Here is a 57,671-nt window from a genome sequence, read left to right as displayed (position 1 = left end):
GTACACTTGACTATGGCTGTACGCGCATTGCAGCAGCAACAATGGGATATAAATATGAAGCGCTAGAAGAAGAAAAAGTTTTAGCAGCGCTTACATCGCCTTGTTATCTTTTAAAAATCATTCCGCATGTTGATGGCACGACTCGAATTTGCGAACTAGTCGAATATCGACTCTCAGATGTCATTATTAAGGGAGCATGGTCGGGTCCTGCGCAGCTTGAGCTTTTTCATCATGCCATGGCACCTATTGCGTCACTTCCAGTAAAACGCATTGTCTCTGCTATTCACATTTTATCTGATTTGACATTACCTTATGGCAAAGTTATTCATGATTATCTTAAATAGGATTTTTTAATCTTATTTGGATACCGCGCATAAGGCGCGGTATGTGGTGATTTGCAGTCGCGGTACTTAGGTAATTTGCAATAATGTTAAGGTATAATAACTGACTTACTGAAACCTAGGGCCAATAATTTGCAAGGTTGGTGAGGCCCAGTAAATAGTTTGGTTATTATTTAAATTCTTATAGGGGATAAGAATCGATTTATCCGTCTTAAATCGCCAAAATTCACCACAATAGCGGCCGTCATCTCTAGAAGAAACAAGTTGAATAACTCTACCCCTTTGGTCAGTAAATTGGCGACAATAGGTTGCATCTTGATTGGGAGGTATCCTAAGTGGCGAGGTTACTAGTTCAACTTCACCTTGCTTATTAAAAGAAAAAAGCAGCCGAGACACCCTCGCATAAATATCATGGCTGAAGCTTAAAATTAAAGAAGCAAAAAGTAAAACAACAATAGTTGTTTTAACTTTGCGCCTAAATGGCGTTCGCCCTCTTATTACTCGATAAATAAGAATCCAAAAAATGACAATTGCTAATAAACTAATGATTGTGGTAAGCACCTTTTCTCCCAGTTAATTTTATAGTCAGCAACTTTAACGAAATTATAAAGCTAATGCACTTTTTTCAAATAACCTCAAGCTAAACTTTTAATTTGTGTAAATGGATACGACGTTCTGCATCGATTAATAAAAGATAGTTAGGAGGTACTGATTGCCACTCCGCCCCAAAATCAGTTAATTTTTCGGATGCAACTAACACACAGTCATGCACTTCTGCTCGTTTAGGCCGATAATATCTATCATTTGGCGTTAACCAAAGGGAACCTGCAGAATAATGTAGCGATTCGGGTTTTACTTTTCTACTGGAAGAATAGCGGCTAGCAATAATGCGTATTCCATCAGTAAGACAGATATTAAATAAAGAAGGATCATCTGTTTTACCGTGTTTTTTTACAAGATAATTAATCTGCTTAAAGGTCTCTTCTAAAGTGTCTGCTATTTCGGTAATATTAGATAAATCTTTATCTTTGGCAAGCTGCAAAAATAGAGCAAAAAGATGTTCTGAATCGGTTTCCCCTTGAATCCAATTATAAATATCATCATCTAATAAGTGACGAAGATGACGCTTAACTGACATAAAATCGCTGATCCCACCATTGTGCATTAACATCCATTGCTTATAGACAAAAGGGTGACAATTATAATTATTAGTGCCCCCTACACTAGCGGCCCGAACATGGGCGAAAAATGCATCTGATTTAATTTTTGCTGTTAAACTTAAAAGATTGCGATCGCTCCAAGCTGGAAAAATAGAGACAAATAGCGCCGGCTCAGAACTTATGGATGGAGTATACCAACCTAGGCCAAAACCATCGCCATTAGTAGGCACCGTTGACTCTCGTGCTTTTAAACTTTGCATCACAATAGAATTACTTGGCTTTACTAGAATCTCCTCTAATAACACTTCTGAGCCAAGATAAGCAACTAAGCGGCACATCGCTGCTCCTTTGTATAGAGCATAAGTATACTAATTAGTATAGAAGAAGATTAAGTTCCTACTTCGAAATTGCTCGAGTAGCAGGTTTTAGAATACATCTAACGTTATAGGGAATAAGCAATTTTCGCTTAAATTTTAATTCCTGCAAGAAACTTAAGGCCCTTTTTTAGTTTTCTTATTTATTCCAATTTTATTTTTCTTAAGCTTAGTGCAAACTTCCTTAGTTGAATCGGTCTTAGGCGTCACATGACAAATATTTTTTAGATCTTCAACCTCTGGATGATCAGCATTCTTATCCTTTTTTTTCATTTTAACTCTCTCTTATTAACTTAGTTTAATATTAGAGCAATATTATGCGAGATACAATGTAGGTGTCTTCCTTGTTAATTCAAAAACCTATATGTATAATTTAGGTACAGGCATATTGGAGGGAACCATTATGAAAAAAATAGCAGCTTTGTTAGGTATAATAACGCCTGTTGTATGGTTAAGTAGTTGCACGATTGTTGAATCAAATTATATTCCTGCGGTATCAACAACAGATTATGTCTCTAATGTAGGTTACTATGGAACAAGCCCCTATTGGGGAAATGGTTATTACAGTGGCCATGCTTATAGCACTTGGTATGGCGGCTATTATGGTCCCAGTGTCTATGTGAATGACTGGAGCTTCTAAAAGCTTGTAGGATAGTATCGTTTCCTAATCGACTAAGTATTAAAGTGGCTACTATCCACTTTAATACTTAGTCTTTACTTCTCATGAAAGCTGAAATATTTCCTGGCATTTTACTTTTCTATTTGCAAAGGCTGTTAATTGCTCAATTGAAATCTATATCTAGTATTTTTTAGATAAATTTCAAATTTGCGCTTATTAACCTTTGTTTTTAATAGTTAGGTGTACTTACCTGCAGTTTTAACTTTAAGTTCTTATTCATATTTCCTTAACATCTAGTTGTTATAGTTATAATCAAAGTATATATTTTTAATACATTTATTATTACTACACAATGTGTAAGTAGGATGCCCCATAATTCTTAACAGGCATCTTAGGAGTCATAAAATGCCATTAAGTCAAGAATGTCGAGACAAAAGCCTTGCTGATTTAATTAATTATTATCAACGGAAACAGATATTAACCGGACAACAAATAACACTTCTAAAAGAAATTAATAATTTGGCAGCTGCGGATGGGGACGGAATATTTTTAAGTGAACAAACCGATAAAGTTCGCGCTATTATTGGTCAAGGACTTATTGGTCAAAGACTTAAAGGACAGTTTGATGAATCTTCATGCAAAGAAGTTGCCAGTTCTATTTACACTAAAGTCATCGAGCAGCTAGATCGCGAAAAAGTTGAAAATCAGCGTTTATACCGTAGGGCAGGAAATTTTAATCAAAAATACATTCATCAACGTCATCTAAAAGATGAATTACAAGACCATGATATGGTATTGTTAATGCCAAAATCACATGGAAATATTGAAGTTTTAGCACCAATAAACCGCTTCGACAAGAAATCTATTGAAGCTGTACAACAAGGTTTATTTGCTGCTCTTAAAAGTAAACAAATTAAGCACATTGTAATTCCAATAGGACCTGGACATTGGCGTAGTATTTATTTAACTAAACCTGATAATGATACAGACAACTATGAGCTTGAATTATTTGATCCTTATGGCCCAATAGGTGCAATTGCAATTCAAGGCATTGCACTAGAGCTTTTAAAACGTTGCGGAATAGATATAGATAAAGTAACTGTCAAAACTACTGGCCCTACTCATCCACAAGGGGATAGTTATGCTTGCGGAGACTTTACCTGTGCTTATAGCCACAAAAAAATGCAAGAATTTGGTGCCCCCAATACAGCTTATAATCAAGAGCTTATCAATGTATTAGATACTGAGGGCAATAGACAAGACGCTCTGCGTCATAAAACGCGGGAAGTATCCGCAAAAAAAAATAAATCTGAAGAAACAAAAAGATATGAAAAAAATAAACAATACGCCATTGCCACATGGCCGCCCAGCACTAGGCAATCAAAACAGAGACATTATTATGATTCTAGAGGAAAAGAGATTAATTCACGCTTGAGGGGGCGCGACCTGCCTGCTGCCAAATATGTAGCTGAACAGGAAAAAACTAATAAAGAAAGAAGACAAAAACTATTAGCAGACACCAAACTATTTACTAACTTACCAAACAATTTTTATCAACAATTTCTTCAAATACAAAATAGCGATAGGCCATTTAACTTTCCTCCTATGGGCCACGACAAAAATGTCACTGTACGGGATGTTATGAGTGAGCATTCTGCATTTCAAATAGGTGGCATATTTCACCCTGACAACTGGAAAAATTTAGGATGGAAGAGTAAAAATGAATATAATCAATGGCTAGATACGTTAGTTCTTTTTGCTTTTTCTCAGTGCCTCCATTATTGCTCTGTTGACAGGATTTTTAATTGTACTACCCAGCAAAGCGACGGATCATTTCGTTTTGATCAAGTTTCAACAAATAATAGATCACCTAAAAAAACCCATATCTTAAGTGTAACTGGTTTTGATTATATGGGCTTTTCTGGAACTGTTGATAAAGAACATTTAAGGCAAATAAAGCAGCATTCACAATTCACTATGGGGAGCATACTTGAGGCTGCTCAAACAACCAATACAACAGATATTGTATTAATTCCGTATGGGATGGGAGTTTTTATTCAAGGTCGTTCTTGGGAAGGAGATGTTAAAGAATCGATTCTTTCTGGTATGCTTAAAGCACTTCGTCATTATGATGGCCCGCCCCTAGTAATCCATTGCTGCGCTAGTGATGAATTTTATAACAAGCTAACGTCAGTGAGTAATCCAAGATTAACATTTATCAATAAGGGAGGTTTTGACGCCTATACTGTAGCCAACAGTATTGAAGACGACCCTACAAAACCCAAAAAGAAAGCCATGTTAATTAACGCAGCCGATGACGATTGGAAAGCCCTACTTGATAAAACTAAGAAACCAGGCCAACTCTCAGCTTCGCATCATTTATATACTTCAGCTTCTGATGAGTATTATGCATTAGTAACCAATTTATCATTTTATTCCATTCAAAATTTAATTCATACTTTTGGAAATACTAAAGATCAGATCATTGAGCTTAGAAAAAAAACCGAGAAACCTGAGTTTACAGAAATTCAAAAACGTAATTTTCTGACTCAACTCAGTAAAATACTTTCAGATCCTAACAAGCTAGATAAAGCTGTTTTTGAGAGAGGATTTGGATCAATAACCCATAATCACCTCTCGTTAACTACCGATACCAAGCAAAGGAAGAAGAAATGGGTAGAGTTAATAACTCCTCGCAGCCTCTCTTTACGTGAACTTGATGCCTATGGCGTATTTAATTCTGACGGCTCTATAAATCAAGAGGTTGCGACTCAATATGGAATAAATTTCCAGGAAGAGAAAATTAAAACAAAAGCAGAAGAATACGGATTCAAACATCTCTCATTTCGAGAAATGCTCATTTTGGTAAGTGCTGTAAACACAGTATTTAATGATTTTTCTATCAATCCAGAAATAGCTGAAATTTGTTTTGATGATTTTTCCCCACCTTCATTATTTCGATTTAAACATCCTTTAAGCATGGAACTAGCGGGTCCGGCTAGAGAAATGTTAGGTCGGGGTTATTTTAAATTTAACGGTACTAATATCTCAATTTCACCAGGACCTAATTCTGCCAGGTCTCTTAGCACTAGTAACCCACAACTTTACGAAGCTCACCGTGATATCGCAGGTTATTTAAACAATTTACTCGCCAATGATGTAGCTCATGTATTTGTTATGGGCCGTATACTTCCTTATTATCCACAAGCAAGCGATGGTGAAAGACAAATTAGAACTGATGTAATTCTGAATGATTTTATTAATTACTTTATACCAGATGCTAATGGGCATGTAATTCTTCCAGATATTCCTGAACTAAAAGATATTCAGATTACTTCACGTCCGCTTAAAAAAGTCGGTCGATTTATAACTTATGAAATTAGTATCAATGGAAGTAACCCTATCCAAGTACATCATTTTCCTATTCGGGATAAGCAACCTTTAGAATTAACTGAAGCAGAATTAGCCTACGTTAAAGAAATAAGTCAAACCACGCCACCTCAGCAAAATATCCACGCCCATTGTCGTGGAGGAAAAGGACGTAGTGCTCAAATTGCCTATCTTTTAGCCTCTTTAACTCCCACATACAGTAAACTAAGTCATGAAGAACGGCTTGCTCAGATGAGAGATGAAAAAGCATTGAAAAGAAAGCCAGAGTATTTTATAGAAACACCTTTACAAAAAGATTATGCTAAAGATAGCGGATATTTAATTCAGGAAGATCTGAGCTCTGAAATAACACATGATGTACATATGGAGCTTTATATTCTTTATGGTACTTTTTTAAGGCAAGAAATTAATAGGAATCTTCAACTAGTCACACTACCTGAAAAAGAAGTGGAAAAAGAGCATGAGCCAATTCTTGAATTAATTGAAAAATATCAAGAGCTAAGTTCAATTTCCTTTAATGATTTATCTAAGTGGGTAGATGAAGTATGCAAAAACTCTCTTGTATCTGAATCAACAAAAAATTTATTCACTTTTAAGAGCGCTACTGAGTTCTTATTGCATGCATTTAAAGAAAGAAAAAATCCTAATGAGCTAGCGTTATTTTTCGAATTACAGGCTAAGAATAGTAACTATTTAGAGGTGCTTAAAAAACTAGAATTAGTTGAGAAGCAACTAAGACAGGAGTTACAAAACAGCGAACTTTCACCTGACAAAACTCAACAACAATTGGAGATGGAGTTAGAAGAATATACGGCTTTATTTATTACTCACCTACAGAATGCTTATTTACAAAATAATAGTGCAGAAACAAAATGCATAACTGATGTATATGCAGACATTTCCAAAACACTTTCCTACATATTAAATGCAATTCAACAGCAGAATCCAAAGTTATTTACAAAAGAAATTTTTGAAGACTTACAGCAAAAATACTATCAGTGTAAACATAGGATCGAATTACTAGAAAAAAATGATCGAAATGGTGAGGTTCTAAATCTTACTGCTAATCTGAAACCATTAAGTATAGCTTTGGAGCAAATGTTCCTGTTAGGTTTTGATAAATTTGAATTTGAATTAGAACCTTCTACAATAATTATAAAAATGGACCTGCTCTATCAACAATTAGGTCAATTATATTCTGCTAATAAGCTTAGTCCAGAAAATTGGAATGAGTTAAAAAAACAGTTTAAAGCACTCAAAATCATATTTGATTTCACAAATACAGATAAAATAGAGACGCCTGCTATTGTATCTACCTTGGAAAAATTGTTCCAAGGAAAAAGGGAACAGGTTGACTCTCTATTTAAAAGAGCAGTTTTAAATGTTGATCCAGGGCGAGAAAGCTTAAATAATTTTGTGAGTAATTTAAGCTGTGCTGTATTAAATACAGCATTTGAAGAACTTATAACCGGGTATTATTCTGAAGAAGCTAAAAACAGCGGTTATTGCAAGGAAATTAACCGTCTGATAGAAGCGATTGGGGACTTGTCTAAAACTTATGAAAAATCAACTGAGGAAATATTAGACATACATCAACAGCCACAAAACAAAAATCAAACTGCAGAAGAATATGAAAAAGCGAGACAGCAAGTAATTGAATTTATTGAAAGATATACGCCACCATTTCTTATAACTACTGAAGATCTTGGGGTCCAATTTGAAAATCTACACAGAGATTTCATTCGCCTTAAGAGTCATTCTCAATTGATGACGTCTGAATTTAGGGAATTAAGAAATCGCTTTGCCGAATTAAAAATAGAATATAAAAACCAAAATAACCTAATGGATAATGTGTCTATTAATCAAGTAATAGAAAAAATTGAGGCACAAATTAATAGTATTTCTGATGTTGAAAAATATGAGCATTTAGCTACAGAGCATTATCATGAAACTATAGAAAACTCTTTACGAGTTAAAGCTATGCGTGATGCAGATAATTCTAGAACTGGGCGAGATATTCAAGGTGAAATTAATTCTTTTACAACACGTGTTGAAAAGAAAATGCTCGAAACCTCACCTTATCCTCAACCGCCCAAACTTATTGTGTTTGATTTAGACAGTATACTTATTGATTTAAAGAAAGATGAAAATAACGGGATAGAAAAACTAATCAGTATACTAAGATATGCAAGTGAGCACCGTATAGAAATAGCTCTCTCTTCTAATAGCGCGCCAGATGATGAAAAGCAAGCGCTGATTACAAAATTAAGAACAAGAATAGAGGCAGAGCTAAAAATTAACCTTTCAAATTTATTGGCTTTTTCAGATCCCGTTTCTTTACGTAAAGAAAAAGCGCCAATGGTTAAATTCTTTCAAAAGAAAATTTCTGACTTAAATCAATATCTTGAAGATTTAGAAAATCAGCTAACTACTGCAGAAGATAAGGAGAAATTAGAAGAAACTATTAAGGAAGTACAATCAGAGATTGGTAAAATGAGTAAGAAGTTAGACAACTTAACTTCAGATAAAATATTACATTTAAATGCCATAAAAGAGATGTATGAATTTAGAAAATTAAACAGCTATTATCAAAGGATGGATTGGGACATTTTAAATGATTTTGAAAACCTTTTAATAAAAAATATAGGCATTAATGATTATACAGAGAAAAAAGAAGCTTGGCATGACCTATTTCAATTAGCATATTCCCTCATGCAAGCTCAATCCTTTGAAGGCTTCAAAAGTTCGTTACAAACTATACTAACAGATATTATTTTTGACGCCGACAAGGCGGAACGTTTGCAAAATAAATATGGTATTCTTCAACCGCATCAAGAAGAGAGAAGAAAAAGAATAAGTAGCCATAAGGACTATTTCTCCCAACGCCTTTCTCAAATTGAATCATTTTATCAAAGTCGTCTCGCGTACCAAAAATTGGTATACGAGAGAAAAGCTGTTTTAAATGAAGAAGATATAGTTATTCTTGATGCTCAGCAAAATATTGAGCAAATTCGTCAACACCATAATTATCGAGCGATTAAAATTGGTGATTCTGAAGCAGCCGCCTCGTTATTATCTCTAGTAGAGCTTAACTATGAGATGGGAGCCTATAATAAGATTATTGCTTACTTAAAAGGAGAGGAACAAAATGCTCCCTTAAGTTGTGGTCCAAAAGAAATTAATAAAACATTAATGTCTTATTTAAATGATAACATTCCTAATTTTGCAATACATGAGTTTGGACACACTCCCATCGTGTTGCATGTGAAAATGTCAGATATACTTAGGAAATTACCTCAGTTGAGTGACGATAAAGAAGTACAAGAACGTTATAAAAATCAATTTTTTGAGTCTGCTATTGAGCGCTACGATCAACTATCTGAAGAGTTGCAAAATGATTTTGTGCGCACTTATTATATTGATGCATATGCAGCTTTAAATGCAGTAAACGACAAGCTGAAAGAGCTTATTAACTCCCCTTCTCAACAACTAGTCGAAGAGTTAAAGAAGCTAAAAGCTCAAGTCGATTCCATTATTGCAATAGATGAGAAATTTTCCCAACGAATTTCGCCAACTTTCTTAAGTTGTGAAGCAATGCTATTAAAATCGATGATTACTAGTTGTATTGATACAGGAAACTTAGACGGTTTACAAATAGATCATGATAAAGTATGTTTAAAAACGGCTCACGATGAAACTCGAACGAAGTTTTATATAGACGCAACGGTAAAAAAACCCGATATTTATCTACGAGAGAGTATCCCGATTTTTCATCCAATTCTAGTGGAAATTCCGGAATTTGATCAAGAACTTATAACTAGTCAGTATAAAAATCATGTCTCTAAAAAGTTAAAAGAAATTATCGATAAGCATTGCCAAGAAAATCTCTCTTCAGCACTCATAAAACCAGATCCTGAAGGAAATTATCCTTCCTTACAAGCTCTTTTAACTCTCCTTAAAGGGGAATTAGATAAATTAGATCTTAAAAAGAATACGCTATTATTTACAAACCTTCATCAATTAGGTGTTATCAAGAAACTTTGCGAGGCTTTAGAGCCAATTGCTCCGTATCAAACTTGGTTAGATAACTTAAGCGAAGAACCTAAAAAGGATTATAAACAACAAATTTCTCAGCTTTCTCAACAAATAAAAACATATCAACGCGAAATTGAATCATCCGAGGAATATAAAGCCAAACTCTTTTTAGATAAAGCAAAAGAGTATCTGCTTACTAAAGATTGGGATGTTGGCATTCAATGGAACACACACACTGTAAAATTAAATGGCAAAGTTAAAAAAATTCCGGCAACCGTTGCTGCACAACTTGATGTTATAAAAAAGGCTAAAGAAGGTAGTTATCAAGAAGCTAAATTTGAGTATCTGAAGCTTGGGCAAGCAAAAGAAAGTACTTGGCGCTCCTCAAAACCCGCAAAAAATTACTATTCTTTATTTGCCAATAAAGAAGAACTTGATAGCTTAGCAAAAGACTTAGAGCAGGAGTTTGATAAGAGTAAAACTGTGTAATTCATAGCTATCTTTTCAAGTCATTGGATATTAACGATCAAGGAATCACCTATTTTATGCAATTTTTGTAGTGCTAAGGGTTAGATTTATAGTTCTTCTATTAGCAATAAGTCAGTAGTGCATTACTCCTTGTCTTCCTCTTCTATTGATAAATTAGTCTGATCCATTTCATCAATTCCCTTTTCCTCAGTAAGTCGAATTTGTAAACCGACATTATTTTTAGAATCAGCGAAACGTATCGCATTCTCTTTGGTGATTTTCCCTGCTTTATATAAATCAAAAAGTGCCTGATCAAAGGTTTGCATGCCCGATTCACGGCTTTTAACCATAGCCTCCTTAATCTCATCTATTTTACCCTTTTCAATTAAGTCAGCTACATAAGGCGAGTTTATAAGGATTTCGACTGCTGGCACTCTACTTTGCGCTATACCTGGAATTAAACGCTGTGAAATAATGGCTCGTAAATTCTGAGCTAAGTCCTGTAACAGCTGAGGCCTTGCTTCACTAGAAAAGAAATTAACAATTCTTTCTAGTGCTTGATAAGCATTATTAGAATGCAGTGTCGATAAACATAAATGGCCGGTTTGTGCGTAAGAAATGGCATGTTTCATGATATCTCTTTCTAGAATTTCCCCAATTAAAATAACATCGGGTGCTTCACGCATGGCATTTTTTAATGCATTTTCATAACTTAAGGTATCAATTCCAACTTCTCGCTGATCGACAATACATTTTTTATGTTTATAGAGGTATTCAATGGGGTCTTCGATAGTTAATATATGACCACGTTGATTTTCATTGCGGTAATCAATCATCGACGCTAAAGTAGTTGATTTACCAGAGCCCGTTGCACCAACAACGAGTATTAAACCCCTTAACTCCATAATTAACTGCTTTAATATAGGCGGCAATTGTAATTCTTCCATAGGAGGAATATTGCCTTTAATATAGCGGACCACCATGGCAATTTCGCCACGCTGCCTAAATACATTAATCCGGAAGCGGCCAACGTTACTTATAGAAATAGCTATATTAAGCTCCAGCGTCGCCTCAAACTCTTTACGCTGATTATCATTCATGACTGATGCGGCAATTTCAGCCATTTGCATTGATTTTAATGGCGTTTGGCCAATAGGGGTAGCCGCACCTTGAATTTTAATATAAGGCGGCACACCGACACTAAAAAATAAGTCAGAGGCATTTTTATCAACCATTAACTTAAAAAATGGCGTAATATCCACTTTATCACCTATGCTTCCTTTTCTATTTAAAAGTGTAGATAAAATATAGGAAAGCGCAATTTAAGATAACGCAGCCAAATGAATATTTTTGGCTAAAATTGTAAATTTCAGCTACATTATTGATAAGGGATGACTCTATTAGAATATTTAATGACCATACGATAATCATTTAAAATTTTCTAATAGCTCATGAAAATGATTTTTTTAAGGTTAAAGCATAATGACTCAAAAAGTGGATTTCTCTTATGCTTTTCAGCCCATTGTTGATATCATCAACAGAGTATCATACTCTTATGAGGCGCTAATTAGAGGACCCAATAATGAACCTCCTACGAGCATATTTGCGCAAGTAAGTCGAGTAAGTTTTCCTGATTTTGATCAACATGCAAGAGAATTTGCAATTAAATTAGCTGTACAATTAGGGTTAAACTGTAACATTAATCTTAATTTTCTACCCAATAGTCTCTCAGCCGGTAATTATATTGACAAAACGTTGGCTACCTTAAAAGAAAATCAGCTAAATCCAAATCAACTTACTATTGAGGTGCCTGAATCTGAAATCATTCATCATCAACAAGATTTTTTATACAGTGTTAGACAATGTCGCAGTAAAGGCGTTCGCATTGCAATCGATGATTTTGGCGCAGGCTATTCAGGCTTAAATTTACTACTTAATTTACAGCCTGACTTTATTAAGCTAGATATGCAATTAATTCGAAAAATTGATACCCATCGCTCAAGACAAGCGGTTGTTAAAGCTATCTTAGAAGTTTGTAGAGAACTTAACATTCATGTTATCGCTGAAGGGGTAGAAAACCTCTCAGAATATATATGGCTTGCAAAACAAGGTATTTCTTTATTTCAAGGCTATTTATTGTCTAAGCCGGGCTTTGAATGCCTTCCCGCAATTACCTTTCCTGATGCTTAACAAATAAATTCACTAAAACTATTTTTTTGTACGCTCATCCAGTTTAACATTGTAGAGCTTGTACTTTGTACCGGGCAAAATTAGAAAGCTATTTTAACCTTACATTATTGCGTGGATAATGAATGTCTTTCCCACGCAGGCGGGAATCCATCTAAAAATTAATCTCAGTGCTAATTGCTGAATAGATCCCCGCCTGCGCGGGGATGACATAGAATTAGTGGGATGACATAGGATTTGCGGGAATGACATAGGATTTGCGGGAATGACATAGGGTTATTAACTATCCATACAACAATGCTAGCTTGCGGACAAGCTGGATTTAGTATTGTGAAAAGAGCCTATTTGGTAGCTTTAATTTTGGTCCTACACTGAGAGGCTTTAACTAGTCACTATTTTAATATAAAGAGTCACTTAAAGCGGTACGTTTAAAATAAATAATAATAAATTATAGAGCACCTCTTAAACTGTTATTAAAACTAAGTTAGTTCATTAAGCGCCCATAGCAGTTAAAAAGCTCTAATCAAGCCTATAAAGGTAAGTTAATGAATAATAATAAAAATAATAACCCATTTAATCCTAATTGGGCAGGGGCAATTTTCTTTGCAATTTTTGCTTTTTGCTTCTTGCTCTTAACTAAATACATTCTACTGTCCTTGCAACAAAGTACGGTATTACCTTTTTTCCCGGCGCTTTTAGTGGCGCTAATTACAGGTAGCTTCTTAGGAGCTATTTTTACTAAATATCTTATTTACCCCCGGTCCTGGATTTATGCCTTCCTAATAGGCATCTTAATGGCTTTAATTGCTATTCTCCTAATCAGCCTTGTTATCTTTCTTAATCTTTATTTTTTTGAACCTACAATTACTAATCGCCTGCATCATTGGCAAGACTTCTTTATTCTTTATGGAACAATTTTTTTATCGCTATTTTTAATAATAGGTCTATGGCTTATGTTATTTACGGGTTTAGCTGCCGTTTATTTCAGTGAGCGTTTCTGGCCTACTCTAATAGCGATTAATAAAGCCCATTCTAAATCTGACCATTCTTAAAGGCTATTAATGGAACAACGGGCCGCAGTTTTTAGTCTCATGCAGCAAGGCGCAACAATTATTACACCTAATCAACGCCTTGCTCAAATTCTTCTTGCTGACTTTTATCATGCTTATCCAGAGTTTAGGCACACTAAACCATTATGTTTTTCCTATTCTGATTTCTTATTGACACTTTTTAAAAAATACTGCTACTTACAACCGTCTAATACAAATCCTCTGCTTCTCAACTCTCAACAGTTACGCCATCTATTAAAACAAATTATTAGTCAAGATGTTTTAAACCAAACGCTTATTGATGAAGTGCAAAATGCGTGGATTTATTGTCAACGTTGGCATCTTGATATTGAGCATCCCCTTTTTACTCATACATTGCAAACACAAAAATTTCAGCACTGGATACAGCAGTTACAAATTACATTAGCTAATATGCCAGCGATTACGGAAGATCAATTAATACCCTTCTTTTTGCAGCATCAATTTGAAATAAAGGTAGATAACCTTGTCTGGTACTGTTTCGATTACTACACGCCGCAGCAAGAAGCTTTCCAACATTATTTAATAGATCAAGGTTGTCAACTGCATCATCTAGATTTATCACCTAAAGAATCATCGCCTTCCTTTTATGTGGCAAAAGATGATTATGATGAATATTACCAGCTTATTTATTGGCTTAAAGAGCAGTTGGCTCAGGGCGAGAATAAAATTGGTATTGTGGTTCCAGATTTAGAAATACAAATTCAACCTTTAAAAAGAATTTTGTATCAGCATTTTCCTCCCACAACATTTAATATTTCCTTAGGACAAACCTTAAATACTTATGAACTAGTAGCGCATGCACTTTGTTGGTTAAACTTAAATGGTAAAACATTAACAAATCATCAAGCCCGCTTATTACTCTATTCACCTTACTTAAGCGGTTCTTACTCTGAGTTATTTCGTCGAAGCCAGATCATGCAAGAATCTCGTTTTCTGCAAGAAGAAATTTTTGATCAAGCAGCTTGGCTTAATGAATTACAAACTACAGCACCCAGTCTAGCTAAGCTATTACAATCACTATCAAACTACCCGCATGCGGCTACACCACAAGAGTGGATTAATTTATTTATTAAGCGATTGTCTTTATTAGGCTTTCCTGGCGAATATACGTTAGATTCTGATAATTACCAATGTTATCAACGATTTTTAACTCTTTTTGAAGAATTTAAACAACTAAGTCTACTAACAGAAAAGATGACTATTTCTGAAGCCCTTATCTCTTTAGAAACATTAGCTGCTGCAACCATTTTTCAACCTGAAAGAAGACCGGCTCCAGTTCAAATTCATAATATCTTAAATGCTAATGGCTCTACATTTGATGCCTTATGGATTATGCGCCTAACTGATGAAAACATGCCGCCTAAAATTAAATTATCTGCTTTTATTCCTATAAAATTACAGCAAGAAAACGAAATTCCTCTTTTAAACCCAGCTTTTCAATTAGAATTAGCTCAAAAAATGTTTGACCGCTTAAAGCATAGTAGTACTCAATGCGTAATGAGTTACTCACGCTTATCTAGAGACAAAGCTAATTTGCCAAGCCCCTTAGTAGCTAATTTTATAGCTAATTATCTTCCTAAACAAAAAAATTTACTAAAAGCAGCCTGGGAAACCTATGGCGAAGAATATAAAATAGCTTTAGTTAACGAAGAACAAGTGACAGGAGGAACTGCTCTTTTAGCTAATCAAGCAAAATGTCCCTTTCGTGCTTTCGCTGCACATCGGTTACATGCTAAAAAAGCCATCGAGACTTCCAATGGACCTAATGCTATCGAACGCGGTCAAATTATTCATCGTGTACTGGAACTTGTTTGGGAAAATCTTAAAAGTCAACAAACATTATTAACTTTACCCGAAGATCAATTAAATAATTTAATTGAGCAATCAATAGAACAAGCCCTAGCGCCTTATAAAGAATTACGCCAATATTCTTTCCCTCCCCTTATTCAAGAAATTGAATTAACGCGAATTAAACTTTTAGTAGCTTGTTGTCTTGAGTGGGAAAGACAGCGCCCTCCTTTTGAAGTTGAAGCCTTGGAGCATGCCTTTACCGTACAATTAGCTGGCATTGATTTTAACCTGCGTATTGATAGGCTTGATAAACTTCAAAATGGAAAAAAATGGGTAATTGATTATAAAACTAATATACCTAATTATTTGCCTTGGCGTGAGGAGCGCCCGCGTGAGCCTCAACTATTACTCTATGCCTTACTTGATGAAACAATCAATACTTTACTTTTCACAGGCCTCAAAGAAGGTGAAATTATAACGAAAGGCTTAAGTGAAAATCGCTGGCCCATTGATGGTCTTGCCTGCATTGATGAAGGTGAGACATGGTCTTCTCGCCTAGCTTCATGGCGAGCACAACTTTATCAGTTAATTCAAGAATACAGCGAAGGACAGTGTCTACCTAATCCTATTCACTCCTCTATATGCCAACAATGTGATTATCAGAGCCTTTGTCGATTTGGAGTAGTTGTCGATTAATTTGCTAGATCACTACTATAGACGCAGGAAAATTATTATAGTGACTTATTGAAGATAGCTATTTTATTGTTACAATGTTTATTCGTTAATCACTTTATACAAATATGCTAAAAACAAAAGAAGCCGAAATATGCAGGGAGCTAGATAAACTCGGCATAACAATGTTTGGTAAACGAATTCATAACCCAGATGGTGAGAAAAGAAAGTTTTATGATATCCACCCGTATACCAAACAAGGTACTGGCGTTTCATGTACTATCTCTTATATAGATGATAAAACAGGCGTTATTCATATCTTACACGCAAAAAAGAGAAATAAGCCTCAGTATGAACAGATTGGAGGTTATACGCGTGGCCAAGGGCCAGAAGGAAGCGAGTTGCAATTTGATAAACGTAGTGAAGATGAAAGAGATAAGGATGAAGAAGCAATAATTGGTAATTTCAATGCCATTACTCCTTCTAATTCACAAGAGCCTATTAATTCATCAACTTCAGATTATACCCTTAAACAATTAAAAGACTTATCAGTTGAAGGTTTTCTTAATCAGCAGTCTAAGAAACTGGGTAAAAAAATTAATCCTCTTTTAATGAAGTCTTTTTTGGCTCAGTCGGGAATTAATTACACTAATGACTATAATGCTCTTGACACTGCTTTACGTGAAACCAAAGAAGAAACGGGGCTAAATCTAGAAAACTATAAACCCTACGAGCTTTATACTTCAGATGACTTTGGCATTACCAATGAAGAACGGCTACATACTAAAGTAACTCATTATTTATTTTACCTTGGGCGCTTAGACAAGCCTCCTGTAGTACAGGCAGGTAGTGATTTGGAAGTGGTGCATTGGTTACCTCTGCATCAAATTAATTTAGAAACTAAGACATTAAATGATACACCTATAAGACAAAGCTACCTACTCCAAACATTACCTAGAGCAGTTAAAAAAATCAGAGAAATAGAACTTGCTGAAGTCACCAGCAATGTGTTTACTAAATATAAAAATATTAATGAAGTAGTACCTTTAAATCCCTATACCTGGGAAGCACATTTAAATCATCAACGAGTTTTAGAAAAAGCAAAACATTTAAGTGAAAAAGTAAAAATATTATTAGAACAAGAAACAGATAATTTAGAATTTAGGCCTTTATAACTTCTGCTGATTTTATATAAATCTGTCTGTAACTTTTTAATTACAACTTTTTGTTAATGTGCTAAATACTGGGCTTCCGGTGTTTGAATAAAAGCTATATTAGTGAGCAGCAGCGCTTAAATCAGTTAACTTAGCTTTTTTAGGTTTAGTAAGCCAGATTAAAGGGATTAGAGCAATAAAGATGAAGGCGGATACCCTAAATATATCATTAAGTCCAAGTATATTAGATTGAATATTTACCATATAGTTAAAGACAGCATACTGTTGATCCTGACTAAGGCCAGCGATATCTCGTAAGTTTGCTAAGAAATCGGTAAAGTTAAATGTATAAGGCGTAGCCTGTTCCGTTAGCTCTGCATGATACATTATGGCGCGTTGGCTCCATAATGTATTGGTAATGGAGGTACCAATTGCGCCAGCAAAAATACGCACAAAATTAGATAATCCTGCGGCAGCTGGTACTTTTTCAGGGCTAAGGCCTGATAGTATAATGGTCGTTAAAGGAATAAAAAACATAACCATGGGAATGCCCTGCAAAAGAGTAGGCCACACCAGATGGGTAATATCAATCGTTGCTATATAAAAAGAACGCATATAAAAAACCATACCAAAAAGGATAAAGGCTAGTGTCACAATAATGCGGGCATCTGTTTTTGGTAAAATTTTACCCAGAATAGGCGATAAAATAACAGCAAAGATACCTAAAGGCGCCATTACTAGCCCTGCATGTAAAGACGGGTAGCCTAAGTCTTGCTGAATCCATTGAGGTAATAAAACAAAGGTACCGAAAAATACGCCATAAGCCACTGAAATCGCAATAGTTCCTCCAGCAAAATTGCGACCTTTAAAAAGACGCAAATCAACAACTGGATTTTTAACTGTTAATTCCCAAATTAGAAAATAACAAAAGCTAATAAAAGCGACTATTGCTAAAATAATAATGATTGTTGAGTTAAACCAATCTAAATCCTTACCTTTATCTAGCATAATTTGAAAAGCACCGACCCAAAGGAAAAGTAAAAATAGCCCTACTTTATCAACTGGCAATTGTAATGTGGGTGTTTCGCGCTGGCGATAAATTATCCAAGTCACGATACCGGCGAAAAACCCAATGGGTAAATTAATATAAAAAATCCATGACCAACTGTAACTATCTGTTATCCATCCCCCTAGTGCAGGCCCCACAATCGGCCCTACTGTAGCAGTCATGCCCCATAGTGCTAAAGCAATCGAGCTTTTTTCTTTAGGATAAGAACTTAAGAGAATTGCTTGCGAAAGTGGAATAAGAGGGCCTGCCGCCAAACCTTGTAAGATACGGGCAGCTAATAACGTAGTAAGATTGGTTGCAATACCACAGCAAAATGAGGCAAAAACAAAGAGTGAGATGGCTATAATGAATAATTTAACCTGTCCTAGTCGTTGTGTAAGCCAGCCAGTTAAGGGTATTGAAACAGCATTTGCTGCGGCGAAAAGTGTGATAACCCATGTCCCTTCATCGACTGAAACACCTAAGGAGCCTGCAATAGTTGGAATTGCTACATTTGCAATTGAAGAATCAAGTACAATCATAAAAGTAGCTAAAGCGACAGCAATCGTTGCTATAATTAACTTGCCACCTTCTAACGGTGGATAACTAGCTGTACTAGAAATTTGCATGGTTATTTTTAGCTTGAATGTTAATAAACGGCTCTTTAGCTGCAACTTTTAAATCGCCTGATTTAAGAACATTTTCTTGTACGATATTATTAATAATATGGTCTGCTTGTGCCGTTAAATTATTAAAAATAGTTGTTTGATAAGGCTGCTGAATTAGAGCTATTTGCTTTTTGTGTTGTCGATGTGTATCCACCGTTACTTTCATCGATAAACCAATACGCAATGGATGTGCCTTTAATTCTTTTTCGTCAACAAGGATGCGAACAGGTAAACGTTGTACCACTTTAATCCAATTGCCAGTGGCATTTTGCGGCGGCAGTAAAGCAAAAGCACTACCGGTACCTGCTGAAAAACCGCTAATATAGCCATGATATTTTACCTTTGATCCATAGACATCGGCAGTTAATACTACAGGTTGTCCAACTTGTATTTTACTCAATTGCTTTTCTTTAAAATTAGCATCAACCCAGATTTGATTTAAGGGAACAATGGCTAATAATACTTGGCCGGGCGTAATACGCTGTCCTATTTGTACAGCCCGTCTAGCCACATAGCCAGATAAAGGCGCGCGAATCGTATTGCGAATAAAATTAAGATAGGCTTGTCTTAGCGTTGCCATAGCCTGTTTAACATGAGGATGATTGATTATGTTGGTTCGGTGTGTAAGCGCAGTATTAGCTTCCCACTGGGCTTGTGATTGTAAAAGTGCTGCATTGGCTACATTGTAATTATCTTGGGCATGTGTTAATTCTTCTTGTGAAATTGCCCCTCTGCGAATTGCTCTTTGCCGCCGCTGTAAATCAATTTTAGCTTTTTGTAAATCCGATTGCCTTGATTGAATAAGCGCTTGTAATTTACTGTTGTTAATAAAATATTGTTGTGTTTGCCTTAAAGCGAGCGCTAAGTTAGCTTTCGCTTGCTCTAAATTGACTAAACTATCCGTTGGATCTAATTCAACTAAGCTTTGGCCTTCAGAAACAAATTGGGTATCATCTGCGTTTAGCTTAGTAACATTGCCTGTCACTTGGGTAGAAATAGGAATTATATTGCCCGCGACATAAGCATTATCAGTAACTTGAAGGTACCGTCCATAAAGCAACCAGTAGAAAAAGTAAATTAAACCGATTAATAAAAGACTGAGGGTAAAAATAAATAGAGCTTTTTTCTGATTCAATTGTTTTGGCGTATTGGCTTGAGTAGATGACTTTAATTGCTTCAACATGAAGATCCCTGAAAAAGTAACTTATTAAATAACCTGCTAAATTATTTTTAGCCTAGTCACTATAAGCGGTCTAGCTGCAATTCTCAATAAGGTAATTAATAAAACTAATAACCAGGTTGTAAGTAACCCAAGTACACTTACTTACATGAATCTAGCTTACTTACGCTTCGTTACTTACAATTCCTATTAGGAGAAGTAGTAACATTAAGTCCTAAGTTCTTTGGAGTATAACCTGCTCGTTCAAAGGCTGACCTAAACTGCTCAATCAGATAATTAGGTACGCCTTTAGCACTATTTTGACTACGAGTACTACGATGTCCACCACCATGCCATGTTACTGTAGCTGTTGAAGCTAAATTAGCTGAAGCTACTTCAATTGATTCTCGGTCTACTAGTAAATGAGCATATATATTCTCTATTTCTAATCTACACCGATTAGCGCCAGTCGATGTTAATTTTCCTCCTAATGCAAAGGCAAGACTTACTAGCTCTCTTAAGCTCATTGTTTTATATTCTAGGAGATCAAATACTTTTTTAAGCGTTTCTTGATGTTCCTCTTTAAGGTTAAGTACATTATATTTAGTTTCAGGAAGTACTTTTTTTGTAGTATTGTGCTTCTGGGTTTGCTTACTATAACTTGTATAAAACTTATCTTTACCTATTAAATTATCTCCTGTTTGCTCACTTTTAGCTAATCCCAGCTCTTCAATTCGCTCTTCAACTACTTCTTCCTCTTCCTCCTCTGGTGACTTATCTTCTATACCTGCATCTGCATTTTCAGCCATAGAAGCTTCTTCTTTTTGTTCTCTTACTTCCATCACTTCACCTGAAGCAAACTCACTAACAACAGTAAGATTCGTACCTGACGTTTTATCTTCTAAAGTAGCTGTACTTGTAGTGCTCTGGGTTTGTCCTATTGTTAACTCTGAGTGCTGATGTATTAAACCATGCTCAGCTTGTTTACTGTGTCTTAAATGTGATTTATCTTCAGCAACCTGTACAGCTATGGTTTTCTCTTCAACTGCCATCTTTAATAAACTATCTATTTCAGCTTCCAATGCATATTTAGGTTTTATTCTGTTAAATAGCGCTATATAGTTATCATGAAGGTCCTTAGAGGGATTGCCTTGTTGGCTCTCTTTGCTTGTTAAACACTCTTTATATTTCTCTATTAATGACTTAAGTTGAATATAAATAGGGTTACTAGGATGAGGATTCTCCTCTAAATATTTCCTTGCTCTTTTATAAGTTTTACTCTTCTCAAGTTTTATATTTCCGGTATCTATCCTTCCTGCTTCTCGTATACGACCATTTTCAACAATTTGAGCATCAACGCACTTAACTTCTTCCTCAAACTTAAGACAGGCAGAACTAACAAGAGGCTCTAACAACTTAATCGTTTTCTGAAGCTCAAGATATTCAGCCATCACAGGTGATATATGTTTTCCGTTGCAAGCTTGTCTAACTTTTTTCTTTAATTCCTTTCCTGTATAGAAAAAAGAAAATAGATATTCCACAGTGTTAGTGTTTGAACTCTGACTTTGCGTCCGAATAAACTGTGCTGTAAGTCGCATACTTAAATAGAGTTCGTCAATTTGGTTACGCTCTAGATAAATCTTATATTGAGTATAACGGGCTACATCTTCTCTTAGGCCTTGCAAAACTGCAGCCTTTACTTCTTCAAATATCTTATTATCCGGTACCTTTCTCACTTCAGGTAACTGAGACAAATTACAATACATTGCACAAATAATCTCGAATATTTCCTCTTTAATTTTACTTTTCCGAAGTTGTGTGTATAAATTTCTATTGTATTGAAGTAGCGCTTCATTAATTCTTCGGATTTCCTCTAAAAATGATGCTTCTTTGCCTTCAGAAGAAATACTATTTGCACTAAAAAACAACTGTTTCATATAGTTAAAATAATGTATTTATAGTCCAAATATTGTACTATTTTTAAATTAAGTAATTATTAAGGAATCCATTTAAGGTAAAAACTATTGCAAAAAATTAAAAGAAAAATCTTAGAGAATTTTTAGGATTATTAAGCGCGGGCAAAATCAAAGGTTAAAACAGAGCTTATAGTTGTATGACCTAAAGCTAAGGCAACTAGCCTATCAATACCTAAAGCAACACCACTACATGGAGGTAAACCGACTTCCAATGCACTTAGCAGGTATTCATCCATTGCTGCCCTTTCTAGAGATTTAGCTTTTCTAAGCGCGATATCTGATTCAAAGCGCTCTTTTTGCATTTCAGCGTCAGTTAACTCATGAAAACCATTAGCAAGCTCAATTCCCTTAAAGTAAATTTCAAAACGCTCAGCAACGCCATTATGCACCTGTGCTAGTGCAGCTTGTGACGGAGGAAAATCATAAATGGCCACAGGAGTATCTGAATGAGCAAGAGCAGGCTCTATGACATGACTCATTAATAAAAATAAATACTGATCCTTATCCTTTTCATCACTCGCTAAAACGTTATCTAAATCATAATTTTTAAGAGATGATTTTAAATTGGTAACTGAGGCAGTTAAAGGATCTAAGTCACAAATCTCTAGGAAGGTTTGTTGGTAGGTTTTCTTAATTAGCGAGGAACAAGATAAAATTAATTGTAGTAACTCATCTACCTCTGCCATCAAACCATGATGGTCAATATTTAATTGATACCATTCAAGCATGGTAAATTCTGGATTATGCCAGCGTCCTAATTCATCATCACGAAAAACACGTGCTAACTGAAAAATAGGGCCACTATCGGCTGCCAGTAATCTTTTCATGTGGTACTCGGGGGAAGTTTGTAAATAATAAGTTTTTCCACGAAAGGTTGCTTTAATATTATTTAAATAAACATCGGTGATACCAAAACGTGCCATAGAAGGTGTATCAACTTCAAGGTAACCACGTCTACTAAAAAAATCCCGAATTTGAGCAATAAGCTCGGCACGTTGACGTAATGTCGTAATTGTTGCGGAAGGCTGCCAGGACATCAATAGAAAATTCCTAATTCAAGCTTTGCGACTTCTGACATGCGATCTTGCGTCCAAATAGGTTCCCAAACTAACTCTACTGTGCAATCATTAACCCCTTCAACTTGATTGACAGCTTGCTCTACTGTTGCTGGAAAGGTTTGAGCAACTGGACAACCCGGGCTAGTTAGCGTCATTTGAATATGAACATGGTGCTTTTCATCGACCTTAATATCGTAAATTAAACCTAAATCGTAAATATTAACCGGTATTTCTGGGTCATAGACGGTCTTTAAGGCAGCTATCACCTGTTCTTTTAACGCGTCTTCACTGAGTTTCTTTTTCAAGCCAAACATAACACTACTCCGTACTCACTGGATCTTGGTTATTATTTATGGCTGCATTAAAGGTATGCCAGGCGAGTGTTGCACACTTAACTCGGGCTGGAAATGCTTTAACGCCGGCTAACACGGATAACTTATCACTTGTTACCCAGTGACTTTCTTCATCACTTGTTAACATGTGGTGAAATCCTTCAAAGATATGTTTTGCTTCTTCAATGGGTTTTCCTTTCAAAGCTTCTGTCATTAAAGAAGCAGAAGCCTGTGAAATAGCGCAACCACAGCCAACAAAACTTACATTCTCAACAATATTATCCTTTACCTGCAAATAAACTGTTAATTTATCGCCACACAAAGGATTATAACCATTCGCTTGAGCAGTCGCTTCTTCCATTTTGTAATGGTTACGCGGATTACGATTATGATCAATGATAATTTCCTGATATAACTCACGTAATTCCATGCTCATGCAAACACCTCTTTTACTTTTTGCAAGACCTTCATACAATAATCAATTTCGGCTGTCGTATTATAAAATGCTAATGAAATCCGGGTTGTTGCTGCCACATCAAAAAAATCCATCACTGGCATTGCGCAATGATGGCCGCCGCGAATCGCAATACCTTCATTGTCTAAAACAGTACCAATATCATGCGCATGTATTTTCCCATGTACAAACGAAATAATAGGGACTTTTTGTTTAGCTGTACCGATAATATTGTAACCTTTGACAGCAAGTAGCGCGTCTGTTGCATATTGTAAGAGATAGTCTTCGTAAGCGGAGACCGCTTCCATGTCTAGCGTTGCCAAATAATCTAAGGTCGCCCCTAGCCCCATAACCCCAGCAATATTAGGCGTACCTGCTTCAAATTTGTAAGGAATAGGCGCATATTCAGTTGCATCAAAAGTAACGAAATTAATCATCTCGCCACCACCTTGATAAGGTGCCATATCTTCTAATAAATGTGTTCTACCCCATAAAATACCAATGCCCGTGGGTCCATACATTTTATGGCTAGAAAAGGCATAAAAATCACAACCCAAATCTTGTACATCAATGGGATAATGCGCAGTTGCCTGAGCGCCATCTACTAAGACCATAGCGCCATAAGCATGCGCCATTTCAATCATTTTCTTGATAGGATTTACCGTACCTAAGGCATTTGAAGCATAGGTAATGGCTACAAATTTCGTATTTTCGTTTAATTTTTTTTCAAATTCATCGAGTAAGACTTCGCCAGAATAAGAAATTGGGGCAACTTGTAATTTTGCGCCTGTTTTTTTACAAACCATCTGCCAAGGTACAATATTAGAATGATGTTCCATATGGGTTATAAGGATTTCCTCATCCGGCTTAATGCGTGGTGCAACAAAACTTTGTGCAACTAGGTTAATTGCCTCTGTAGTACCACGTACGAATACACATTCATTAACAGATTGAGCATTAATGAATCTCTGTACTTTATTTCTAACCCGTTCAAATTGGAGTGTCGCTCGTGCACTTAACGCATGTACGCCACGATGAACATTCGCATTATCATGAGAATAATAATTGCTTATTGCCTCAATAACCGCTTTTGGCTTTTGTGTTGTTGCAGCATTATCAAAATAAATTAACGGATAATTATTAATTTTCTGCTGCAAAATTGGAAAATCTTTGCGAATAGCATTAACATCGAAGCTAGTGTTTAAAATGGCTGAACTCATACTTCACTCCAGCTGTGCGTTAATTAGATTGGCTATCCACTCTCTTATTTCAGAATGCGGTATCCGGTTTAAATTTTCAGTAACAAAGGCTTGTATTAGGTAACGATTCGCCTCTTCACGCGAAATACCACGACTAGCCATATAAAACAATGCATCTTCGTCTAACTGCCCTACAGTAGCGCCATGTGAACAAACAACATCATTAGCAAAAATTTCTAATTGAGGCTTCGTATCTACCTCTGCTTGTGCCGATAACAATAGATTTTTATTTTGCTGGCGGGCTTCAGAATGTTGAGCATACTTTGCAACAATCACTTTACCATTAAAAACAGCCCGTGCACGGCCCGCTAACACGCCTTTATAATCTTGGGTGCTCTGACAAGTAGGCACTTGATGATGAACTGTTGTATGATGATCAATATGTTGATTATCACAAGGCATATAAAGTCCATTCATTAAACACTGGGCTTGTTCTCCTTCTAATGATATTGCAATATCACTGCGAACTAAACGACCACCTACACTAATAGAATGACTTTCAAACTGGCTTTGCGTGGCCTGCTTTACCGCTAAATGGCCAATATGAAATGCTGCTTTGCTTTCATTTTGAACTTTATAATGTACCAATTTAGCATTTTTAGCTAAAGCAATTTCTGTTACAACATTAGTTAGATAATTTAGATTTTCCTGACCATTAAAGGTTTCTACAATAGTAGCCTCGCTTTCTGATTCAGCAATAATTAAGTGACGTGGATAGACAGCCTGCTCTTGATTATTTTGCCAATGAGCTAATATTAAAGGTTCTGTTAAACAGACACCTTGCGGTAAGTAAATAAACATCCCTGTTTGCAGAATCGCTGTGTTTAATGCATGAAAACCATGCTCATGTTTTAATAATTGAGCCAGATAAGGCTTTACCTTATCTGCATGCTTATTAACTGCCTCTAATAAAGAAAGTACCAACATATCCTTTGGCAATTGCTCGGCAAGCATATGAAGATTACTAGTTATCTGCCCATCACAGATTACCAATTGGTGACCTGCCGGCAACAAATCTAGCATCCTATCTTGACTTATAGAACCTAACTTTAGAGGACTATAAAATCGCTGCTGCAAAAAAGGATCTAATGAGGTGTATTTCCACTCCTCATGTTTTCGGCTGGGAAAACCATAATGGCTAAAATCATCTAAAGCGTCCCTTTGTATGGATGCTAACCAAGGCTCAGGTAAACTGCTTGCTTTTGCTTGCTCTTGGTAAAATTCAAGAATCTCACTCATGCCTGCTCTTTCTCCTCAAGCCAACTATAGCCTTTCTTTTCTAATTCTAATGCTAATGACTTATCACCTGATTTAATAATACGACCATTGGCTAAAACATGAATAAAATCAGGTTCAATATAATCTAATAACCGCTGGTAGTGTGTTACTAAAACAATCGCTCTTTCAGGAGAGCGCATTGCATTAACGCCTTGTGAAATGATTCTTAAAGCATCAATATCTAAGCCTGAATCAGTTTCGTCTAAGATTGCTAATTGAGGCTCAAGTGCAAGGAGTTGTAAAATTTCATTGCGCTTTTTTTCTCCTCCAGAAAAGCCTTCATTTATACTGCGATATAAGAAACTTTCATCCATATCTAATAACTGACATAGCTTACGAATAAAGCTTAAAAACTCGATTGCATCTAAAGGATTCTTCCCTTGCCCTTTGCGCACAGCATTAACCGATGCTTTAAGAAAATTAATATTGGTTACCCCAGGAATTTCTAGCGGATACTGAAAGGACATAAAAATCCCTGCTCGCGCACGTTCTTCGGCAGAAAGCGGCAATAAATCCTGCCCTAAATAATTAATCTCGCCACTTGTTACGGTATAAGCAGGATGGCCTGCCAACACTTTAGACAAAGTACTCTTTCCGGAACCGTTAGGGCCCATAATAGCATGTACTTCGCCTGCATTTACGTTCAGATCAATGCCTTTTAAGATAGGTTGTCCATTAATAGCTACATTTAATTGTTTGATTTTTAACATACTTAACCTACTGCCCCTTCCAAACTAATACCTAATAATTTTGTCGCTTCTACGGCAAATTCCATAGGAAGTTCTTTTAAAACTTGCTTACAAAACCCATTTACAATCATGGATACAGCGTCTTCAGTATCTATCCCACGTTGTTGGCAATAAAATAATTGCTCTTCACTAATTTTTGAGGTTGTTGCTTCATGCTCAAGCTGCGCTGTTGCATTTTTAACTTCAATATAGGGGAATGTGAGTGCTGCGCATTCATCACCCATGAGCAATGAGTCACACTGAGTAAAATTACGAGCATTGGTTGCTGTTGGTGCGATTCGAACTAAACCGCGATAAGCGTTATGTGAGCGCCCTGCACTAATGCCTTTAGATATAATCGTTGAACGCGTATTTTTACCTAAGTGAATCATCTTAGTACCGGTGTCGGCTTGTTGAAAATTATTAGTTAGAGCAACGGAGTAAAACTCACCAACTGAATCATCGCCTTGTAAAATGACACTTGGATATTTCCAGGTAATGGCTGAGCCCGTTTCAATTTGCGTCCAGGAAATCTTAGAGCGCTTACCTCGACAAGCACCGCGCTTCGTTACAAAATTATAAATTCCGCCCCTTCCCTCTTTGTCACCCGGGTACCAATTTTGTACGGTAGAATACTTAATTTGAGCGCCTTCCAAGGCAACTAATTCGACTACCGCAGCGTGCAATTGATTTTCATCACGCATAGGCGCTGTACAACCTTCTAAATATGAAACGTAACTGTCGCAATCAGCAATAATTAAAGTTCGTTCAAACTGGCCTGTTGATGCAGAGTTAATACGAAAATAAGTGGATAATTCCATAGGGCAACGCACGCCTTTAGGAACATAAACAAATGAACCATCGCTAAATACCGCTGAATTTAGCGCGGCATAAAAGTTATCACGATAAGGCACCACAGAACCTAGATATTGACGTATTAAATCGGGATACTTATGAACTGCTTCAGAAAAAGAGCAAAAAATAACCCCAACTTCCGCTAATTTTGCTTTAAACGTTGTCGCGACTGAAACACTGTCAAATACGGCATCAACAGCCACACCCGCTAACAACTCCTGCTCTCTTAAAGGAATACCTAATTTCTCATAAGTCCGTAATAATTCAGGATCAACTTCATCTAAGCTTTTAGGCGCGTCTTTGGCTTGTTTAGGGGCTGAATAATAAGAAAGAGCCTGATAGTCAATAGGTGGATAATGTACACTTGCCCATTTAGGCTCAGGCATTGTTTTCCAATACTCTAAGGCTTTAAGGCGCCATTCTAAAATAAACGGAGGTTCGCCCTTAATTGCTGATAAACGACGAACTACGTCTTCATTTAACCCTGGCGCAAATGTCTCAGTTTCAATATCTGTTACAAAGCCATGCTGATAATCCCTTTCAAGAAGGGTATTTATTTGCTCATTACTTTTAGCCACGATGTACTCCACTTGCCAGCTGCCTAATTCTATCGATTTCAATGGGCTGTAAAGAAGGTTTAGCTAGCATTTCTAAACTTACACTATCTAACGCGGTGTTGATTGCTCGGCTTATTAATTGCCAGTTTCCTTGAACATGACACACACCTTGTAAAGAACATTCATTAGGATGAATACTACACTCTGTTAAACCCCTTTCCTGCTCTTCTAATGCATAAATTATCTCGGCAACAGAAATATCGGTTGCTGCTCTTTGTAGACGATAACCACCAGATACCCCTCGTACAGACGTTAGCAATTTTGCTGCAGTTAATCGCTTCAATAATTTGCTTACTGTCGGTACTGAGAGATGAGTATGGAAAGCAATATCCCGCGCATTGCAAAGTGTATTAGGATGCCTTGCTAAATACACCATGATTACTGTTCCATAATCGGCCAATTTGCTGATACGCAGCATATCACTACCACCCTAAATAATCTAGCACCGAATCGGTCCTTAATTAAAAACAAAACGATAAATCTACTGTAAATTTGATATTAAGTAATAGGAAATCGCCCCAGCACTTAATGCGCTTAATTACTATTAATATAGTACTAAATTAGTTCTATTTACAGTAAAAACAGCGATATTGTAAACTATTTTTTACAGTAAGAATACTTTGCGTACACAACTATTTTATAATTTGTAAGATGCTACTAAAATAGGCTACAAATTAAACCTTCCTTCTAGCTTGCCAATTCTAACTGTTAGTCAAGTAAAGATGCATTTAGGAGGTATACTCTAAGAAATTAATGCCATCATTTAAAATTAACGATGGCAGTTAATAAATCTAAGACAATAAGTAATACATAAAGGAGACATTCAAATTTAAACTAAAGCCCCTTGTTAACTCAAATGCATCATTGTTTGATTAAGCTCAGTATTTTGAAATTTCCCCTTATAAAGAGCAATAATTTGTTCAACGCCTTGAGAGATGTCTTTTTCACCGTTGTTAGAAATATCAATATCAGCTTGGCCCTTTGTGCGTGCTATATAACTGAAAAAACCATCTCTTACATTTGACTTTAACTCGCGCCGCCTAGTTTCTTCAACAGAGGTATACCTTTCAGTAATATCACGGCTAGCCCGTCTTTCTACATTAGCTAAATAGAAATCAGGCTGAATATAGATACCTAGTTTATCCGGTGTCTCTAATAGATCTGTAATCATTAAAGCAAAAATACCTTCAACAATTAAAATATCAGTAGGCTCTATTCGGGATGTTTCGGTGAGTCTATTTTTTATTGCAAAGCTGTATAACGGACTTTCTATAGACTGACCTGCCTGTAATTGCCTTAAATGATCAACTAAAAGATCAATATCTATTGCATCTGGCGTATCAAAATTTTGGCGTTGATTAGATGGATCATTCATTTTGTAATAATTATCCATTTTCAATATATTTGCCTTAAGATTTAAGCAGTTAAATTCCAATTTAAGTTTCTCTGCCAAAGTTGATTTGCCACCGCCTGAAGGCCCAGCAATAAAGAAAATAATCACAGTTTCTCCTATAGAAAAAAAGAATATAGTAGGGTAAAAATTTTTATTTTAATAGCTTAAAATATAAACACTGCACCTTTAATTTACACCAATACGAATAAAATGCAGCCAATGTGAGCAGAATGAGCAATTGACAATCAATTTTAACGGAATATAATGCCTAAAAAACTTGGGATTTCATCATGCGCTATTTCAGACTTTTTTTTGCCCTTTCAGCTCTTCTTTCTTTTAATGTTGTTGCAGAACCGCCCAATATTAGTCTGGTAAAAAAAGAAATTGAGGCCTATCATGATTCGGGAGCCTATCAAAGAGAGCTGACTGCCATTATTGAAAAAGCGCATCGATATATTCTTAACCAAATAAAATTAAATAAGCAGCGTCAAACCAAAAGAGAACTTGCGCTTGTCTTAGATATTGATGAGACTAGCTTAAGTAACTATGATAAACTTGTACATCGTAATTTTATGGGTACTCGTGAAATTATTCATAGAGAAATTCTTGCTGCAGATTCTGTACCTATTAAACCTATGCTCTCTCTTTATCAAGATGCCATAAAGCATGGCGTAAAAGTTTTTTTTATAACCGGTAGAAGTGAATCTGAGTGTAACGCGACTCAGAAAAATCTGTTAATTGCAGGCTATAAAAATTGGGCCGGTCTTTACTGCAAACCCGATAACTATAATTTACCTTCTATTGTTAAATTCAAGACAAAGATGAGAAGGCTTATCACGAAAAAAGGCTATACTGTTGTGGCAACCATTGGTGACCAATACAGTGATTTATTAGGTGGTTTTGCTAAGAAAGCATTTAAACTGCCTAATCCTTTTTATTATTTGCCTTAGCTAAAAGTATATAATGCTGAACTTACTCTATACATAATGCATATAGCTTTGGCTATATATTAATACGTGTATTTTGTTCGCTTAAGTGTCTTAATTACATCCGTGGTTGGTTATGACGTATAGTTGCCATTATATCATTAATAACCTGAAGTTTTTCTTCAGCAGTAACGGTATTCCAATCTGCATTTTCAGATTTTTCCTCTTTCTCTAAAGCTCTTAGCTCTTGCTGCAATTCGTCAAAATTTTCCTTAACAAACTCAGTTAACTTATCCTCCTCAAAGGTATTTACATTATTATAATCTGTATTACTTCTATTCCTGCTAGGACTTAAGGTAGCAAAATATAGCTCGTCAAATCGCTTTAATGTATTACTTGGCATGGCTTTTCTCCTCTATAACTTCTTTAATAATTATATACCTATTTAAAGGGAACAGCTTAAGCCAGGCTGTATAGAAAAATTTTATCATTGCAACTTAAGATTATTTAGCAGAAGAAAGTGGTTCATTATTAGCATATTCAGAAGTGTCTAATACTCTCTCTTCACAAGCACGCTTCATTAATATAAGAAATTTAATTATAGAAACGTTATTTAATCTCAGCAAAACTAAATTAAATATATTCCACCTCAATAATTTCATATTCTACGATGCCGCCAGGCGTTTGGACGGTAACCGTATCGCCTTCCTGCTTAGCAATAAGCGCTCTGGCAATCGGTGAGCTATAGGAAATTTTATTTAATTTAATGTCTGCTTCATCCTCTCCAACAATCTGAAAAGTCATTTCTGTATCATTTTGAATATGACAAACCCGTACAGTGGCGCCAAAAACGACTCGGCCATTATTAGGAATTTTTGTAATATCAACTATCTGGGCATTAGCAAGTTTTGCTTCTAACTCTAGAACCCGGCCTTCATTAAAACTTTGCTGCTCTCTGGCAGCATGATACTCAGCATTTTCTTTTAAGTCGCCATGCGCGCGCGCAGTAGCAATTGCATCTACAATTCGTGGTCGTTCAACAAATTTAAGACGATGTAATTCCTTTTGAAGAGCCTCGGCTCCTTGAACTGTCATGGGATGTTTTTGCATAATTACCTCTAATGTAAATCCTGTAGTCGTGTTACAGTTTCCCGATCTTCATATTTCATTGCCAAACATGCGGCTTCTGCACCTGATAAAGTTGTTGTGTAACTTACTTTATGTTGCAGCGCATTTCGACGTATAGCAAAAGAATCAGCAATGGCTTGTTTGCCATCTGTTGTATTAACAATAAAGTCAATTTCATGATTTTTAATAAGATCAACTACATGCGGCCTTCCTTCAGCTACTTTAAACACACGGCGGCAATCAATACCTGCTGCTTGTAGGACAAGTGCCGTACCACGAGTAGCAATAATTTCAAATCCTAACTGAATTAAGCGCTTAGCAATCTCGCCAACTCGCGCTTTATCAGCATCACGTACTGAAACGAATGCACGTCGTCTTTTTATAATATTTGAACCGGCGCCTAATTGTGCTTTAGCATAAGCTTGTCCAAAACGTCTGGCAATCCCCATGACTTCACCCGTTGATTTCATTTCAGGGCCTAAAATTGAATCAACGTCAGGAAATTTAATAAATGGGAAAACTGGCATTTTAATAGAATAAAAGGGTGGCATAGGATAATGCTGACTTAAACCTTGCTGTTTTAAAAACTGGCCTATTTTACAGCGAGCAGCAATTTTTGCCATGAGTAAGCCTGTCGCTTTCGAAACAAAAGGCACTGTTCTTGACGCTCGTGGGTTTACTTCAAGAACATAAATATCATCAGACTGAATAGCAAATTGCGCATTAATTAACCCTACCACGCCTAACTTTAAAGCCATTTGCCGTATTTGCTCAATTAGATCCTGCTGTACAACGACACTCAAACTAAAAGGTGGTAATGTGCATGCAGAATCACCGGAATGTACACCTGCTTGCTCAATATGCTCCATAATAGCGCCAACTAATACATCTTTACCATCGCAAACAGCATCTATATCAACTTCAATGGCATCGCTTAAGAATTTATCAAGTAATACAGGAGAATCATTAGAAACTGCAACAGCATGTTCTAAATAATAACGTAAATCCTCTTCATGATAGACAATCTCCATACCTCGGCCACCTAATACATAGGAGGGTCTAACAACTAATGGATAGCCAATTCGCTTAGCCACCTCTATGGCTTCTTCAAGGCTTCGAACTGTTCCATTTGGCGGTTGATGCAACTTCAATTCTTGTACAAGTTGTTGAAAACGCTCTCTATCCTCTGCCATGTCAATGGCATCTGGCGAAGTTCCTAGAATAGGTACCCCATTTGCTTCTAACGCGCGTGCTAACTTTAAGGGCGTTTGCCCCCCATATTGCACGATAACGCCCATCGGTTTCTCAATAGCAGCAATTGATAAGACATCTTCTAATGTTACAGGTTCAAAATAAAGCCTATCTGAGATATCGAAATCAGTAGATACGGTCTCAGGATTACAATTAACCATAATAGTTTGGTAGCCTGCTTCTCGCAAAGCCATGGCCGCATGAACACAGCAATAATCAAACTCAATCCCTTGCCCAATACGATTGGGTCCACCGCCTAAAATCATAATTTTTTGTTTATCTGAATCAGGCCTCGCTTCACAAGTTGTCTCATAGCAAGAATACATATAAGCTGTATCACTAGGAAACTCACCAGCACAAGAGTCAATACGTTTATAAACAGGCACGACACCTAACTCTAAGCGACGGGCTCTTACTACTTCTTCACTAGAGTAAAGGAGGCGAGCAAGATAGGCATCTGAAAAGCCACGTTTTTTTAATTGCTGTAACGTTAATTTATCAAGCTCATCAATCGACTTACCAAGAATGGTACGCTCCAAAAGCACTAACTCTTGAATTTGTGCTAAAAACCAGGGATCAACTTTACTTTCGTTATAAATTTCTTCTAGTGATAGGTCTTGTCTAAAAGCGTCTGCGATATACCACAATCTATTTGGTGTGGGTTCTCGTAAATGGCCGCGTAGTCGAGCTAAATCATCTTCTTTTTTAAATAAGGGATGTAAACCACTACGACCAATTTCTAAACCGCGAATAGCTTTTTGTAACGATTCTTGAAAATTAGCACCAATTGCCATTACCTCACCTACAGACTTCATTTGTGTAGTTAATGTAGTAGAGGTTTCTGGAAATTTATCAAAATTAAAACGAGGAATTTTAGTAACGACATAATCAATACTGGGTTCAAAAGAAGCAGGCGTTTTACCGCCTGTAATTTCATTTCGCAGTTCATCAAGCGTATAGCCTACTGCAAGTTTGGCAGCAACTTTTGCTATAGGAAACCCTGTTGCTTTTGAGGCGAGTGCTGAGCTTCGCGAAACACGCGGGTTCATTTCAACAACTAACAGACGGCCATCTTCAGGATTTACCGCAAATTGCACATTAGAGCCACCTGTATCAACGCCAACTGCTCGTAAGACTTTAATCGCTGCATCGCGCATACGTTGATATTCTTTATCGGTTAATGTTTGCGCTGGTGCAACAGTAATTGAATCACCTGTATGCACACCCATTGGGTCGAAATTTTCAATTGTACAAACAATAATACAATTGTCTTTTTTATCGCGTACAACCTCCATTTCATATTCTTTCCAGCCTAATACAGATTCATCAATTAATAATTCACGTGTTGGTGATAAATCTAGGCCTCTGGTACAAATTTCCTCAAATTCTTCCCTATTGTAAGCGATGCCACCACCACTACCACCCATAGTAAAAGAGGGCCTAATAATTGCTGGAAATCCAAGTTGCGCTTGTACCTGAAAAGCTTCTTCTAAGCTGTGCGCAATTGCTGAGCGCGGCATTTCTAGGCCAACTTTTTTCATGAGTTGGCGAAAACGATCTCGATCTTCAGCTCTGTCAATTGCTTCTTGCGTTGCACCAATCATTTCAACATTATACTTCGCTAAAACGCCCTCTCTTACTAAATCAAGCGCACAATTAAGCGCTGTTTGTCCGCCCATTGTAGGCAATAATGCATCGGGGCGCTCTTTTTCAATGATTTTAGCAACTTCTACCCATTGCACAGGTTCAATATAAGTAGCATCCGCAAGTTCTGGATCAGTCATAATTGTGGCAGGATTAGAATTAACTAAAATAATTCGGTAACCTTCTTCTTTTAAAGCACGAATAGCTTGTGTTCCAGAATAATCAAACTCACATGCTTGGCCAATTACAATAGGGCCAGCGCCAAGAATTAAGATAGATTTTATGTCAGTACGTTTTGGCATTATTACTACTAAAAAAACAAATTAAGCTATTTTACAAACTTTAGCCCAAAATTTATACCCGTTTTTATTGAAAACTAGATTATTTTTAAGATATTCTGACTAGGCCATTGTTCAGGTTGTTAAAATTAAAGCAAAAATTACAGAAATTTAAAATTAATAAGCTTAAATTTTAACAATTTAATTATATAGTGTCGCCACTAAATTTTAGACAAGGCGCAAGTGAGCGAGGTGAAGGAGTGTACAAATAAAATAAGTATATGACTGAGCCGAGCAAGCTTGCAACGAAGTATAAGGCTTAGTAGGTGGCGCTATAAATCATAGTTTAACGTAAACTTATTAGTTTTTCTAAAGGACATCCTATGTTATTTAAATTAATCTTAACAGTTCTAGGTTTAATGTTTAGCCTTTCTAGCTACGCTCAGAATATGGATTCATGCAAAATCCAAGTTGCTGTTTCAACCCCTCCAATTGATTCCACTCAACAGGTTGCATTTAATATAACTAACTATCAAGGCGTAACTAAATCTATTACCTTAAAAGGAGGTAGTGCCCCTAGTTTTATTTCAGAACTTCCTTGCACGGACATACCCTACATTGTTAGTGCAACACTTTACAATATCCCTTCTAAATCATTACAACAACCCGCGCCCATTGGACAATGTACCCTAAGAGCAGGCTATATCTTGCTTGGCTCTAAAGACAATAGCGCATCTGTTGTATTTCCGCAGGATTTTAATTGTTAGTTAATGTGGATTCGCCATATAAAGAATAAAAATTCTTCTATGGCACACCACAGCACATTTATTAAGCTTATAGTCCATAGAATTTTATTGGCTTCTTATACCGCTTTTGCCCATAAAAGCCCCAAGATTTCATGCCAAGCTATCGTTAAATAAACTAAGTTTTGTGGATTAGGTAAATAAACTTTGCGCCAGTATTCACTATCCCAGTAAATTGTAAAATCAGTAGGCGCTGCAATAGGATTTAAGCCCTCCTGCCGACACATATACATCGATCTAGGCATATGCGTTGCCGAAGTGACCAGATAAAAAGGTGTGGTACCTAAATATTTTTTTAACATTCTTGCTTGTGCTGCCGTATTAATCGAAGAAGTTTCTAATACAATTTTATTGTCCGGGACCCCTAAAAGCTTTACTACATTTGCCATTCGTTTTGCTTCTGCAATATCTGCTCCATACCCTCCACCGGATAATAATAATTTTGCATTAGGTAACTGTTGATATAAGCGGATACCTTCAATTAAACGCTTTAAGCTTGCACTATACAGCAGCATACTGGCGGGCTTGTTAATAGCAGGGGATTGACCGCCACTTAGGACTACAACCCACTGAATATGTGGATTAGGTTGATTCACGATAGGATATTGATTCTCTAATGTTTTAGTCATTAATCTGGGAATCCACCCTGTACTAAACAAGAGTAGCAAAACAAAAATTGTCAAAAAACTTATAAAAATAAGGCGTTCTGCCTTTTTTTTATAAAGGACAATTAAAGCACTGGCAAATAATAACAGAAAAATAAAAAACGGATTAAGTATCGTTTCTATTAAATGTCTAAGAGCAAACATTATCTAACCCGCTGCATTAAATAAATACCCAATACAGCAAATAAAAAAGTAGGACCCAAGGCTGCTATTACAGCTGGCCACTGTAATACTTGACTCACTGGGCCAAAAAAACGATTTAAAATATGAAATCCAAAACCTACAATTGCGCCTGCTAATAATTTTGAACCCATGGTCGAAGAGCGTAATGGGCCAAAAACAAAAGGGATCGCTAATATCATCATCACAACAGTAGTTAACGGTTGAATAATACGCTGCCAGTAAACAAGTTGATAATTAAGAGCGGCTTGATGGCTACGCTTTTGAATCGCTAAAAATTGCTTTATTTCCCGTAAAGTCATTTCATCCGGCTCACTCTTAATTAAATTTAAGACCATAGGTTTCACTGAAACATCCCAAGGCATACTAGCGATTTGCCGTGTTTGAACTTGGTTGTCTTTAAAGAGTGTTTCCTTAACATTAATAGCTATCCACTGATCATTCATTAAAATTACATAGAGCATTTGGCGAGCAAGTATTAATTTATGCTCATCATTAAAGCGAAATTGATAAACATTAAACAAAGTATGGTTAGGTAATACACTAGCAACAGTAATAAAATCATTATGATCACGTAACCATATTCCCTGGCCAGTACTTAATGTTTGCCCACCACTAACGGCCTGTAATTTTTGCTTATTAGCAAAATGCGCTAGTCGAGGTATTAATAACTCGCCTGACAAGGTCACAGTAAGTATTAAGATGAAAGCAACTTTTAGCACCGATAGGGTAATTTGACCAATAGAAAGTCCTGCTGCTCGCATAACAATGAGTTCGCGATTATTAGCCATAACGCCAAGCCCGATTAGACAGCCTAATAAGCTTGCCATTGGAAAAAATAAATAAACTTGATAAGGCATTTGTAAAAGCACAAACAAAGCTGCCTGTATAAAACCAAAATCAGCTCGCCCTAACTCATCTAATTGATTGACAAAGAGAATAAATACTTGTAACCCAGCAAGCATTAATGTCACTAAACCTGTAGCGGCTAGAATATTTTTAGCGATATAACGGTCAATTAATTTCATGCTTTAATTATCCTAATTTCATCCAGTTTCGCCAAATAAGAGCTAGCCCAATAAGTAAAACAACAAGATGAATCCACCAAATCCCTATAGCAACAGGAATTTTACCATCAATCATCCAATCTCGACCCACAAACATAAAATTTGCATAAATAATATATAAAATAATGGCCGGCAGAAGTTTAGCAAACTTTCCAGAACGGGGATTAACTCGACTTAAGGGCACTGCAACCAAGGTTAAGGTAAGCACCATTAATGGAATTGAAAATCGCCATTGTAATTCAGCAGCTTTATGCTTGTCAGGATTATTTAAAGGCCAAAGATTTTTTGTTTGTATACTGCGGACATCTCGCTTAGATTCAAGAGTTGGATGCGGCAGGCGCGCCTGATATTGTTCAAAACTAACTATGCGATAGTCAGTTTGCCCTGGTAAGCCTTCATATTCATTGCCCTTATTTAAAATTAAATAATCTTCGTGAGAATCCTTATCTGTTTTGGCAAACGCTTGATTTGCCCATAAAATGTTCCAGTGGGGCTGGTTGTTTTTAATCGACAATCTAGCTAAAAAGATATTTTTAGCTTTTTGATGATTGCGACTCATCGATTCTATATAAAAGACTTCTCGTCCTTGAGAAATTGCACGAAAACGGCCTGGTATAACGGTTTGAATAACTGTTTGCACCCCTGTAGTACGCATTAATTTTGTTCGTTCAATTGCAATCAGAGGACTTGTCCAAAGCATTAGAACCATAACAAGAGCACTTACAAAAATAGCCATGATATAACTATGCTTGAGCAATCGAGATGGACCATAGCCACAAGCCTGTAATACAGTCATTTCGCTTTCAGCATATAAACGACCATAAGCAATTAACAAAGCAACATAAAACCCAAGTGGTAGAAGTAGCCCCATTAAATTAGGCAGCTCAAGCATCATTAATTTCATAATAATAGTAAGAGGAATTTGCCCACTGGCCGCTCTGTTTAAATAGCGCACAAACTGGTTACTCATAAAGATGAGTACCAGAATAGTCGTAAGTGAAGTTAAGGTTACAAATACCTCTTTTGCCAAATAACGGAAAATTAGCACAGCCTAGCTCTCAAAATTATTAATTTTTAATTCAATCCTAAACAAAACCTACTTGCATAGCCATTAACTTTCTGTAAACTAGCAACTTTTATGGATGATAGGAAGCATAATAATGCAATATGGTTTAGTCAGATCCTTAGATTCAATTACTACTGAATGCCTTGTTATTGGTTTATTTGCAGACGACGAACTACCAACACTTCTTAATCAAGTCCAACCTTATCCAAATTTAATGCCCCAATTAACACAAAAATTACACGAAGAGGGTGATTGGGCATGGCATACAAATGTAGACAATCCTAGCATATTGTTAGTTCATTGTGGTAAACAAAATACATTTACCTCTTCTAGCCTCGGTAAACGTCTTAATGAAATTACAACATTGTTATTAAAACAGCGCATTCGATCAGCAACACTTTGCTTACCACAGGTCAATAACCAAGACGTTAATTGGCAAATTACCCAAATGATTTTACAGATCAATGCGCAAAATTATCAATTAAATACGTTTAAAACAGTCAATAAAAAAGAAAATAGCCTTAATTTTGTTCAATTTTATTTAGAACATGCAGATGATGACACTGCGATTAATACGGGAATAGCAATTGCCGAAGGTGTAACACTTACTAGAACCTTAGCTGACTTACCAGCCAATTATTGTACACCGACTATGTTAGGGCAGCAGGCCTTAGAACTTGCTAAGGAACATGAGAACTTAACAGCCAAAGCATTTACAAAGCAAGAAATTGAAGAATTAGGTATGGGCGCTTTACTCGCTGTTAGTCAAGGCTCAACAGAGCCGCCTTGTTTCATAGAGATACAATATCACTGTGGTAATAATAGTAAACCCATTGTTTTAGTTGGTAAAGGTATTACTTTTGATTCCGGTGGTTTGTCTATTAAGCCGGCCAATGCCATGGATGAAATGAAATATGATATGACCGGTGCTGCTACTGTTTTAGGTATACTTAAAGCTTGTGCTCTCCTTAAACTACCGATAAATGTCATTGGACTTATAGCCAGCGCGGAAAACCTACCTAGTGGCTCCGCTGTGAAACCAGGCGATATTGTTACTAGCCTCTCTGGACAAACAATTGAAATTTTAAATACAGATGCCGAGGGAAGATTAGCTCTTGCTGATGCTTTAACCTATGCTGAACAATTTGATCCAGATTTTGTTATTGACATTGCTACCTTAACAGGCGCTATGATTGTTGCCTTAGGTGCTGTTAATACAGGCTTTATGACCTCAGATGATACACTTGCCGAACAAATTCTATTAGCAGCCAAAGAAAGTGGCGATAAATGTTGGCGTATGCCACTTGAAGAAGAATATCAAGAAGCACTGGATAGTCCACTTGCTGATATGATTAACGCTGGCTTTGATCGCTCAGCTGGTAGTATTACCGCAGCTTGTTTTTTATCACGTTTTACCAAAAAATATCGTTGGGCCCATTTAGATATTGCAGGAACTGCCTGGGTATCAGGTAAAAAAAGGCAAGCTACGGGCCGTCCCGTTCCTTTATTAATACAGTTATTACGCCATGCAGCCAGTACGCGTTGATTTCTATTTAATGACCAGTGCTGATGTAAAAGCACGTTGGTTAATTGCTTGTCGTTTGCTAGAAAAAGCATACACTCGACAACATAATGTCTTTGTCTATTGTAATAATAAAGACGAAGCTCTGTTAATAGACGAGCTACTTTGGACTTTTAAGGATGACAGCTTTATTCCACATAATTTACAAGGAGAAGGCCTTAAACCACCGCCACCTATTCAGATTGGGTATGAGGAACCCAAAGGATTTAATGATATTTTACTTAACTTAGCTGATGAGGTGCCGTCATTTCATTTACGGTTTTCTCGAATTATAGAAGTCGTGCTTAATACAGAATCAGCAAAGGAAGTTAGCAGGGTTCACTATCGTTTATACCGAAGTAAGCAATGTGAATTACATACCCATGCAGTGGAATAAAATCTTATCAGAACTTACGAAAAAACCCAATCTCCTTGTTAAAAAATGCTTTTAATTCGGTCCTGCGTTATCTAAACTCCCTCATTAAAAACATTTTTTGCCTTGACCTTGGGGTTTTTCGTAAGTCCTGAAAATATAAAAATGATTTAAAAACATTGATTCGCTAAAACAACTTGTAACCCTGCAGCTGTTAGCGATAAAAAATTATAGCCCGGATCAATTGTAGTTCTCTCTAACCACTCATTGGCAATACAAGTATCTGTAGCACGCTGTGCTTCTTCTAAAGACACAGGATATCCCAATTTTTCCGAAAGAATATCAGCAGCAGTTTCATTTATACTTAAAAAAACATTATCTCGAGTCTCACCGCGCACTGTCATTTCATCATAAAATAATCTTAAAATATCAATTTCATTCATAACTATTAATTTCTACAAAATAATTTATCTATAGCATAAACTAAAGTAATCTCTTAATACTAGAGTACGCCTCTAATAAAGTACGCATACTTATCTAGCAAATTTTGGTTTACCCTTCTAAATACTTTATATTTTATGGGATAGCATTGCAGAATGCTACTCACATGCTAAAATGCATTTATTTTATTCTTTATAATAATGAAAGCTAAACTCTCAAATTTTCTGTTAATCACCTTTGCTGTACTAAGTCCATCAGTCTTTGCTGCTCAAAAAATTATTACATTTAAGAACGAACGTGGCTCAATTCTACAGTTAAATATGGGATCTAATAATAAAGTAGGAGGCTATTTTACAACCGCAGTTGCTTCTAAAACCTGCCTGCAAGCTATTAATGTGAAAAGGCCCATTACAGGTTTCATGATTGGTAACGCAATAACAATCAGCATTGTTTACCCAATGTGTAAGTCTGTACTGAGTCTGAGTGGAAATTTTGATAAAAATAAACAAACGCTTGATACCATCTCTATTTTAAATAAACAATCCGATAATATTACTCATGAAGGCCCTGGAGCACGCTTTATTGGTCATGATTTTTATAAGAGATTAGGTTAACTTTAATTAGAACTAAGTGTGACAATTCAATTTTTACATAAAGCTGTCTACTCTTGTTTTAGTGGAAAAACAGTAAACAATTTAAAAAATAATTTTTCAAAAAGGATAACTTTGTATAATATATGGCTTTTGTAGGTAGAGCAGAAAATAAAGATTATGAAAAATAGTCAACTATTTATACACAGCTTAATTTTTTTAATTCTTGTTTCTTGTTTTCAAGCACAAGCGCATACACAGACGGTGTTGGCGAAAAGCGCTGTTACGCAAATGCAACAAGATATTCTTCATTATATTAACCAATATCGAATTAAGCGTGGATTATTCCCTTTAAAACTTAATGACTCTATCTCAGCTGAAGCAACACATCATAGCCAAGAGATGGCAACTCATCATGTGCCTTTTGGCCATCAAGGCTTTTCTACCCGCATCAAGCACTTATATTCTGCTATCAAAGATGCGCGCGGTGGTGCTGAGAATGTCGCCTATAATTATAAAACCGCGAAAATCGTTGTTGATGAATGGATAAAAAGCCCCGGCCATAGAAGAAATATTGTAGGAAATTATAATTTAACTGGCATAGGTATTGCCTATGATGAAAAAGGAAAAATTTATTATACGCAACTCTTTATCCGCACTATTTAAGCAACAACTTCACTATAATTTTAATTATCTAAATAGACGTGACAATTAGCTATTTTAAGTAAGCTTGAGCTTTTGTTCACTAAGGCGCTATGAATATGAGTCAAATCTTAAGCTGTCGGCTACGAGAAAAGTATAATTTATATTATAGAAGACCTTTAAATCTAGAAAATTTATCTGCCTACCAGGTAATTTTAGCGAAAAATAAGCTAACCCATGCTAAATTGAAAAACACAGTTGATAATAAGGTAGGTTCTATTTCTGGTAAGGATATTGAGCAAAAGCCGTTTGCATCGGCTCACTTGTTACTCATAGAAGATAATCCTATCGCCTCTCGTTTAGTTGAAATCATAATTAGCAAAATGGGGCACCACCTAACTTCAGTAGAAAGTGGTGAGCAAGCTATGAAATTAACTAGACAAACCCCTTTTGATATCATTATAACTAATATTAATTTACCAGGAATTTCGGGTATAAAAGTATGCCAACAGATTCGCGCGCTTGATTGCAGCCATCAAAATAAAAAAATTCCTATTATTGGCCTAACAACTTGTATTACAGATAAAGAAAAGCAAGCCTGTTTACAAGCAGGTATGAATGACGTTTTTGTTAAGCCACTTAATTTAACCACGATACAGGCTATTTTTGCTAAATTTCTTCCTAAAGCCGCAGATCAAACAGAGCTATCAGCAAACTTAATTAGAGCTAAGCAGTCTCAATATTACTCACAATTTCTTGAATTAATTGATTTCCCAACATTAGATCCAACAGTAGGTATTAATAATACAGGAAGCGAAGTCTTCTTAAGAGAATTAACAATGCTCTTCAATGAGGAGTTAGCTCTGGACCAACAATCTATTTACGACGCTTATAAAAATAATGACCAAAAACGTGTTGTAGAGTTAGCGCATAAGATGCGCAGTAGTGCTATCTATTGTGGTGCAATTAAATTACATAAAGCTTGTCAATATACAGAGGATAGCTTAAAGATAGATAATCCAAAGCTATTCAGTAAGTTATGCTTACAGTTGCTAGATATTATTAAGGAGACAAAATTAGCGATCGCAAATTATTTAATTGTATGAATATATTGCTCAATTAATCTAAGTTAATTGAGCAATATTATAACTTCTTATGGAGTAGTTGTGGTTGTAGCAGTTGCTGGTTGTATATCAAAAACAGTAGTATCAGCAGCATAACAATACCATGGTACAGTAGTACCGCCTACTGATACATTAATCGTTACCATATCAATATTGCCTAAGTTAGGTTGAGTACTGGTATAGCATACGCGATTTGTACCATTAACTGTAACATAATGATAAGTTGTTGCTGAAGACGTCGTAGTCACAGCAGCATCTGCTGGTAATGTATATACAATCGCATCACCTGAACCTGACTGCTGTAATACAATAGGTTCACCAGTAATTACGACTCTATCAGCTGCAGAGGCAGAGAAACTAACACCTAAAACAATTAGAGATATAATGTTTTTTAATTTTTTAATCATAATTCGCTCCCTGAAATTAACTTATAAAATCCAATAAACCAACGTTCTACGCAAAGATATTTAGTATACCTGCTGTAGAACATTGGTTTAATTATAGTAGAAATTTAATTAAAAAGTATTCAATTATCTTCTTAACATACAAGATCTTATAGCATCTCTAAGAGAATCTTAATAATTTTTATTACCTTAGAGTGAATTAGAGGAAGAAATAGCTAACTTAATATTGAGGTAAGATGGCATTCCTGACTTCAGTTCTTTAGTTCTAATGGATGTCTTCAGAAACGTTTTAGGAAACTTACACTTGGTAAAGCCTCACACTACGCTTACAATCCGACTTCCTACATAATGATGTTAGCTGTGCAGAAAGTACCATCTTTACTATAAAAATAGCTCAATTTATAGCTGTTATCAAATTGTTTAACTATTTCGACCTCTATTTATCCGCCTCCTACTAATGAATTTTAGCTTATAAATCAATAAATTATTTCAACTAAACTAGTAAGATTTAATAGTTCATGAAGATAAATTTCTACGCAATTACCACCAAGATAATTAACATTTACCCATTCTTTAATGCTATATAATAAAATTAAACTCCATTTTTATAATGGGTATGAAAGACAGATCACGGGCAAAATTAAGTAAAGAGCACCTTATTATTAGAACATCCGAAAAGCGATTTCATATTGCTGAAGAAAATATCCAAATAATTATCGAAAGAAACTTAAATGCCATTAAACATGAGGCCAGTTATTTAGGGTTTTACAATAGAACATGGGACCTTCCTCCCATTCAATTGCCTGATATAATTAATTTTAAATTTCTATATCATGAGCAAGTCTGCGCCTATTTGCCCGAAAATAAGTTAAGGGTGAATGCGCAAGTAAATCAGACAGTTTTTCCATATAGATACAAGCAAAACGATCCACTTGATAAGCAAAATAACTTTCTTCAGCACCCGCTCTAAAAACCCGGCCCCAGCGAGGGTTATAAAAAGCTTGCTGTTCTTTGAGCAATGCTGTTATGTGTGCATCCACTTGGGCAATTTGTTGCTGCCAGTTATTAATCTCTTCCTGATAAATTTGGGTATTTTCATCAATACTTTTGGTATACAAATCAATGTATTTTTGCTCAAATTCTTTTTTAGTTTCCATCGCAGCAATAATTTGTTTTTCAACTGGCAACGCTCTTCTTTGCGAGGCTATTTCCTCACTTAATTCCTCAACAACAAGTGCTGTTCGCCAATTACAATCTTTCTTTAAGCGTAGAATATCACCATAAATGTGATCACCTATATATAATATTTCATCCCCTCTTACTTGTAGATCCTCAGTAAATTTACGAGCACAACCGCCCTGATAGATACCAGGTTTAATTTCACCATGAAAATTGGTCATTGTACCATCGATTGGATTTACTGACAGAAAGCGCGGATTATCATAGAAAAAACGTGGTTTACCCGCTAAGGTAATGACATACTCAAATAAATCAAGCCAATCTTCGTCAGGCTCTAAAAAGGGATTAATGGCATATTCTAACAATAGCTTCGTATAGCCATATTCAGAATTCGTAAGAATAAATATCTTTTTCCCATAACGCTTTAATCGCTTTAAACCTTCAACAACTGCTTTTTCTTTATGAACATAATCATCAAGATGATTACTAATAAAATTTTTAATACTGCCATCAGCATGCGCCTTATCAACACTGCTTAATACATCTAAGGCAATCTTATTATAGCTTGGCAGGTCATGAGGGTTTTGATCCTTATAATCAACTAACTGACTATATAAGACGCAAAAAGCAATTGAAAAAGAAGTATCAATAGCCATGTAATTAGGATCTTTTAAATCCACATAAATACTTTGGTAAATTTTCTTCTGATCTTGATAACTGATAAGCTCAGTACCATGATAACTTTGACGAATAGCACCATATCGGCTTAGTTTTAAAATGTTGCCATTGCGACTATCTACGATTAAGCCTCGAATTGCATCATTAAAGTTAAACTGAAATTCTCGGATACTAATGGGATAATTCTTATCTTCAATAAGCTTTTCAATAACAATTTTATAAACTAACGTTTCAAAGTTCTTAGTGTTATATCTTATAAGCGTATGATCCATATCTAAGCCTATGAGCTTAATTCGCTTCATATTTAAAATACGGTTTACAAAAACTTTTTGATCCATCGCTTTTCCTTCTATTAAACTCATAATTATTAGCCTTTTACTGAACCATATGTTTTTTGTAAATAATGAACCAAAGCCCGAATAGCCATTGCCTCTCCCCCCTCTGGTTTTCCTGGCTTACTGCTTGTATTCCAAGCCATAATATCAAAATGCACCCAGGCAACAGCTGCAGGCACAAATCGTTTTAAAAATAAAGCGGCTGTTATAGCGCCAGCATAAGGTGTATTTCCACAATTTGATAAATCAGCAATATTTGAATCAAGTAAAGAATTATAATTTTCAAAAAGTGGTAATTGCCAAATTGGGTCATCTACTTCCCTAGCTGCAATCATTAATTCTTGCGCCAAATTTTCATTATTTGTAAACATTGCTGCAATTTCTGTACCTACTGCAACTCGAGCAGCGCCCGTTAAAGTTGCAAAATCGACTATAAGTTTTGGATTAAACTCACAGGCCTTTACCAATGTGTCAGCTAAGATTAATCGCCCTTCTGCATCCGTATTATCTACTTCCACAGTCAATTTGTTGCGCATGGTTATGATGTCACCTGGCCTGAATGCTTGTGGTCCGATTGAATTTTCAACAGCAGGGATCAGTACTTGTAAATAAACAGGTAATTGACAAGACATAATCCATTGTGCCAATCCTAAAGCGTGGGCCGCTCCACCCATATCTTTCTTCATTAAGCGCATGCCAGAAGAAGGCTTAATATCAAGCCCACCACTATCAAAACAAACACCTTTACCGATCAAACAAATAGCAGGATGATGAGGCACGCCCCAGGTTAAAGAAATTAGCCGCGGTTTGTTTTCCGAAGCTTTACCTACCGTATAAATGGCAGGAAAATTATCTTCTATTAATTCTTTATCAATCCACTGCTTAAAATTAGCTTGGTGTTGTTCGGCAATGTTTTGCGTAACCAAGGCAAGTTCTGCAGGACCTAGATCATTGGTCGGTTTATTAATTAAATCACGAATAAAAAAGATGCTATCTACTTGTCTCTTAATTGCAATCAATTCTTCTTCTGAAACAATTAAACGTCGAAGGACCATGTCAGGTGATTGTTTATAATCATTGAACTGATATTGCGCTAAAGCCCAAAAGATTAAGGCAATTTGAGAAAGTGCCTGCTCTGGCTTATACGAACCAGATGGGAGCCGTGTAGCAACCTGCGCTATTGCTAGAGTATCACTTTGCTCGCCTGTACCTACATAGACTTTTGCAAGCGAGCCATCTTGATGACTTATTAGACATATATCACCTAATTTACCTTTAAACTGCTGCAAATTAAATAAGTTACGCTCATAGTCTGTTAAATTTATTAATCCTTTATTCCATTGCTCTTGAGTAATTAAAATTAGCGGATACGCTTGTTCGGCAACTTGTTGATAAAATAGTTCGCTATTCATAGTCACTCCTTATTAAATCCACGAAATTGCGCCACTCGCATACCCAAAATATGTAAAATTAAGAAATAGCTCACTATGCTAACACTTACATGAAGGAAAAGCTTACCCAGTCTCGCCCAGGGTGAAAGAGCTAACCAGTCAAATGTTGTGCCTGCCATAAAATATAAATATAGAGCAATGACGCTATTAGCTAATATTAATTGTAAAATAAAAAATGCCCAGCCCTCTCTAGGTTTATATATTTTACGCCGACGAAGAAGGAATAACAAAATCCCACTATTGACATAGCCTGCCAAGGCAGATGCTAAAGCTAAGCCTGCATGGGCTAAAGGCCAAATCAGCAAAGCGCATAAAATACTGTTAACGAGCATGGCAGTAGCGCCTACCTTAACAGGTGTTTTAATATTTTGTTTAGCATAAAAACCTGAAGCTAGAACCTTAATCATCATAAAAGCCGGGATACCCGATGAGAGTGCTATTAAACTTTTTTGTGTTTGTATTAGATCAAAACTTGAGAATTTGCCGTAAGCAAAACAACAGGCAATCAACGGCATAGAAAAAAAGATAAGTCCAACACTAGCAGGAATTCCAATTAATAATATTGTCCTTAATCCCCAATCAATTGCAAAAGAAAAGTGAGTATTGTCTTCTTCAGCATGACGACGCGATAAATGAGGTAAGATTACTGTAGCAATAGCTACTCCAAAGACCCCTAAGGGAAAATCAGTTAATCTGTCCGTGTAATATAACCATGAAACACTACCTATTTTTAAAAAAGAAGCAAATATTGAATCAATAATTAGATTTAACTGAGCAATAGAAACCCCAAATAAGGCAGGAACCATTAATCTCATAACTCGTTTAACACCTTCATCATCGTAAGCTCGTTTAGGTCTTATTAATAATTGACGTCGATGTAAGAAAGGTAATTGAAATAAAAATTGTGCAACGCCAGCAAACAAAACACCCCAGGCCAAAGCCATGATGGGAGGATGACAATAAGGGACTAAAAAGAGCGCAGACAGAATTAAAGATAAATTTAAAAATATAGGCGTAATAGCCGGAACAACAAAATGTCCGTAAGTATTTAAAATAGCACCTGCCATTGCAGTTAACGAAACTAACATTAAATAGGGAAAGGTAATTCTTAGCATCTCAGTCGCTAATAATGTTCGACTACTATGCTCACCAAAACCAGGGGCAAAAATATAAATAATTAATGGTGTTGCAATCATTCCAAGCAATGTAACTAAAGTCAGTACAGAGCTTAATCGGCCTGCAACGCGAGCAATAAAGGTTCGTACATCCTCATGTGATTGTGTCTGCTGGTATTCAGCAAGGACAGGCACAAATGCTTGTGAAAAAGCGCCTTCTGCAAATAATCGCCGCATAAAATTAGGTATTCTAAAGGCAACTAGAAAGGCATCCATTCCCGCTTGCGCACCAAATAAATGAGCCAACAACATGTCACGTACAAACCCTGTCATACGGGATAAAAAAGTCATAAGGGAAACAAGCGTACTTGAACGTAGAAGGCTTTGTCGTTTTGGAATCATAGTTTCAATTGTAGACATAATTTTAGGGTCATAAAAAAGTCTTATCATATAATGTTAATGTGGAATTCGGCGACAGTTAAATTAATTTTGTTATTATCTTCTGTAAGCTGAATTAAATATTATCCATTTTCCACTGTTAATTGAATTTTATTATGCCATTATGGACTTTAATAAAACATCAGCTCATAATAGTTGGCTTGCATAGGGATTTTGGCAGTTTTTTAGGCAGTGCCATTGGTGAAATATAGGCTTATCTCATGACAAAAAATCAATATAAAATAGTAGGATTAATTGCCATAGGTGGTGCATTAGAATTTTATGATTTCACAATTTACGCTTTGTTTGCACCTTACCTTAGCCAACATTTCTTTAACAATGCTAATCAATTTATTACTTTAATTAATACGTTTGCAGTTTTTGCACTGGGTTATTTGGCTCGACCATTAGGCGGTATTTTCTTTGGCCACTTTGGGGACAAATTTGGTCGTAAATCAGCATTTTCATTAGCAGTATTTATGATGGCAATTGCAACCTTAAGTATAGGATGCTTGCCAACTTACCAATCTATAGGAATGACGGCGCCTATTCTTTTAATGATATTAAGATTGGTACAAGGGTTTTCAGTAGGTGGAGAAATTCCGGGCGCTTCAGTATTTATTATTGAACATGTGCCATTTAATCATCAAGGTTTTGCAATTGGTTTTGTATTTATGTGTATTACCTTAGGGAATACCATTGGTGCTATGGTCGGCCTCATTTTAACAACGCTTTTAAGCAATCAACAAATGCTATTGTGGGGATGGCGCGTCCCGTTTATTTTAGGATTTATAATAAGTGTTATTAGCTATAAAATTCGGAAAAAAACGATAGAAACACCTACTTTTATAAACTTATTAAAAACGAATAATTTACATCACATCCCATTTTTAGGCGTCCTACAATCATCTCCCCTTAAATTATTAAGTGCTTTTTTATTAACTGCAGTTTCCGCAAGCATCATCTCATTTTTTCTCTATTTACCAACATATCTTATTAGTATTGTTAAAATTAATGTTTCACATACCTATGTTATTAACTTCTTTGCTTTTTTAAGTTTTGCTTTAATGACCTTATTCTTTGGGCGAATCTCAGATTATATTAATAGAAAAAAATTGTTAATAATCGCCGCGACACTGCTGATTGTATTTAGCTATCCGTTATTTTATGGCTTAAGACTATTTGGAGAACCCTTTTTGTGGCTATTTATTTTGGGATTAGCACTTCTTAGTGGCATGATTAATGGCAGTTATATTATTCTAATTACCGAATCATTTCCAGCAAACATTCGTTATTCTGCCGTTGGTTTTAGTTATAGTCTAGGTATTGCAGTGTTTGGTGGCATTGCTCCCCTGGCCTTTACCGGGTTAATTCGCTATTTTATGACGCCGGAAGCACCTGCACTCTATATATTGGGTTGTGCAGCTTTGACGCTGCTTGCAACTTTAGTCAATGCTTATGGAAGTAAGTTACCAGGTCATGCAAATAAATTAGTAATTAAAAAACAGGCAATACACATAGGCTCTTAGAGCTATTTTCTAATTGTTTCTGTTATTACTGTTGCAGTATGTACACTTAATTAAATGATTTATCAAACAAATTGATATCATTTATTAGTGCCCACTGAAACTTTATAGAGGGCTGCTATGCTAATCAAAAGCATTTATTTAGTGTATAGATATTGACAAAAATAGAGCGATTAGGCATGATTGGCACTTTTGTGACACCTGAATGAGTGGAGATTTTTAAGTGGCAAATATTAAATCAGCAATCAAGCGTGCTCGTCAGAACGTGAAACTTCGCAAGCATAACGCTAGTGCACGTTCCATGTATCGTACTTATGTAAAAAACGTTATTAAAGCCGTTGAAGCTGGTGATCAAGAAGCAGCACGTGCAGCTTACGCTAAAGCCCAACCTGTTATTGACAAAGCAGCTGGTAAAGGATTAATCCATAAAAATAAGGCTGCAAGAATTAAAAGCCGCTTAAGCGCTCGTGTTAAAGCAATGGCTGCTTAAGCTTATTTTACAATCGATTTGAATCTAGATATTTCCATCCCTCTGAATTAAGTAATATCCGAATCCTCTGGTTCGGATTTTTCTATTGACTGGCCAAAAAAGTTATTTTCACTTGCTTGCTCGTTGAGTTGCTTATAAACTCGTTTTGCTGGCATATAATGAGGAAATTGCTTTATTAGTTGGTTTAAAATCTTTCGTGATGAAGCCTCATCTCCCCGATTCCATTCATTAATAGCATCCATATACATTAAATCTGCAGTTTGTCCTGCAAGTACTGGTACCTGATCTAAATTAACAGGTTCAATATAGCTTAAACGTTGTTCTTTTAATGCGCCCATCCAATGAACCATTTTGCGAGCCTGCCAACTACCATTTTCGCTAGCAAGCTTTAATAGTTCCTTACCCTGCTCTGGCTGCCGCTCGCCTAAAGAACCATCTAAATAAAGAAGAGCTAATTGATATTGAGCATAAGCATTGTTATTGTTGGCCAACTCTTTGTAAATTGATGCTGCATGTTGAGAATCTTTATTAACACCTAGCCCATGTTGATACATACGCGCCAAAGCTAATTTAGCTTTTTCATTACCTAAATGAGCTGCTTGCTGGTAAAAGTTTACAGCTTCTTGAAAATCAAGCTTCGTTGAAACGCCCGTTTCAGACAATAAACCAAGCTCATAAAGCGCGCTGCTATCACCTGCTTTTGCAGCTTTTTTATACCAACTTAGAGCCAGCTGCTCATCACGCTTACCTAAGTCACCACGCAGATAAATACCTGCTAACTGATTCATTGCTTTTGCATAACCTTGTTCTGCAGCGCGGATATAAAATTCTTGGGCTTTAGCATAATCAACAGCAATATCTTTACCCATTTCATAGATTAAAGCTAAATTATACTGCGCAACCTTATCTTGTTTGTTAGCTGCAAATAGGTAACTATTTAACGCATTACGATAATCATTATCTACAGTTTCGTAGATAAAGCCTAGGGCTACTGCCGCAGGTGTATAATTGGCTTGCGCTTGACTATACCATTTTTTAGCTAAATCATAATTTGGTACTTTATCCACACGACCTAACTGATAAAATTGTGCTAACTGATATTGAGCGACAGGTTGATCTTGCTCTGCTGCTAACTGATACCAATGGAAAGCTAGCTCTTTATTTTCCTCGCCACCTAACCCTTTATCATAAAGAAAAGCAAGTTTAAGCTCTGCATCTTTATCACCTTTATTAGCAAAATCCTGATAAATCTCTTTTGCTTGCTTCATATTATCGGGGTTACTAGCTGTTAGCATATAATAATCTGCTAGTAATAATCCTGCTTTGCTATTGCCTAATTGACGTGCTTTATCAAGTTCAGGTAAGAAATTCTCACCTAAATGATATTGTAGAATGGCTAAATTAAAATTAGCGTAAGAAAATCCTGCTTGTGCTGATTGTTGTAATAATTCTTTTGCTTTAGCAATATTTTTGCTAAGGCCATTTCCATTACTATAATAAGTACCTAAAATAAAGTCATGCGCAGGATTATTAGGAGCTTGTTCATACCAATACATTGCCTCGACAGAGTCAGCACTCACAGCAACTCCCCGCTCATACATAAGACCTAGTAAGATTGCGGCATATGGATTACCAGACTGCGCTTCGTTTTTTGCAACTTCAAAAGCCTGCTGTTGTTTTACAGGATTAGAATCCATTGCATTGTAAAAGGCTAAAGGTAACTTAGCCTCAACAACGCCTGCATCAACTGCGCCTTGGTAAAGATGCTTAATAAGATCTGTTCTTGCTTGTTTAGCGTTCTTACTAAATGCGGTATTGCTTTCTTTACTTAAGAAAGAGGCTAGCTGATATTGCGCAGGCCCAAAATTATTAGAGGAAGCAATTGAAAGTATCGCTAATGTCTGTTCATGATCTGGTTTAACAATTAAAGTACCATCTGATGCAACCAGTCCTTGCTCATAAATATTAGCTAATACGTATTGAGCATAGGGATTACCTTTAAAAGCAGCATCTGTAATCCATTGCACTCCTTTTTGGTAATTAACAGGCTCCGTTTGTCCTTCCAAATATAAAAGACCTAAATTATATTCAGCCCGTAAATCTTGTTGCAGGGCGGCTAACTGAAAATAAGTAATTGCCTGAGGAATATTTTTAGCAACACCAACGCCATACTGATAGAGCTGCCCTAACTCAAATTGTGCCGCAGGATTACCTAATATAGCTTGGCTATATAATTGATTTAATACAGCTTGTAAGTTGGCTTTGTTCTGCCAGCCTGCAAGCTTTTCTTCTAGATAATTAAAGGGCTTAATTTCATTGCTGATTGGATAAGTTGTACTTAATTTAACGAAAGAATCTGGCTCATGCCTTAAGACCAAGTACTGATCACGAAGTATGCTTTCTATCTCCTTTGAATAAGGATAATGTGGGTAAGACCAAGATTTATTATTACCAACGGAAGTCAAGGTTGGCGCTATAATGTCAAAATAATCACTAATTGAGATACTGGCAGGATCTGCCATTTCAAACTGCGGCTTATATAAGTCTTGACGTGATATCTTATCTATATGGGGTGCTGGATTATAGTTGTTTTCTTTTAAAGCAGATGGATTTTTCCAAGCAGTATAAATACCACTTAATTGGTATTCTTTACCAAAACGGTCACTTTTATCATTACTTAGCCACCTAGCCACAGCAATATCTGTTGCAAGAGAGGCTGGTTTTTCCTTAACTTTCTTTTTCGCTTCCTGTTCCCAATAACGAGCCAGCTCTAAATTAGATTCGATACCCTTACCATCTTTATATAATTTAGCAACTGACTTTTGTGCTTCTTTTGAGCCATTTTGGGCAGCCTTAAGAGTCCAGTTAAACCCAATCTTCTCATCAGAAATAGGGCTTTTTTTATCTAGGTAGAGCTCAGCAAGCGTAGTTTGAGCCTTTATATTTTGCGCCTCAGCAGCTTTGGTTAGCCAATCTTTAGCTTTAGAGACATCTCCTTCCTTGCGGGCTATTTCTCCATAGACAAACATAGCGGGAGGATAATGTTCCTGTGCTGATTTTTCAACTAACTCTTTTGCTTTGGCTAAATCACGTTTAACACCCTGGCCGTTAACATATAGCTCAGCTAATTTAATTTGTGCATGCAGATTTCCTTGTGCTGCAGCTTTAGTAAGCCAAATAACACCCATTTTCTTATTCTGCGCTTGACGACTATCTAGAAAATGCTCTGCTAACGTATATTGAGCAATTGCATTTCCATTTTTAGCTGCTGCAATATAGTAACGTTTAGCTGCTTCTGGATTCTTTTTTACACCATAACCATACAAATAGGCTGCTGCACAATACATATTAGCTGCTGTATCATCTGCTTCTGCTGCTTTTTTAAACCATTTAAATGCTTCCTCAGGCTCAGCTTTGCTTAAAGCGTAATTAGCTAATAATCGTTGCGCTGGCAAAAATCCCTTATTAGCAGATTCCATAAAATGGCGTAAGGCTAACGTGTTATTTTTTAATTGACCATAACCGTATAGACGCATTAAACCAAGGTAATAATTAGCCACCGCATCTTTAGAAGCTAGGCTTGGTAATGTTTTTGCTGCAAGAGTATAATTACCTTGTCGATAAGCCTCTAAGCCATCAGCAGCGTTGACCAATTGGCTTGAAGCTGCAGCAACTAAGCAAAACCATGGTAGCAATGATTTCATGGTCATTTTCCTTTTAATTTAATTAATACTCACCTTTACCTTTAACTAAACTTTATGCAATCCTTACAGAGAAGGAATAATACCGTATCTTACTATCGCCCTAACTGCATCATTTTTAGAACCTGTATTCGCAAGCCAATAATTACCACGGTTATTTAAACCATATTTTACATTGGTATATTCACAAACCTGTAAATGCTCTTGACAGTCTACAACTCGCCCATAGGGCGATTTTTTTTCAGCGATAGAGCAAATATATTTAACTACAGGTTCACTTGTAGCTAAAACCGCCCACTGATTACCGGAAATCGTGTGGTTTAAATAAGCGCTATAGGCACTGTCTTCAGGACGCATCTGAAATAAGTTAATGGCTTGATCTGTTTTATTAAAAATAATATAGAGTGATTGGCTTGCTCCCGCTTCATGCGGTTTTAATTTAAGTGTTTTCAAATTAAATGTGTAGCCTTCATCACGACAGCCTATGGGGTTATTTGTATCTTCTTTTTCAGCAGCAAAAAGACTACCACAGCAAATTAAAAGTAAGGGAAAGAGCAAATTTTTTAGATATTTTTCGCTTAGCTTGTTCATTGTCTTTTTCCACTTGCAGTTGTTAAAATAGGTCGTACAGTTACTTTGGTACCCAGACCATTTGGGCTACTTGTGTCTACAAATTCATGATTTAACCAAAGCGCATCTTGAATAAATAACCTCACACATCCATGACTTGCGCGATGACCTGGAATATCATCAGACCCATGTAAGGCAAATCCTTTATGGAAATACATGCAATAGGGCATTTTTGCGCCGCCTTTACCGATTGGATAAACATTTGATCGACATTTTTCATTTTCTTTACTAAAAAAATGGAAAATCCCTGTCATCGTGCGACAAGAGTGACTGCTATCAGAGCATTTATCAGTGCCTGACGAAATAGGCCCCCATTTAACCAACTTACCATTTGCGTCATAAGCGCCCCAAGCAAGTTTATCTTGATCAACAATAACTTGTTTTTCACCCTCAGGTTTTATTTGCAAAGGAAAAGGAGCAAAATCTAAAATGGTCTTATTGGCTAAATTACGAGGCACTACAATTTCTTTACCATACCATAAGTAGTTGTAGCTACGGTTAATACGCTGCACTATGTCACGCTGTTGCTCATCAGGAAAAAGCTTTTCCCAAGTTTGCCCTTTTCCAACTTTAATACATTCATATTGCGGATAAGCACAGAGTCCTTTTCCATAATAAGCGGTGGCATGTACTGCAAGAGCAGGCATTAAGAGAGTAATCATCACCAAAATTCTTTTCATGACGTGATCCCCTTATAATTTTTAATAAAGGATTGCGCTTTTAAATCCTTCTTCACTCTATGTCGGTTAGCTACTTAAAAAGTTTAGTATTTCCCTTTATTTTTAATCCTTTTTCTAAACTTTATTAGATCCTTAGTTAATTAACGTGAGTTCGATATAAAAGAGCCAAAGGCTCCTTTATATCGCTAAACGAACGTTGTCCCGTAAAATACGGAGCATTTGTGCGGGATCAAGATCAAAAGTAAGCGAGTTCGACATAAACGAGCTGCTAAATCGTTTATGTCGAACTCACGTTAATTAACATAATAATAAATAGAAATGAATGCCAACATGGCTATTAAGAATTTAACCACTTAGAGCATTATTATAAAAGATTTATGTGCTGTCTTATTAAGACTAAATCCTTTAGTAGCTCAGACTTGACCTGCTAGACAATTCTGAAAAACCAGCGACTATCAGGTTAAGTCTGAGCTACTACAACTCAAGCGGTTAGAGCGCTAAGAGAAGGAGAAGGTCATCATTCCCTAATTGACTTTCTGGAGGTTTTTTGGATGCAAAGAAGCTGTAGCCTGCGTTGGGTTTATGTAATTTACTCGGCTGCTTATTTCTTTCACTTTCTTGATGATGCCTTTTCTTAAGTGTTTGTTTTGAATCAGAGCTATCTGTAATGGACTTGACATCGGAATGGGCAATCTCGGGAGCAGGAGCGGTAGTTACATAGCCATCTTGAGTAAACTCGTTATGGTCCAACTTATTTATCACTTCCTGAAGTAGGCCCATCTCCTCGGTTGTCATCAACATTGTTTCCTCTACATTGGCTTTGACACCAGAGTTGGCAATCTCAGGAGCAGGAGCGGTAGTTACATAACCATCTTGAGTAAACTCGTTATGGTCCAACTTATTTACCACTTCCTGAAGTAGATCCATCTCCTCGGTTGTCATCAACATTGTTTCCTCTACATTGGCTTTGACACCAGAGTTGGCAATCTCAGGAGCGCCTTCATAACAAATGCCAGTCCCCGCATAAGACACAACCTTATCTGTCCGATACTTCTGCAAAGCTCTAGTAATATATTCTAATGGGACACCATTTAAGTTGCCTTCTACTATTAAGCCATTTTGTGTGGTATTTGTAAGGGCTTGAATATCTACAGTGCCCTCATAGCAAATGCCAGTCCCCGCATGAACCCAAACCCCC

General features: G+C 36.2%; 47 protein-coding genes (1 of these 47 running past the window's edge). 16 read left to right on the top strand and 31 right to left on the bottom strand.

Annotation, left to right across the window (positions count from 1 at the left end; all coding sequences use genetic code 11):
* A protein-coding gene (locus tag ACQUW5_RS13705) for an acetoacetate decarboxylase (protein ID WP_444991836.1) crosses the window boundary here: on the top strand, positions 1 to 344 show its 3' end. Its footprint begins 394 nt before the window's first position; 344 of the gene's 738 nt are visible here — the last part of the coding sequence; the start codon falls outside the window, past its left edge; it ends in the stop codon at positions 342 to 344.
* Positions 345 to 449: 105 nt separating this feature from the next.
* On the opposite strand, the gene ACQUW5_RS13700 is transcribed toward ACQUW5_RS13705, so the two are convergent.
* From ACQUW5_RS13700 to ACQUW5_RS13690, 3 genes are all read right to left on the bottom strand, one after another.
* Entirely contained in the window at positions 450 to 902 is a 453-nt protein-coding gene (locus ACQUW5_RS13700) for a hypothetical protein (RefSeq protein ID WP_444991835.1), read from the bottom strand.
* A gap of 79 nt (positions 903 to 981) precedes the next feature.
* Positions 982 to 1,839, bottom strand: a complete 858-nt coding sequence (locus tag ACQUW5_RS13695) for a class II glutamine amidotransferase (RefSeq protein WP_444991833.1) — start codon at positions 1,837 to 1,839, stop codon at positions 982 to 984.
* Positions 1,840 to 1,992: 153 nt separating this feature from the next.
* Complete coding sequence (locus tag ACQUW5_RS13690) at positions 1,993 to 2,148, bottom strand: hypothetical protein (RefSeq protein ID WP_444991832.1); 156 nt, start codon at positions 2,146 to 2,148, stop codon at positions 1,993 to 1,995.
* A gap of 130 nt (positions 2,149 to 2,278) precedes the next feature.
* On the opposite strand from ACQUW5_RS13690, the gene ACQUW5_RS13685 reads away from it, so the two are divergent.
* Together ACQUW5_RS13685 and ACQUW5_RS13680 are read left to right on the top strand one after the other, a co-directional pair.
* The gene (locus tag ACQUW5_RS13685; RefSeq protein WP_444991831.1) at positions 2,279 to 2,515 is read left to right on the top strand and encodes a hypothetical protein; all 237 of its coding nucleotides are present in this window, start codon (positions 2,279 to 2,281) and stop codon (positions 2,513 to 2,515) included.
* 384 nt (positions 2,516 to 2,899) lie between these two features.
* Positions 2,900 to 10,408, top strand: coding sequence for a hypothetical protein (locus tag ACQUW5_RS13680; RefSeq protein ID WP_444991830.1), 7,509 nt, complete (start codon positions 2,900 to 2,902; stop codon positions 10,406 to 10,408).
* Positions 10,409 to 10,530: 122 nt separating this feature from the next.
* Here ACQUW5_RS13680 and ACQUW5_RS13675 read toward each other — a convergent pair whose 3' ends face one another.
* Entirely contained in the window at positions 10,531 to 11,649 is a 1,119-nt protein-coding gene (locus ACQUW5_RS13675; protein WP_444991828.1) for a PilT/PilU family type 4a pilus ATPase, read from the bottom strand.
* A gap of 220 nt (positions 11,650 to 11,869) precedes the next feature.
* Here ACQUW5_RS13675 and ACQUW5_RS13670 point away from each other — a divergent pair, with 220 nt between their 5' ends.
* From ACQUW5_RS13670 to ACQUW5_RS13655, 4 genes are all read left to right on the top strand, one after another.
* A complete protein-coding gene (locus tag ACQUW5_RS13670) occupies positions 11,870 to 12,577 on the top strand; it encodes an EAL domain-containing protein (RefSeq protein WP_444991827.1) in 708 nt (235 codons plus the stop codon).
* Positions 12,578 to 13,119: 542 nt separating this feature from the next.
* On the top strand, positions 13,120 to 13,626 hold the full coding sequence (locus ACQUW5_RS13665; protein WP_444991826.1) for a hypothetical protein: 507 nt from the start codon (positions 13,120 to 13,122) through the stop codon (positions 13,624 to 13,626).
* Between the two features lie 9 nt (positions 13,627 to 13,635).
* Positions 13,636 to 16,152 (top strand): PD-(D/E)XK nuclease family protein, encoded by a 2,517-nt coding sequence (locus ACQUW5_RS13660; protein WP_444991825.1) that lies wholly within the window; start codon positions 13,636 to 13,638, stop codon positions 16,150 to 16,152.
* Positions 16,153 to 16,313: 161 nt separating this feature from the next.
* Positions 16,314 to 17,303 carry an NUDIX hydrolase gene (locus tag ACQUW5_RS13655; RefSeq protein ID WP_444991824.1) on the top strand — a complete coding sequence of 330 codons (990 nt, stop codon included), beginning with the start codon at positions 16,314 to 16,316 and terminating at the stop codon, positions 17,301 to 17,303.
* A gap of 99 nt (positions 17,304 to 17,402) precedes the next feature.
* Here the strand turns inward: ACQUW5_RS13655 and ACQUW5_RS13650 are convergent, their stop codons facing one another.
* The 12 genes from ACQUW5_RS13650 to ACQUW5_RS13595 form a co-directional block, all read right to left on the bottom strand.
* A complete protein-coding gene (locus ACQUW5_RS13650) occupies positions 17,403 to 18,959 on the bottom strand; it encodes a DHA2 family efflux MFS transporter permease subunit (RefSeq protein ID WP_444991823.1) in 1,557 nt (518 codons plus the stop codon).
* Complete coding sequence (locus ACQUW5_RS13645) at positions 18,946 to 20,181, bottom strand: HlyD family secretion protein (protein WP_444991822.1); 1,236 nt, start codon at positions 20,179 to 20,181, stop codon at positions 18,946 to 18,948. The genes ACQUW5_RS13650 and ACQUW5_RS13645 overlap by 14 nt, the downstream gene beginning before the upstream one ends.
* A gap of 170 nt (positions 20,182 to 20,351) precedes the next feature.
* Complete coding sequence (locus tag ACQUW5_RS13640; protein ID WP_444991821.1) at positions 20,352 to 22,094, bottom strand: hypothetical protein; 1,743 nt, start codon at positions 22,092 to 22,094, stop codon at positions 20,352 to 20,354.
* 131 nt (positions 22,095 to 22,225) lie between these two features.
* Positions 22,226 to 23,170, bottom strand: coding sequence for an elongation factor P--(R)-beta-lysine ligase (epmA, locus tag ACQUW5_RS13635; RefSeq protein WP_444991820.1), 945 nt, complete (start codon positions 23,168 to 23,170; stop codon positions 22,226 to 22,228).
* A complete protein-coding gene (locus ACQUW5_RS13630; RefSeq protein WP_444991819.1) occupies positions 23,170 to 23,505 on the bottom strand; it encodes an SUF system Fe-S cluster assembly protein in 336 nt (111 codons plus the stop codon). The genes epmA and ACQUW5_RS13630 overlap by 1 nt, the downstream gene beginning before the upstream one ends.
* A 4-nt stretch (positions 23,506 to 23,509) precedes the next feature.
* Complete coding sequence (sufU, locus tag ACQUW5_RS13625) at positions 23,510 to 23,959, bottom strand: Fe-S cluster assembly sulfur transfer protein SufU (RefSeq protein WP_444991818.1); 450 nt, start codon at positions 23,957 to 23,959, stop codon at positions 23,510 to 23,512.
* Entirely contained in the window at positions 23,956 to 25,197 is a 1,242-nt protein-coding gene (locus ACQUW5_RS13620) for a SufS family cysteine desulfurase (protein WP_444991817.1), read from the bottom strand. The genes sufU and ACQUW5_RS13620 overlap by 4 nt, the downstream gene beginning before the upstream one ends.
* A gap of 3 nt (positions 25,198 to 25,200) precedes the next feature.
* Complete coding sequence (gene sufD / locus ACQUW5_RS13615) at positions 25,201 to 26,475, bottom strand: Fe-S cluster assembly protein SufD (RefSeq protein ID WP_444991816.1); 1,275 nt, start codon at positions 26,473 to 26,475, stop codon at positions 25,201 to 25,203.
* Positions 26,472 to 27,224, bottom strand: a complete 753-nt coding sequence (sufC, locus tag ACQUW5_RS13610; RefSeq protein ID WP_444991815.1) for a Fe-S cluster assembly ATPase SufC — start codon at positions 27,222 to 27,224, stop codon at positions 26,472 to 26,474. Before sufC ends, sufD begins: the two co-directional genes overlap by 4 nt.
* Before the next feature lie 2 nt (positions 27,225 to 27,226).
* Positions 27,227 to 28,675, bottom strand: coding sequence for a Fe-S cluster assembly protein SufB (gene sufB, locus ACQUW5_RS13605; RefSeq protein ID WP_444991814.1), 1,449 nt, complete (start codon positions 28,673 to 28,675; stop codon positions 27,227 to 27,229).
* Complete coding sequence (locus ACQUW5_RS13600) at positions 28,668 to 29,132, bottom strand: SUF system Fe-S cluster assembly regulator (RefSeq protein WP_444991813.1); 465 nt, start codon at positions 29,130 to 29,132, stop codon at positions 28,668 to 28,670. Before ACQUW5_RS13600 ends, sufB begins: the two co-directional genes overlap by 8 nt.
* A gap of 429 nt (positions 29,133 to 29,561) precedes the next feature.
* On the bottom strand, positions 29,562 to 30,215 hold the full coding sequence (locus ACQUW5_RS13595; RefSeq protein ID WP_444991812.1) for a uridine kinase family protein: 654 nt from the start codon (positions 30,213 to 30,215) through the stop codon (positions 29,562 to 29,564).
* 182 nt (positions 30,216 to 30,397) lie between these two features.
* Between ACQUW5_RS13595 and ACQUW5_RS13590 the strand changes: the two genes are divergently transcribed.
* Positions 30,398 to 31,057, top strand: a complete 660-nt coding sequence (locus ACQUW5_RS13590; protein WP_444991811.1) for an HAD family acid phosphatase — start codon at positions 30,398 to 30,400, stop codon at positions 31,055 to 31,057.
* A gap of 94 nt (positions 31,058 to 31,151) precedes the next feature.
* Here the strand turns inward: ACQUW5_RS13590 and ACQUW5_RS13585 are convergent, their stop codons facing one another.
* The 3 genes from ACQUW5_RS13585 to carB all read right to left on the bottom strand — a co-directional run bounded on the left by ACQUW5_RS13585 (position 31,152) and on the right by carB (position 35,358).
* Positions 31,152 to 31,436: a hypothetical protein gene (locus ACQUW5_RS13585; protein ID WP_444991810.1), complete on the bottom strand. Its 285-nt coding sequence runs from the start codon at positions 31,434 to 31,436 to the stop codon at positions 31,152 to 31,154.
* A 230-nt stretch (positions 31,437 to 31,666) separates the two neighbouring features.
* Positions 31,667 to 32,143, bottom strand: a complete 477-nt coding sequence (gene greA / locus ACQUW5_RS13580; protein ID WP_444991809.1) for a transcription elongation factor GreA — start codon at positions 32,141 to 32,143, stop codon at positions 31,667 to 31,669.
* 8 nt (positions 32,144 to 32,151) lie between these two features.
* Complete coding sequence (gene carB, locus ACQUW5_RS13575) at positions 32,152 to 35,358, bottom strand: carbamoyl-phosphate synthase large subunit (protein WP_444991808.1); 3,207 nt, start codon at positions 35,356 to 35,358, stop codon at positions 32,152 to 32,154.
* 359 nt (positions 35,359 to 35,717) lie between these two features.
* Between carB and ACQUW5_RS13570 the strand changes: the two genes are divergently transcribed.
* A complete protein-coding gene (locus ACQUW5_RS13570) occupies positions 35,718 to 36,101 on the top strand; it encodes a hypothetical protein (RefSeq protein WP_444991807.1) in 384 nt (127 codons plus the stop codon).
* Positions 36,102 to 36,196: 95 nt separating this feature from the next.
* Here ACQUW5_RS13570 and ACQUW5_RS13565 read toward each other — a convergent pair whose 3' ends face one another.
* The 3 genes from ACQUW5_RS13565 to lptF all read right to left on the bottom strand — a co-directional run bounded on the left by ACQUW5_RS13565 (position 36,197) and on the right by lptF (position 39,097).
* The gene (locus ACQUW5_RS13565) at positions 36,197 to 36,766 is read right to left on the bottom strand and encodes a YdcF family protein (RefSeq protein WP_444991806.1); all 570 of its coding nucleotides are present in this window, start codon (positions 36,764 to 36,766) and stop codon (positions 36,197 to 36,199) included.
* 179 nt (positions 36,767 to 36,945) lie between these two features.
* The gene (gene lptG, locus ACQUW5_RS13560; RefSeq protein WP_444991805.1) at positions 36,946 to 38,010 is read right to left on the bottom strand and encodes an LPS export ABC transporter permease LptG; all 1,065 of its coding nucleotides are present in this window, start codon (positions 38,008 to 38,010) and stop codon (positions 36,946 to 36,948) included.
* A gap of 7 nt (positions 38,011 to 38,017) precedes the next feature.
* On the bottom strand, positions 38,018 to 39,097 hold the full coding sequence (gene lptF / locus ACQUW5_RS13555) for an LPS export ABC transporter permease LptF (protein WP_444991804.1): 1,080 nt from the start codon (positions 39,095 to 39,097) through the stop codon (positions 38,018 to 38,020).
* A 112-nt stretch (positions 39,098 to 39,209) separates the two neighbouring features.
* Between lptF and ACQUW5_RS13550 the strand changes: the two genes are divergently transcribed.
* The gene (locus tag ACQUW5_RS13550) at positions 39,210 to 40,661 is read left to right on the top strand and encodes a leucyl aminopeptidase (protein WP_444991803.1); all 1,452 of its coding nucleotides are present in this window, start codon (positions 39,210 to 39,212) and stop codon (positions 40,659 to 40,661) included.
* Positions 40,642 to 41,073: a DNA polymerase III subunit chi gene (locus ACQUW5_RS13545; RefSeq protein WP_444991802.1), complete on the top strand. Its 432-nt coding sequence runs from the start codon at positions 40,642 to 40,644 to the stop codon at positions 41,071 to 41,073. Before ACQUW5_RS13550 ends, ACQUW5_RS13545 begins: the two co-directional genes overlap by 20 nt.
* Positions 41,074 to 41,219: 146 nt before the next feature.
* Here the strand turns inward: ACQUW5_RS13545 and ACQUW5_RS13540 are convergent, their stop codons facing one another.
* Positions 41,220 to 41,492 carry a hypothetical protein gene (locus ACQUW5_RS13540; protein ID WP_444991801.1) on the bottom strand — a complete coding sequence of 91 codons (273 nt, stop codon included), beginning with the start codon at positions 41,490 to 41,492 and terminating at the stop codon, positions 41,220 to 41,222.
* Positions 41,493 to 41,690: 198 nt separating this feature from the next.
* Between ACQUW5_RS13540 and ACQUW5_RS13535 the strand changes: the two genes are divergently transcribed.
* From ACQUW5_RS13535 to ACQUW5_RS13525, 3 genes are all read left to right on the top strand, one after another.
* Positions 41,691 to 42,104, top strand: coding sequence for an avidin/streptavidin family protein (locus ACQUW5_RS13535; protein ID WP_444991800.1), 414 nt, complete (start codon positions 41,691 to 41,693; stop codon positions 42,102 to 42,104).
* A 156-nt stretch (positions 42,105 to 42,260) separates the two neighbouring features.
* On the top strand, positions 42,261 to 42,746 hold the full coding sequence (locus ACQUW5_RS13530) for a CAP domain-containing protein (RefSeq protein ID WP_444991799.1): 486 nt from the start codon (positions 42,261 to 42,263) through the stop codon (positions 42,744 to 42,746).
* 95 nt (positions 42,747 to 42,841) lie between these two features.
* Positions 42,842 to 43,828, top strand: coding sequence for a response regulator (locus tag ACQUW5_RS13525; RefSeq protein WP_444991798.1), 987 nt, complete (start codon positions 42,842 to 42,844; stop codon positions 43,826 to 43,828).
* A gap of 47 nt (positions 43,829 to 43,875) precedes the next feature.
* On the opposite strand, the gene ACQUW5_RS13520 is transcribed toward ACQUW5_RS13525, so the two are convergent.
* The 4 genes from ACQUW5_RS13520 to murJ all read right to left on the bottom strand — a co-directional run bounded on the left by ACQUW5_RS13520 (position 43,876) and on the right by murJ (position 49,428).
* Entirely contained in the window at positions 43,876 to 44,253 is a 378-nt protein-coding gene (locus tag ACQUW5_RS13520; RefSeq protein WP_444991797.1) for a hypothetical protein, read from the bottom strand.
* Positions 44,254 to 45,068: 815 nt separating this feature from the next.
* Positions 45,069 to 46,469 (bottom strand): HAD-IG family 5'-nucleotidase, encoded by a 1,401-nt coding sequence (locus ACQUW5_RS13515; protein WP_444991796.1) that lies wholly within the window; start codon positions 46,467 to 46,469, stop codon positions 45,069 to 45,071.
* Positions 46,470 to 46,474: 5 nt separating this feature from the next.
* On the bottom strand, positions 46,475 to 47,854 hold the full coding sequence (locus ACQUW5_RS13510; RefSeq protein ID WP_444991795.1) for a leucyl aminopeptidase family protein: 1,380 nt from the start codon (positions 47,852 to 47,854) through the stop codon (positions 46,475 to 46,477).
* A 2-nt stretch (positions 47,855 to 47,856) separates the two neighbouring features.
* A complete protein-coding gene (murJ, locus tag ACQUW5_RS13505; RefSeq protein ID WP_444991794.1) occupies positions 47,857 to 49,428 on the bottom strand; it encodes a murein biosynthesis integral membrane protein MurJ in 1,572 nt (523 codons plus the stop codon).
* Between the two features lie 239 nt (positions 49,429 to 49,667).
* On the opposite strand from murJ, the gene ACQUW5_RS13500 reads away from it, so the two are divergent.
* Both ACQUW5_RS13500 and rpsT read left to right on the top strand, forming a co-directional pair.
* The gene (locus tag ACQUW5_RS13500) at positions 49,668 to 50,975 is read left to right on the top strand and encodes an MFS transporter (RefSeq protein ID WP_444991793.1); all 1,308 of its coding nucleotides are present in this window, start codon (positions 49,668 to 49,670) and stop codon (positions 50,973 to 50,975) included.
* A 220-nt stretch (positions 50,976 to 51,195) separates the two neighbouring features.
* Positions 51,196 to 51,462 (top strand): 30S ribosomal protein S20, encoded by a 267-nt coding sequence (gene rpsT / locus ACQUW5_RS13495; protein ID WP_444991792.1) that lies wholly within the window; start codon positions 51,196 to 51,198, stop codon positions 51,460 to 51,462.
* Between the two features lie 47 nt (positions 51,463 to 51,509).
* On the opposite strand, the gene ACQUW5_RS13490 is transcribed toward rpsT, so the two are convergent.
* From ACQUW5_RS13490 to ACQUW5_RS13475, 4 genes are all read right to left on the bottom strand, one after another.
* Positions 51,510 to 55,166 carry a tetratricopeptide repeat protein gene (locus tag ACQUW5_RS13490; protein ID WP_444991791.1) on the bottom strand — a complete coding sequence of 1,219 codons (3,657 nt, stop codon included), beginning with the start codon at positions 55,164 to 55,166 and terminating at the stop codon, positions 51,510 to 51,512.
* A 63-nt stretch (positions 55,167 to 55,229) separates the two neighbouring features.
* Positions 55,230 to 55,754 (bottom strand): endopeptidase IV, encoded by a 525-nt coding sequence (locus ACQUW5_RS13485; protein WP_444991790.1) that lies wholly within the window; start codon positions 55,752 to 55,754, stop codon positions 55,230 to 55,232.
* Positions 55,751 to 56,473 (bottom strand): L,D-transpeptidase, encoded by a 723-nt coding sequence (locus ACQUW5_RS13480; RefSeq protein ID WP_444991789.1) that lies wholly within the window; start codon positions 56,471 to 56,473, stop codon positions 55,751 to 55,753. The genes ACQUW5_RS13485 and ACQUW5_RS13480 overlap by 4 nt, the downstream gene beginning before the upstream one ends.
* 489 nt (positions 56,474 to 56,962) lie before the next feature.
* The coding region (locus ACQUW5_RS13475; RefSeq protein WP_444991788.1) for a hypothetical protein at positions 56,963 to 57,671 on the bottom strand (709 nt) is incomplete at its 5' end.

It is taken from the genome of Legionella pelazae, from assembly GCF_052527395.1.
This window is presented reverse-complemented; position numbering and strand designations above follow the sequence as displayed.

What these genes read in the sequence shown, in the direction of transcription:
- ACQUW5_RS13590 (WP_444991811.1), top strand. Translation starts at nt 30,398, where the DNA reads ATGCGCTATTTCAGACTTTTTTTTGCCCTTTCAGCTCTTCTTTCTTTT.
- ACQUW5_RS13480 (WP_444991789.1), bottom strand. Translation starts at nt 56,473, where the DNA reads ATGAAAAGAATTTTGGTGATGATTACTCTCTTAATGCCTGCTCTTGCA.
- ACQUW5_RS13515 (WP_444991796.1), bottom strand. Translation starts at nt 46,469, where the DNA reads ATGAGTTTAATAGAAGGAAAAGCGATGGATCAAAAAGTTTTTGTAAAC.
- ACQUW5_RS13665 (WP_444991826.1), top strand. Translation starts at nt 13,120, where the DNA reads ATGAATAATAATAAAAATAATAACCCATTTAATCCTAATTGGGCAGGG.
- ACQUW5_RS13685 (WP_444991831.1), top strand. Translation starts at nt 2,279, where the DNA reads ATGAAAAAAATAGCAGCTTTGTTAGGTATAATAACGCCTGTTGTATGG.
- ACQUW5_RS13485 (WP_444991790.1), bottom strand. Translation starts at nt 55,754, where the DNA reads ATGAACAAGCTAAGCGAAAAATATCTAAAAAATTTGCTCTTTCCCTTA.
- ACQUW5_RS13680 (WP_444991830.1), top strand. Translation starts at nt 2,900, where the DNA reads ATGCCATTAAGTCAAGAATGTCGAGACAAAAGCCTTGCTGATTTAATT.
- lptG (WP_444991805.1), bottom strand. Translation starts at nt 38,010, where the DNA reads ATGAAATTAATTGACCGTTATATCGCTAAAAATATTCTAGCCGCTACA.
- ACQUW5_RS13585 (WP_444991810.1), bottom strand. Translation starts at nt 31,436, where the DNA reads ATGCCAAGTAATACATTAAAGCGATTTGACGAGCTATATTTTGCTACC.
- ACQUW5_RS13620 (WP_444991817.1), bottom strand. Translation starts at nt 25,197, where the DNA reads ATGAGTTCAGCCATTTTAAACACTAGCTTCGATGTTAATGCTATTCGC.
- sufD (WP_444991816.1), bottom strand. Translation starts at nt 26,475, where the DNA reads ATGAGTGAGATTCTTGAATTTTACCAAGAGCAAGCAAAAGCAAGCAGT.
- ACQUW5_RS13510 (WP_444991795.1), bottom strand. Translation starts at nt 47,854, where the DNA reads ATGAATAGCGAACTATTTTATCAACAAGTTGCCGAACAAGCGTATCCG.
- sufC (WP_444991815.1), bottom strand. Translation starts at nt 27,224, where the DNA reads ATGTTAAAAATCAAACAATTAAATGTAGCTATTAATGGACAACCTATC.
- ACQUW5_RS13655 (WP_444991824.1), top strand. Translation starts at nt 16,314, where the DNA reads ATGTTTGGTAAACGAATTCATAACCCAGATGGTGAGAAAAGAAAGTTT.
- epmA (WP_444991820.1), bottom strand. Translation starts at nt 23,170, where the DNA reads ATGTCCTGGCAGCCTTCCGCAACAATTACGACATTACGTCAACGTGCC.
- ACQUW5_RS13500 (WP_444991793.1), top strand. Translation starts at nt 49,668, where the DNA reads ATGACAAAAAATCAATATAAAATAGTAGGATTAATTGCCATAGGTGGT.
- sufU (WP_444991818.1), bottom strand. Translation starts at nt 23,959, where the DNA reads ATGAGCATGGAATTACGTGAGTTATATCAGGAAATTATCATTGATCAT.
- ACQUW5_RS13600 (WP_444991813.1), bottom strand. Translation starts at nt 29,132, where the DNA reads ATGCTGCGTATCAGCAAATTGGCCGATTATGGAACAGTAATCATGGTG.
- ACQUW5_RS13540 (WP_444991801.1), bottom strand. Translation starts at nt 41,492, where the DNA reads ATGAATGAAATTGATATTTTAAGATTATTTTATGATGAAATGACAGTG.
- ACQUW5_RS13670 (WP_444991827.1), top strand. Translation starts at nt 11,870, where the DNA reads ATGACTCAAAAAGTGGATTTCTCTTATGCTTTTCAGCCCATTGTTGAT.
- ACQUW5_RS13525 (WP_444991798.1), top strand. Translation starts at nt 42,842, where the DNA reads ATGAGTCAAATCTTAAGCTGTCGGCTACGAGAAAAGTATAATTTATAT.
- ACQUW5_RS13690 (WP_444991832.1), bottom strand. Translation starts at nt 2,148, where the DNA reads ATGAAAAAAAAGGATAAGAATGCTGATCATCCAGAGGTTGAAGATCTA.
- ACQUW5_RS13630 (WP_444991819.1), bottom strand. Translation starts at nt 23,505, where the DNA reads ATGTTTGGCTTGAAAAAGAAACTCAGTGAAGACGCGTTAAAAGAACAG.
- ACQUW5_RS13695 (WP_444991833.1), bottom strand. Translation starts at nt 1,839, where the DNA reads ATGTGCCGCTTAGTTGCTTATCTTGGCTCAGAAGTGTTATTAGAGGAG.
- ACQUW5_RS13645 (WP_444991822.1), bottom strand. Translation starts at nt 20,181, where the DNA reads ATGTTGAAGCAATTAAAGTCATCTACTCAAGCCAATACGCCAAAACAA.
- carB (WP_444991808.1), bottom strand. Translation starts at nt 35,358, where the DNA reads ATGCCAAAACGTACTGACATAAAATCTATCTTAATTCTTGGCGCTGGC.
- ACQUW5_RS13640 (WP_444991821.1), bottom strand. Translation starts at nt 22,094, where the DNA reads ATGAAACAGTTGTTTTTTAGTGCAAATAGTATTTCTTCTGAAGGCAAA.
- ACQUW5_RS13660 (WP_444991825.1), top strand. Translation starts at nt 13,636, where the DNA reads ATGGAACAACGGGCCGCAGTTTTTAGTCTCATGCAGCAAGGCGCAACA.
- ACQUW5_RS13565 (WP_444991806.1), bottom strand. Translation starts at nt 36,766, where the DNA reads ATGACTAAAACATTAGAGAATCAATATCCTATCGTGAATCAACCTAAT.
- ACQUW5_RS13650 (WP_444991823.1), bottom strand. Translation starts at nt 18,959, where the DNA reads ATGCAAATTTCTAGTACAGCTAGTTATCCACCGTTAGAAGGTGGCAAG.
- ACQUW5_RS13550 (WP_444991803.1), top strand. Translation starts at nt 39,210, where the DNA reads ATGCAATATGGTTTAGTCAGATCCTTAGATTCAATTACTACTGAATGC.
- ACQUW5_RS13545 (WP_444991802.1), top strand. Translation starts at nt 40,642, where the DNA reads ATGCAGCCAGTACGCGTTGATTTCTATTTAATGACCAGTGCTGATGTA.
- ACQUW5_RS13570 (WP_444991807.1), top strand. Translation starts at nt 35,718, where the DNA reads ATGTTATTTAAATTAATCTTAACAGTTCTAGGTTTAATGTTTAGCCTT.
- ACQUW5_RS13535 (WP_444991800.1), top strand. Translation starts at nt 41,691, where the DNA reads ATGAAAGCTAAACTCTCAAATTTTCTGTTAATCACCTTTGCTGTACTA.
- ACQUW5_RS13520 (WP_444991797.1), bottom strand. Translation starts at nt 44,253, where the DNA reads ATGATTAAAAAATTAAAAAACATTATATCTCTAATTGTTTTAGGTGTT.
- murJ (WP_444991794.1), bottom strand. Translation starts at nt 49,428, where the DNA reads ATGTCTACAATTGAAACTATGATTCCAAAACGACAAAGCCTTCTACGT.
- ACQUW5_RS13490 (WP_444991791.1), bottom strand. Translation starts at nt 55,166, where the DNA reads ATGAAATCATTGCTACCATGGTTTTGCTTAGTTGCTGCAGCTTCAAGC.
- greA (WP_444991809.1), bottom strand. Translation starts at nt 32,143, where the DNA reads ATGCAAAAACATCCCATGACAGTTCAAGGAGCCGAGGCTCTTCAAAAG.
- ACQUW5_RS13530 (WP_444991799.1), top strand. Translation starts at nt 42,261, where the DNA reads ATGAAAAATAGTCAACTATTTATACACAGCTTAATTTTTTTAATTCTT.